A 57671-nucleotide genomic window follows, 5' to 3' on the forward strand; every position below is an offset into this window, starting at 1 on the left:
GCAAAGAGAGAGTCTGTGCAGCGATGCGCAAACTACTGCAACTGGCTTATGGCGTGGTGAAATCAGGAAAGACATTTAATGCGGAAATACCGCTTGCCGGATAACCGACAAGACGGTATCTCTCCCAAAGGGCGGGGGAGCTGGTACGGAGCCGTTCTCAGGTGCAAGCGTCAGCCTCTAGCCAAACTGATATTGAGGACGACTGCAATAGCCTTGATGTGGCACGTTCAGTCCCCTCTCTTTTTGGGTGAGGGCAACGTTTATAAATTGCTAACGCGCTTATCCTTTGGATATTTCACCGTATAAGACAGGGTGAACTTCTCGGACTGATTCGCAGGTAAATCCAGTGTCCACTGCACGTTACCGGTGTCTTTATCGTAGCTGGCACCGTCGTACTTCAGCCCGTCGATAGTAATTGCCGAATCACGACTCAACGGCATCTGTTCCATCACCACCAGCTTAATCGGCTCTTTACGGGTATTTTTCACGCTGGTGACAAAGGAGTACTGTTGGCTTACCGAATTGCCAAAAAACTCCGCCTTCGAGGTCAACTGCTTGCCGTTTTCGCGGTTAACGATAACCTTTTTGTCCCGGCCTAATGAAAGATCCAGCGTCTCTTTGGCCTCGGCGATGTTGATATCCCCCTGGCCGACAAATGACCCCTCGAAGAAGATACTGGACTTGCCCGGTAACAAATTAAGCTGCTCCCAGTCTTTTAACTGTACCTGCAAGAAAGCATCCGGTTCGATTTTCGGCACTACCACGTAGCGATAGTCGCCCTGAACGTCCACATCCTTGATGGTGACCGAATGCCCTTTGCCATCGGAAGCAATGTTATAAGGCAGGGAAATGCTAAAGCGGGTATTCACACCGCCAGCGTCGGTGACCACATAGTCAGAGAGGGAGCGTTTAGCTCTGGAGGCCATTGCGCCATCAAGCTCTTGAGCATTCGCGCCAGCGGCCATCTCCGCAACGGGAGCCGGTGCCGGTCTGGGTATCGACATTGCCATCTTGGAACTTGAGTAGTCCTGATAAAAATCGAGATACCAAGGTTGCAACTTCGGCGCCTGCGCCCCTTCGCTTGGGTTGCCGCTAGAAAGCGTCAGGTTGACCTTATCCCAATTGATGCCGCTGTTCTGAAACACATTGGCCTTGTAGCTCAGCTTGACCGGCTGGGTAATGCTGTTGACCCGCACATCGTAAGTCGGCACCCAGCCTGCATCCGGGATCACATAAGACAGCTTAACGTTACTGGTCACCGCTTTCGCAGTGTAAAACTTCACCACCACCTGATTCACCGTTTGGCCAGTCTTCTGCTGAGCCTCGTCCAACTGGCTTTTCAGCTTTTCGATATTCTTGTCAATCGCGGCAATCTTCTCTTTAAGCTCGATATCCGCCAGCAGCACTTCACTCATGCGACGGCTGACCAGTTCAAGCATCTGATTAACCTGCTCAACGGAAGCGCCCTCTTTCTCCGAACCCAGCGCCCGGTTACTTTCCAGCACCGCCAGCTGCGCCTGGATCACTTCCCGCTGCACGTTCAATTTGCTTTGCTCGCGTACCTCATCATCAATCTGCTTGGTTAATTGCTCCACTTCAGGCGACACATGTTCGGTAAGAAAATCACGTTTTATGCTGAAAGATTGCACGACCACGCCGTTATCGGCATCAAGCATCAGGCTCTGTTCGTTCAGCCCGCTGGCAATATTGGTAAAGACGACTTCGCTTTCCCCCGCCGGTAGCGTCACTTTGCTGCTGTTGAATAGCTCGGCACCACGAATAAAGACCGTCACATCGTTGAGCGTGACGTCTTGCGCCTGCGCCACACCGGAATAGGCTAACAGTACCGATGCCGCCAACAGCGTGGTTTTAAATCCTGGGAAAAGGGCCATCGTCATTTATCCTTAACAAAGAGGTTCCGTGCAGAATATCGACGAATTATAGCATGCAGCATGGTGGTAATATTTCTGAAAGATCATCACGTTCAAAGGCAAAGCAGCGATATTCGTTTCATTTAGAAACGTCGAGGGGAATTGATATTGAGAGAAAACCCATTCCACGCGGTTATCACGCAGAATGGGTTGTAGTGAGGTAATGGATAATTTATCGCAGGTTCGGCGCAGAACCACAGGCCGCGCGCTGTTGCTTTTCCAACTGCATGGCTTGCAGGTCTGCTGGCCGGATAAGGGTTAACGCCGCCGTTGGGCACACCTCAACACAGGCTGGCCCCGCTTCGCGCCCCTGACACAGATCGCATTTATTCGCCTGGGCCCGTTGGTACGCGACACCATTGCTGCCATAACCCTGATTGACCACCACCTCCATCGCGCCATAAGGGCAAGCCACCATGCAGGTCTTGCAGCCAATGCAGCGCGACTGGAGCACCTGCACGCTGCCATCCTGGTTATAGATGGCCTCGTTTGGGCAGGCGTTCAGGCAAGAGGCATTTTCACACTGGCGGCACAGCATCGGTACGCTGACGCTAAGCGTTTTCATCACCCGTAAGCGAGGATTGAAGTTTTCCGCCGTCATCGGCAACGGATTATCCCCCAGATGCGCCATCACGCAGGCAATCTCGCAGGTGCGGCAGCCAATACACTGTTTCATATCGGCAATGACAAACTGATTCATACCGTCTCTCCTTGAGCTGCGCTATAGCACATTGAGGTAATAGCCGATGCTTTCCGCCGCCTTGCGCCCTTCGGCAATGGCGGTCACGATCAGATCGGCGCCGCGCACGATGTCACCACCGGCGAAAATCTTGCGGTTACTGGTTTGGTACGGATAACCCGCCACCGTTGGCGCCACCACGCGCCCTTGCCTATCCAGCATGACGTTATGTTCAGCCAACCAGCCCATACGATGCGGGCTAAAACCAAAGGCCATGATCACCGCATCCGCCGGTACGATATGCTCGGAACCCTCAACAGGTACCGCCTGCCGCCTACCCTGACTGTCGGGAGCCCCCATTTCTGTTCGCCGCATTTGAATGCCGCTGACCTTACCCTCCTCATCGATCACGATGCTGAGCGGTTGCAGGTTAAACATGAATTCTGCGCCCTCTTCCCGCGCATTTTTCACTTCCTTTTTCGAACCCGGCATACTCTTTTCATCACGCCGATAGGCACAAATCACCTGCTCAGCACCGTGACGTACTGAGGTTCGGACGCAGTCCATAGCGGTATCACCGCCCCCCAGTACGATCACCCGCTTGCCCGCCATATTGACGTAAGGGCTTTTCGGATTTTCGGCATAACCCATCAGCTGTTGGGTGTTGGCAATCAAGAATGGCAAGGCGTCATACACTCCCGGCGCACCTTCATTTTCCAGGCCGGAACGCATCGATTTATAGGTCCCCACGCCAAGGAACAGCGCGTCGTAATCATTGAGCAGGGTTTCCATCGAGATATCTTTGCCAATCTCGGTATTCAAGCGGAATTCCACCCCCATATCGCTGAAGATCTCACGCCTTCTGGCCATCACGTCCTTTTTCAGCTTGAACGCCGGAATGCCGAAGGTCAGCAACCCGCCAATTTCGGGATAGCGATCAAATACGACCGGTTTGATGCCATGGCGCACCAGGATATCGGCACAGCCCAGCCCAGCCGGACCCGCGCCAATAATGGCAACGCGCTTGCCGCTGTCTTTCACCGCCGACATATCGGGCCGCCAGCCCATCTCAAAGGCCGTTTCAGTGATGTAACGCTCAATGTTGCCGATGGTGACCGCTCCCCCGTGCTCATTGAGCGTACAGGATTGCTCGCACAGTCGGTCCTGTGGGCATACCCTGCCGCACACTTCCGGCAGGCTGCTGGTTTGGTGTGATAGCTCCGCCGCTTCCCAGATGCGCCCCTGGCTGGCCAGCTTGATCCACTGCGGGATCTGGTTATGCAGCGGGCAGGTCCAGGAGCAGATACTCTGCTTGCCGCAGCTCAGGCAGCGTTCGGCCTGCTGCTGGATCTGCTGCTCATTAAAGGGTTGGTAGATTTCGGCAAAGCTGGTTTGGCGCAGCTCTAGCGGGATTTTACTGGCTTCCAGACGAGGTGCCCGAGGCTGTTGCAGCAGATTACGGATCGGTGTTGATTTCTTCGGGGCTTTCGCTTCTGGGCTTTGATTAGCGGCACTGCCAAACAGTTGGCTATGGTGATCGCGCGCCGCAGCACGTAGCCGCTTTTCTCGCTGCTGGTCCAGCAACGTTTGGTTGTCCACCAGGCTTAGTGCATGAGTTGGGCAGGCGCGTATGCAAGCAGGCTCATGGTTCAGCTCGCTGCACAGGTCGCATTTCTGTGCCTCAACCTTCTGGTAGCTGTCTGCCAGGCGATGATTGGCGGGCTGCACCGTTTCGGTCACCACCGTCATCATGCCAAACGGACAAGCGACCGCGCAGGCTTTGCAGCCGATGCATTTCTCTTGGCTGACCTGAATGCTGCTATCACTCTGTTCAATGGCCCCGGTAGGACAAACATTGGCACAGGGCGCATCTTCACAATGGTGGCAGAACACGGCCGTATTACCGTGGGTGCCCTGAATGACCTTGACTCTTGGGGTAAAATATTCGCGCTTGCTTGGGTATGCCCCTTGATGATGCGCAGTCACGCAGGCGACCTCGCAACTCCGGCAGCCAATGCAGGCTTCTGATTCCGCAACGATAAATTGATTCATAGGTATCCTTTCCGAACAGGCTGACTGAAAAAACACGCTTTCGTTGACGTTATCTCCTTATCTTGGCTGGCGTAGGCAGGTGTCAGTAAGGTTATAACCATGTAAATATAGTGGTTATATTTGATCGGTTTCCATGACATTTCGCATAAAAATGGCGTAATGCGCCAATCCGCGATAAAGCCAGGCAGGACAACTCTGCGTTTTAATCACCCACTGTCGTATTGGATCACATTGACACAGCACCTTTGGTTGTTATTTCGCCATAAATACATTAATATTATTTATATATCTATGGATTTTTTGTTGTAATTGAATGGAATATATTCATGTAATAAATGAGGAAAGCGCGTGCTAGGGATGAGCAAGAAAGCCAGTGGACTGCGGTTTACGTTAAGTGTTGGCAAGCTGCCAGCAGACGCTTTTGTGGTGGTGGGATTTACGCTGCATGAGCAATTCTCCAGCCCGTTCGCGCTAGAGCTTGAGGCGGCTAGCGCCAGGCCCAGCGTGGAGTTTCGCTCGCTCCTGGATAGTAATGCGACCCTGACGATTTGGCGTGAAACCGAGGTACAGCGAGTCGTCAATGGCATTGTCACCTCCATCGAACAAGGGGATGCCGGACTTCATCAAACGCGTTATCGATTTAGCATTCGTCCCTCGCTCTGGCGAGCCGGTTTGGGACACCGTTCACGTATTTTCCAGCAACAAAATTTTCTGGAAATCCTGGAAACCCTGTTAAAAGAAAGCAAGATCAGCGACTACGCCCACGCGTTGCGCTATCCCCATGCCGTACGTGAGTTTTGCGTCCAATATAATGAAAGCGATCTCGATTTTATTCATCGCCTGGCGGCAGAAGAAGGGATTTACTATTTCTTTGAGCACCAAAATGGCAAACATACGTTGGTGTTTTCCGATGATTGCGCCGCACTGCATGACGGGCCGACGCTCCCCTATTATCCCGACCAGTCATCTACCTCGTTGGATGAACCCTGCGTCACCACCTTTAAGCGCCGGGAAAGTTTACGCCTCTCCGAAGTGCTGTTGAAAGATTACACCTTTAAAGATCCCTTGTGGTTGGCAGAGTTCGGCGATGATGCCCGCGATACTGAGCATCAACCCGGTAGGTACTTTCATTACGATTTCCCAGGGCGCTTTAAAAGCACTGAGGTGGGTAAATCTTTTGCCCGCTGGCGCATCCAGGCGCTGCGTAACGATGCCCATCAGGGTGAAGGGGCAAGCAACTGCCCGACGCTGCAACCCGGCGTTCGCTTTACCTTGGAAAACCATCCTCTGGAGGCACTCAATACGCGTTGGCAAATCACCCAAGCCAACCATTCAGGGCAGCAACCCCAAGCGCTTGAAAGTAACACGGGTGGGACTGGAACTATCGTGACCAGCCAGTTTGCGTTTATTCCCCACGATCAGACCTGGCGTCCTGCTTTACTGCCCAAGCCGCGGATTGATGGCGCACAAATCGCCATTGTCACGGGGCCAGCCACTGAAGAAATCTTTTGTGATGAGTTCGGCCGGGTGAAAGTCCGTTTTCTCTGGGATCGCTCGGGCAGAACCGACGACAGCAGTTCCTGTTGGATCCGGGTATCACACCCCTGGGCGGGACCACGTTGGGGCATGTCGGCCGTGCCGCGCGTTGGCCATGAGGTGATCGTCGAATTTTTGAATGGCGATCCCGATCAGCCCGTAATTATCGGCCGCACCTATCATGCCAGTAACCTGCCCCCGGGCAAGCTGCCGGGCACCAAAACCCAGATGTCGATCCGGTCGCAAACCCATAAGGGCGAAGGTTTTAATGAACTGCGTTTTGAAGATGAAAAAGGCCAGGAGGAGCTCTATCTGCATGCGCAAAAGAACATGACAGCCGAGGTGCTGCATGATAGTTCCACCCGTATCGATCACAACGAGCACCGGCGGATAGGCAACGATCGCAGACAACAAATTGTCCACAATGATTTTCTGCAGGTTAATGGCGAAAAGCGTGACCGGATAGAAAGCGATTATTCCCTGACCGTGAATAGCAATTTCCACATTAACGCCAGCAACGCCTTATTGACGGAGGTTGGGCAGGAAATTCACCTGAAGTCCGGCACTAAAATAGTGATAGAAACTGGCACGGAAATCACCTTAAAGGCCGGCTCCAGCTTTATAAAAATCGATCCCAGTGGCGTCACGATCGGCCCCACGCTCGATGTGGGTACCGGCAGCCCGGGCTCCGGCAGAGGATGGGGTGGCAGAATGCCCGATGTTATTCCCATCCCAATCAGCATCCCTGCCTTTGCGTTAAATCCTGCACAGGTTAGTGCGTTTAAACAACCGCGAGCATTTTGCGAAGAGTGTGAGCGATGTAAACAACAGGGTTGCGCGATTTAATCGGGACAGCTTGCCGGAGGAAACGAAGATATGGAGAGTCAACTACAGCAATGGCTGGCCAATTGCGCATCAGGACAACGGTTGTATGCGGTGTTGTCCAGCGTCAGCGATGCGCAGCCATTGAAACACTACTATCAACTGGATGGCTCCCGCGTTGCAGAAGGGATTTATCACTATACGGCCTACAAAGATTGGCACGAAGTGATGCCTTATTTGGTGGAGCTGTCGGTTAATAGCCCGTTTTTAGCGTGGGTGAGTGAAGCAGCCTCAACTGACTGGGGATGGCTGGCAGTCAGTGAACAGCCGCGTCAGCGCATTCTCGACCATTTACGGGGCCTGACGCAGATTCATTTGCCGGATGGGAAGACGGTATTTTTCCGCTATTGGGACGCCCAGTTTCTACCGTTAATTCTGGCGGCCTCCACCGAGTCCCAGCAAAATCAACTGATGGGGGTGTTCAGCTCGCTTTGGGTCCGGCAACAGATGATTGAATTACCTGCCCAGGCAGCTCCAATTCTGACAGGGATAGTAACGCTGGAAGAAGCGCAACTCGCCAAGTTAAAGCAGCAAAACCAGACCGAACAGGTTAGCCAGCTACAGCGCTACCTTACCGATAAATATCCGAAGCGTGCTCGCCTGCTGGGCGATGAACAGGTCCAGCGGGTCATTACGCTTATCGCGGAAAAATGCCAAACGCACCGGCTGGAGCGTTTTAACGATCGCTGCCAATTCCTTGATTTAGCCTGCAGTTTAGGCTGTCATTTTGATACCGATCTCCAGCTTGAGCATATCGTCGCGCCCTATTTGACAACCGCAGCAGAGGAGCCAGGGCAGTTAGCCGTGTTAAATCAGCAGTTGGGGCTGGTTTTTGTACGAAGCATGGGCGAGAGGTTAGAGATCTACCTGGCCGCGCTGGAAAGGCTAAAAACCCTGCAACTTAACCAGTTACCCTATATGTATGAAGAGCAGCACGTGGTGGATTATGTACGCTCACTTTACCCTGAGCGTGCGCAGTACGTTCCCATACATCAGATGTTTGGCCTATTAGCTCAGGATCAAAATTGGTTTCAGGAGCATGGGATCACCACGTTGCACGGACAGGCGGTTATCCTGGCATTACAGTTCTTCCTGGGCCATAAAGTCTTTGATGACCCACTCTACCCTTGGGTTAAGGCTCATTTTGCTGATAACCACATTAATCAGGAAGACGAACGGCTCGCTGAGTTGGTGGCCTACACTCAGCGACGCATCAGAAAGGAACTGTTGATGTTACGTAAGCATTTGGAGGCAAGATAATGTGCGCATCAGATGGAATTATTTTTCCGGGTTTTGATTATAAATACAAGAATAACGACCCGAGTGACTACATTATCTTACCTAGCGTAAAGGAGCAGCAAGGTAAGATCACCGCTAATTGTTTAAAGACGTTGGTGGTGTTTGTTGGCGGCGCGATGGACGCAAATTTTCAACCTTTGTTAAAGTTTGTTTTTGCTCCTTATGAGAAGAGAAATGGTAGAGATACCAAGGATAACACTCGCAAACAGGATGTGGCCTACTCCGAACATGGTGGTGGGAAAGTCGCACCGCTAATGAAAGAGTGGCATGCTGCCGGGCAGAAGATCGTGCTGGTCGGTCATAGCTGGGGTGGGGACCGGGCGATTTTATTGGCGAAGGAAAACCCCGATATTCCGATTGAACTATTGGTAACGCTTGATCCGGTATCCAGGAAAGGCAAAAGCCCCAAACCCGCCAATGTCAAACGCTGGGATAATATCTACATTGATTATTCGATTGCAGATGGAAGCTCCGCCAATCTAATCGCTCGAACGGGTGGCCCTTGGGAGAGTTGTCCAGGTGCGGATTACAACCTGGCATTAAATGCCAATCTGAATGTTGATAAATACGGTAATGAAGTAAAGTCTTTAGCTAACAACTATGGCCATGCAGATGCCCTTCAAATGTTTTTAGTCGAGAGGAATAAAGTTGAAAAAATTTAAACACATTATTTTAGCATCTATACTCTTAGTGTTTGGATGTAATGGTAAGTATATAGATAACAGGCAAATAGGACACTTGGTTGATATGTCTACCAATGATTGTAATGCTCGTGAACTGAAGAACTGCGAACGTTACCATTCATGTATGATGAGCAATTATGACAAAATAAGAAGAGATCATTCTGGTATTGCCATTGCCATTTCATACATATTATTTTACACCCCTATTCAATACGAAAAGAATCATTTTTCTCACCTGATGGACAACGCATATAGTTTGTTAACTCCCGACTCTCGTTACGCAGATGATCCAGCTGTAACGGTGAGCGTAAGCTATTTTATTTACGCCCATAACGCCTGCGCCAGCATCACCGGGGATAAAACTTATAACATCGATAGCTACATGCCACTACTGAGGGAGAGGCTTGGTGTTAAGTAACAGCCTCAACGGTTCCAGGAACAACGTGCGCGCAACAAAAGTGCTGTCTTTGTCGCCGTTGTTTCATAAAGCTTTATTTTTTAATAACGCATTGGTTTATTTGGCTACGAAACAAAAAATTTCACTTTAAAATCAAACCAATAACTTATTGTGCATCCAATCAGATAATCCCCTGCTTGGTCTATAATTTAAAAAAGCTAAAAATTGGCATCCAAGGGTGGGCACCATGGCAGGAAAGATAACAGGTTTGAGAAGCCGCTATCCGCTGCATATCCAGATTGCCGCGCTGTTTACCTTGCTGATTGTCTCCATCGGCAGCGTGATCGTGTTTTTCAGCCACAGCCAACTCACCAAACTGACCGAGGCCAGCACCAACCGGCAGTATCAAAAAACTGGCGAAGCCATTGCTGCGGAGCTGGACTCTGTTACCCGCAGCATGAAAATGTCGGTGAATATGCTGGCACGCATGCCAATAATAGAAGCCACCACGCTCGAACAACGCGTGGCGTTTATCGGCCCGCTGGTCGAGATACTTAAGCAAAACGATTATGCCAACGCAGTATACAGCGCTTATCCCAACGGCGATTTCTTTATACTGCGCCGCCTCTCCCCTGCCAACCGAGCTTTATTTAATGCGCCGGAAGATGCCGAATGGCTAGCGCAAAGCTACCGCTTTTTAGAGACTTCACCCCAGGTTCAGAGTGTCTTTTTGGACGGAAAACAGCAGGTTATGGCGATGAAAACCGTGCCGTATAACAATTATGATCCCCGGGAGCGTGCCTGGTATCAGTTGGCGATAAAAACTCAGCAACTGATTACCTCCCCGCTCTATACCTTCAAAGGTACCGGCGAGGCCGGCTTCACCTACAGCATCCAGGCTCCAGATGGCCATGCCGTGATCGGTTTGGACGTTTCGCTGGCTTCACTTTCATTGTTTCTTCAACAAAACCTACCGCCGGGTAGCCAGGCGGCGATCATTAACGCTGCCAATGAAACTATCGCCAGCCTGCCTGCACAACCCCCCAAAAGCCAGGATAGGCTGAACAACATTGCGCACATCCCAGTGCTGCAAACATTGCTAGATCCCCATTACGGCGAAAACAGCCTATTTACGGCACAAGGGCAGAGCTGGTTTGGAGCCGTTGTGAAGCTTAAGGGGCAAGGCCAAGGCTACCAGTTGGTGATTGCCACGCCCTCGGTCTATCTGACCGCCGATGCCAACGCCATCCGCAACCGCTCGACCCTGATCGCCTTTGCGTTGCTGCTGCTCAGCCTGCCGCTGGTCTGGTATTTCTCCCTACGTATTTCCCGACCGCTGATCCGCCTGCGCCAGGATGCCGACGCCATCAGCAATCTGCATTTTGATGAGCGGGCGGAGGAACGCTCGGCGATTGAAGAAGTGGACGACCTGCACAAAGCCATGTCCAAAATGAAGCTGACGCTCAAGCAATTTATCTCGATGGGCAGCCTGTTATCCGCCAAGGATAATTTCCCACAACAGATGCAAGGCTTACTCAACGAAACTGGCAAAATCGCGACCATGAGCGGCGGCATTATTCTCCTGTCAGACAAAACGCCCGGCTGCTTTTCACCCATAGCCTGCAACTGGGCTGGAAAAGAGGTGGCCAGCTCGGAGGTAGCATCGTTGCAGTTTGATCCACAGCAACCCAGCGCATTTTGGCAAATTCTTGCAGGTGAAACCGTTGCCGGAGTCTTTACTGACGAGAATATCCCCGACCAACTGCTTACGGTCTTTGGCTCCCATTTGCCGCTGCGCTACGTGGCTGTCCCGATGCAAACTCATGATAAGCAACTCATGGGGTTCTTGCTGCTGTTTAATCCTGCCGAAGCTGCCCCGGAACATGGGCAAGCCAAAATACAGCTGATTAATGCTCTGGTGGGCAGCTTATCGGTAGCGATAGAGACGCAATATCTGCTGCAAGAACAGAAGCATCTGATGGGAGCCTTTATTCAGTTGATCGCCGGAGCGATCGACGCCAAGAGCGCCTATACCGGCGGCCATTGCCAGCGCGTACCTGTCATTACCAAAATGCTGGCTAATGCAGCGGTTGAGGCCAAACAAGGGCCGTTCGCCGATTTTACCCTTTCCGCCAATGAGTGGGAGGAACTACACACCGCCTGCTGGCTGCATGACTGCGGGAAAATCACCACGCCGGAAGCCATAGTGGATAAGGCCACCAAGCTGGAGATGATTTACGACCGCATTCACGAGGTGCGGATGCGCTTTGAGGTGCTGAAACGGGAAAAAGAGGTTAACTTCCTGCGTAAGCACCCTACGAACCCCGCTACCGAACAGGAAGAACAACAGTTACGCGATGAGTTGCAGCAGTTGGATGAGGACTTCTATTTTATTGCCCAATGCAATATTGGTGGCGAATTCCTGTCAGACAGCGCGCTAGCACGCATTCAACAGATCGCACAATATCAATGGACCCGCACTCTGGATGACACCGCAGGCGTGGCACGGGAAGAATTGGCGCGCAAAAACCGCCGCCCTGCCGCCTCCTTACCTACCCAGGAGCCACTGCTGGCGGATAAAGAAGAACATATCATCTACCGCGACGAGAAAAGCCATCTGCCCGAAAGCTATCACTTCAAACTCAAGGAGCCGACCTTACTCTATAACCACGGGGAGATTTACAACCTGGGCATCCGCAGGGGCACCCTGAGTGAGGAGGAGCGCTATAAAATCAACGAGCACATTATGCAGACGATCATCATGCTGGAAAAACTGCCGTTCCCACGCACCATGGCCAACGTGGCGGTGATTGCCGGTGGCCATCATGAACGCATGGATGGCAAAGGCTATCCTTACCAGTTAACCCGCCAGCAGATGAGCATTCCGGTGCGTATGATGGCGATCGCCGACGTGTTTGAAGCCCTGACGGCGGCCGATCGGCCTTATAAACCGGGCAAGCTGTTATCTGAAGCACTCAATATCCTGGTCAGCATGGCGAATGAAAATCATCTGGACCGTGAATTGATGATCCTGTTCCTGGAGTCTGGTATTTGGCATGACTATGCGCTGAGCTATCTGCAAGCCGATAAAATAGACACCGTCGATATTCCCGCGCTGTTACGCAAACTCGAAATACCCGATTGCCAACCGACGAACTGATACCCGGCAGTTTCACAACATAGGGGCGCAGCGGCGCCCCCACCGTCAAACATCTAGCTATTTTTTCTGCCGTTGCGCCTCAAACCACACGCCGCATTGGGAGAAGATCAGCGTATTACGATCTTTCACCAACACGTTATCACCGGGGACGCCTTCAGTCCCCTGATCGGTGATCCCCGGTACGGTGACATCCTGATGCTGAATGATGACTCGCTGCACCGAAGGCGTACTGATACCCAAAATCGGGAAATCGACGTACGAATTATCTCCCGAGTTGTCTTCCACAAACTCTTGCGCCTCTACCGTGGTGGTAGTCGCCCCCTGATTGCTCAGTTTCTGCTCATGCCAGGTAAAACCGTCTGCTTTATAGTTGATACTATTACCGACCAACTGCTGTGCCTGCTTTTCATCCCAGCAGCCCACGGTCTGGGTGGGAATGACCTTGGTCACGCTCCAGTTGCCGATTAACGCCGATGGGATCGGGGCTGGGGCGTTTTGTGCTGCCCAGGCTGTGGGCAACGACAGCACCAGCAGCGCAGCCAATGGCACGATTCTTTTACTCAGGGCGGGGAATTGCATGGTACGGCTCCTTAGAGTGCTGCAAGTCTATCAATTACAGTGACCAATCTGGCTATGACTTTACCTAAGCCATTGGCCTTTCAGCAAGCGGTGTTAACGCGGAATTAGCGGCCACCAGCGTTGTTCATCATCCCGCTGCTGCCACTGCGTCTCGCCACTAAGTGCCAAACGCCGATCTTCCAGGTAACGATATTCGCGGCGGGCCGCTTCCAGCAGGCTAAAATCCAGCTCTGCCTGCACTATTCCTGGCTCACGTCCCAGGCTGGCCACCTCACGCCCCAGGGGGTCAACAACCAGGCTTTCACCAGCAAATTGCATCCCACATCCATGCCCGGCGCGGTTGGCCATCGCCACAAACATCTGATTATCCTGAGCGCGAGCCAGCAAAGCGTTACGATGCACATGACCATAGGGATCCATATTGCCATCGGTAACCAGCAACAAATCACACCCCATCAGAGCCAACGCTCTTGATGCCTCTGGGAATTCGATGTCATAGCAGATCAGTAAACCAATACGCCGCCCACGCCACAGCCCGCAGACCAGGCGATCGCCCGCTTGCGCTTCAACGCGTTCGTTGGTCCATAAATGGCTTTTGCGATAATGCAGATAGACGCCCTGCTCCGGCGTGATCAACACCGAACTGTTGAACAACTGTGCGCCATCCTGCTCAAGAAAACCCACGGCGACGGCAATCCCCGTACGCTGGCTTGCCGCCACCACTTGCGCGAGCTCCGGGCCTTGCAGTTGCAGCGCGTAGTCCGTATTACCGTCAGGATGGGTAAAGCCCGTAAGCTGAGTTTCTGGCAACACCAACAGGTCGGTTTGGCCGCTGCAACGTTCAATCTGCGCCAGCACGGCGGCCAGGTTATGGGCAATGTCCCCTTCACGGCAGGTAAATTGGGCCAAGGTTATCCGCATTGATTACTCCTTTTATGTCGAACAGTGTTTTTACCTGTTATCGCCACTGGCTGGCAAGCCACTGTTAACGGAGATCATCAATAAACGGCAGCATTATTCCTCCGGATGATAGCCATTGAAGTAAAGATTCGGCAGCACCGCCGCCACTGAAGAGAGCAAAATGCCGCTATGCAGCAACGGTTGCAGGCTCGCTGGCATCTGGGTAAAGAAATCAGCCGCTACAATCGGGATCATGCCAAGCCCCAGGCTGATGGCGACAATATAGGCGTTATAGCGATTGGTATTGAAGTTGACCCTGGTCAGGATCTTGATGCCGGTAGACAGCACCATGCCAAACATCACGATACCCGCGCCCCCCAAGACAAACTGCGGGATCGAGGCTACCAGAATAGACATTTTGGGGATCAGGCCGAACAGCACCAGGATCAAACCTGCCATCACGCACACCCAGCGGCTGGACACCTGAGTAACGCTGACCAAGCCAATATTCTGGGAGAACGAGGTATGCGGGAACGTATTGAAAATACCGCCGATAATGGTTCCCAGGCCATCAACCCGCAACCCACGGACCACATCTTGCTTGGTGGTTGGGCGACCGACAATTTCCCCCAGCGCCATAAACATGCCCATCGATTCAATAAATACGATCAGCATGACGATCGTCAGGGTGATAATCGAAGCCGGATCAAAGGTCGGCCAACCGAAGGCAAAGGGGCGCACGATGGCAAACCAGGCGGCATCATCCAGGCCAGAAAAGCTGACCTCTCCCATCAGCAGTGCCACCACAAAACCGAAGCCAATCCCCAACAGCACGGAAATATTGGAGATAAAGCCTTTGCTAAACCGGGTGATTAGCAAAATAAAAATCAGCACCAGCAGCGAGACGCCAATATAGGCCGGATTACCGTAGTTGGCATTACCCCTGCCCCCGGCGGCCCAATCTATCCCGACCCGCACAATGCTAAGGCCGATAGAGGTGATCACAATCCCCGTCACCAAGGTTGGGAACAGCGGCATCAAACGGCCTACCAACGGCACCAGCAACGTGGTGATAACTCCAGCCGCAATAGTGGCACCAAAGATACCGGTCAGGCCGATTTCGGGGTTGGCTCCGATAGCCAACATCGGCGTGACGGCTGCGAAGGTGACAGACATGATGACGGGCAACCGAATACCCGCAAAGCGGCCAATCCCGATGCATTGCAATAGTGTCACCACGCCACAGCAAAACAGATCGGAGCTGATCAGATAGGCAATCTGCAGCTTATCCAGCCCCAGGCTGCCACCGATCATCAATGGCACGGCAACCGCCCCCGCATACATCACCAGGACATGCTGAAACCCCAGGGTAAAAAGATGGGCAATGGGCAATATCTCTTCAACTTTATCAATTGGTTTTTTAGTCGTCTGCGCCTTTTCGCCGGGCAAAATAGTATTCAAATTGGTCATGGAACCTCACTCCTGTACGGCCTTGATCAGATTGTCACTCCTGATGGCTACGATTCGAGGGCACAGCCTGATAACCCCCCTGATAATGGATGTACGGCACGAGGTCGGGGCATGCATATTGTGTGCAGAGTGGGCCGTTCGCGGTTGGTATTGTGCAGGGGATAGTTTTAAATGCGAAAACCATCACAGATGAGGCTTAATTTATTTCGATTTAATTAACATTAAATTAGATAAAAAATAACATTCACCGCCGGCGAAAATGGCGCGATTGATAAAATTACCAATATGATTCGTCTCAATTTGAGATCCCACTACCATCCCCAGCCGATAAACCGACAGCAGCAACATGTTGTAATTTTGGTTGGCAAAATCTGCCACCGGTAACTAATCCCTTGATTGCCCGTCATTCCTGGGTTTCCACAGCCAACCAGAGGCACGCTATCAAAAGTAACAAGCCGATAACCGCATAGTTACGGTTAATAATTAGCCTGTTTTTGGTTTGTTTTTGAGCAACAACTGTGTATATTACCATCACTCACAGGGAATGAGTCAGGCGATCCGGCCACTCCATTACAGGGATAGACGTTCAGTTGCTCTTTCAGAAATCTTTTATGCTTAAATTTTTTGCCGTATTTCTCACTTGCTCAGCTTTTTGCATGAGCTTTTCCGCTTCAGCCAGTTCCGGCCACAATAATACTCAGGAGCTAAAAAAAATCCTGTCGCATTATGACCGATGGGAAGGAGTTCGATACAAATTCGGGGGTAACTCGCGCAAAGGCATCGACTGTTCAGCCTATATGCAGCGCGTGTTTCAAGATGAGTTTGCCGTCAGTTTGCCACGCAGCACCGGTGAACAAATGAAGCTGGGCTCGCGAGTAGCTAAAAGTGAATTAAACACTGGCGATTTGGTGTTTTTCAAAACCTCATCCCGTCAGCGCCACGTCGGCGTTTATATCGGAGAGGGTGAGTTTGTTCACGCCTCTACCAGTATGGGCGTCACCGTTTCCAGCCTGGATAGCCAATATTGGGGCGAGCGTTACGAACTGGCCCGGCGTATCAATGGCAGCGATGCATAAACCTGCCCACCTGGCCAAACCGCCGGTCACCACACCGGCGGCCAAGGCGAGGATCACAGCTTCTTGCGGTTACGGCGCATATCGATAGCCACGGCGGCCACGATGATCATGCCTTTGATAATGTCCTGAATGTAGGAATCTACGCCAATAAAGGTAAAGCCACTTTTGATCAGGCCGAGGATCACCGCGCCGATCAGTGTGCCGGTAATGCGCCCCACTCCGCCCATCAGGCTGCTGCCACCGATGACCGCTGCAGCAATGGCGTCCAACTCATAAGACACCCCCATGCTCGACTGCCCGCTACTGACTCGTGCCGCCAGTACCACGCCCGCTAATCCTGCCAACCCACCCGCAATGGTGTAGACCGTCACCAGGTATTTATTGACGTTGATCCCTGAGACCCTGGCCGAGGTCATGTTGCCGCCGATGGCATACACGTATTTGCCATAACGGGTGTGTTTCAGGGCGATATGGAAAATCACCGCCACCACCAGGAAGATAATCACCGGCATGGCACCTTGGCCAATCGAGGTGAAGCCATCCGACAGGAAACTGACCGGGTTACCTTTGGTGTAATACTGTGCCAAACCACGGGCAGAAACCATCATCCCCAAGGTGGCGATAAACGGTGGAATACCGGTGCGGGTGATCAAGAACCCGTTGATAAACCCGCAAATAATACCCACCCCAATCCCAGCCCCGATGGGGATCGCAGCAGGCAAATCCAGCAGGCCCGGATACATGGGCGAAATGCTTTCGGAGGTTTGCGCCAGGCTGGCCGCCACCACCGCCGTCAGGGCAATCAACGAGCCAGAAGAGAGATCGATACCGGTGGTAATGATGACCTGGGTGACGCCAACGGCGATGATGCCGATGATTGCCACCTGCAAGACGATCAGCAGCAGGCGGTTCGGGTTAAGCAGGAACGACTGATCGCGCACGTACCAGCCCAGCATTTCAAAAATCAGCGCAATGCCAATCATGACAATAAAGATGCCGGTATCTTTCGGCAGCTTGCCGCTGAAACCGGCAAACAGCGAGGCTTTGACCGGCTGAGTTTCCACTTTGACGTTATTCATTGTGTTTTACCTTTGCGTTATTCCGAGGCCAACGCCATGATTTTTTCCTGGTCTGCTTCATCTTTATCCAGGATCCCCGTAATGCGTCCGGCGTGCATCACCATGACGCGATCGCTCATGCCGAGTATTTCCGGCAGTTCAGACGAAACCAAAATAATGGCGACGCCACGGTGCGCCAATTCGCTGATCAGGCGATAAATTTCCGCCTTGGCACCCACGTCGATACCGCGCGTGGGTTCATCCAGGATCAGGATCTTCGGCTGCGCCAATAGCCAGCGGGCAATCAAGACCTTCTGCTGATTGCCGCCGCTGAGGTTATTGATAATCTGATCCATCGTCGGGGTTTTAATATTGAGCTTGCTAATTTGCTCCATGCAGTCTTTCGCCATTTGCGTCTGGCTGACAAACCCGTTTTTGCTGGTATAGGCGGAAAGGTTGACGATGCTCATGTTCTCCACCACCGACAGCACCAGAAACAGCCCAGACTTTTTACGGTCTTCGGTCAGGAATGCCAGCCCCTGCTCGATGGCTTTGGAGGGGGAGTCTATTTTTACCGGCAAGCCTTCGATATAAATCTCGCCCCCCTCGGCCGGGTGCATACCAAACAGGCTCTCCATCACTTCGCTGCGCCCTGCGCCCACCAACCCGGCAACTCCGAGGATTTCTCCGCGCTTAACCGCAAAGGAGATATCGTGAAACCAGCCGCTGCGCCGCAACCCAGCCACACGCAACACCTCTTCACCGATGTTGTTATTGAACTTGGGGAACATCTGGGTCAGCTCGCGGCCCACCATCATGGTGATCAGCGACTGTTTGGTCAGGTTCTCGGTTTTATCACTGGCGATCGAGGCGCCATCGCGGAAAATGCTGACCTCGTCGGTGATGGCAAAGATTTCATCCATTTTGTGGCTGATATAGATAATGCCTTTGCCCTGCTGCTTCAGTTCACGAATGATCGCAAACAGATGTACCACTTCTCCTTCCGTTAATGCCGAAGTGGGCTCATCCATGATCAATACGTCGGCGTTATAAGATACCGCCTTGGCAATCTCAACCATCTGTTGGTTGGCGATGCTCAGCTTGCCTAGTTGAGTTTCCGGGTCTAATTTAATCTTGAGATGCGCCAACAGTTCGCGGGTTTTACGGTTCAATTCCTCGTGATTCACAAAACCCAGCTTGGCGGGTTCACGCCCCAGCCAGATATTTTCTGCCACCGTCATATGCGGCACCAGGTTCAGTTCCTGGTGGATCATGGAGATGCCCGAGTGCAAGGCCGCCAGCGTATCGTTAAACGTCACCGGCTGCCCTTTGACCTTGATAGTGCCTGCATCTGGACGATAAATACCGATTAAGCACTTCATCAGCGTTGATTTACCGGCACCGTTTTCCCCCATTAACGCATGCACACTGCCCGGTTTGATCTTGAGCGACACGTTATCCAACGCCTTAACGCCCGGGAACTGTTTGCTGATGCCTTCCGCCTCCAGCACATAAGGATACATACTGATAACCTCCGCCGTTATCCTGCCGATCGCTGTGAACGATGCCCCTCACCGTTAGGCAAGGGGCCGGTTGGTAATTACTTTTTATTCTTGTCGGCAAAGTCTTGGTAATTGGCTTTGGTGATCAGTTGGTAAGGGATCATGACGCTGCTTTCAACCTTCTCCCCCTTAACCAGCTGAATGGCGGTTTGTACTGCGCCTTCCCCCTGGCCTTTGGCATCCTGGAAGATACTGAGGCTCAAATCCCCCTTCTTGATAAACTCCAGGGCATCTGGCGTACCGTCGACACCCGCTACCAGCACACCGGTTTTCTTCGCCTGTTTCAGCGCCAGAATGGCACCGATCGCCATCTCATCGTTGTTGGAAGCGATAGCATCAATCTGCTGACCGGAGAGGATCCAGTCAGTCGTCACGTCAACCGCCTCTTTGCGGAAAAACTTGGCGGTTTGCTTATCGATGATATGAATATTCGGATATTGGGCCACCACTTCCTCAACGCCACGGGTCCGGTCACGGGTGGCTTCACTGGAAAGCTCACCGAGCAGGATCATCACGTTACCCTTGCCGTTCATCAGCTTGGCCAGTTCCTCCATCTGCAGCTTGCCCGCCAGTTTGGAATCTGAACCTACGTAGGCCATACCGGCTGGCAGCGTGGCTTCTGGCCGACGGTTGACGAACACCAGTGGAATATGGGCGTTCTCCGCCAGCTTGATCATTGGCTTGACGCCCTGGGTATCCACCGGGTTAAGGATGATGGCATCGACCCCTTGGCTGACGAAGTTCTCTATCTGCTGGATCTGCTGTGCGATATCGCCTTTGGCATCTTCAAACTGGCCGCTGACGTTACCTTCCTGCTTCATTTTATTCTGCATGGACTGGCGCAGGATGGTCAGGAAGTTGTCATCAAAGTAGGCCATCGACACGCCGATCTTGATATCTTTGGCTAACACCGAGGCTGGCAGCATGCACATCAGTAGCGAGGTGACGATCAATTTCTTCAGCTTCATGTTCTGTACCCTTTAATCGTTAGAGTGAAGAGGCCTGTTGATTTGACGGCCAATGAAAAATATTTTTTACATTCAAACAACAACCCGCTCGTTATTATCGCCTTAAAGCCCTGTTCCACGCGGTATTTCATCAGTTAATACTGGTTGCGAGATACTTGGAGGTAATTAAAAACAACATTTAAAACAATGCATTGAAATGAGTTCTTGATGTAATTGTTAAACACCTCATTCACTTGTCAAACGTTTGTTTCAAAATTAAGACTAATGAAATTTTTTAACCCAAACAAGCGAAACGTGCGTTTTGGAATGAGCAAGTAACAAAAACATGACAGGGATCTAACAAATGGCCGCAAAGTGACCGTCGGTCCGTCTGGTTTGGCAGCGTTTGCTCGAAGGGATTACGGCTGGGGTTAGCGGGGCGGGCGCAGCATGTGGCGCCCTACATGAGGAATTAGCGAACCGCTGGAAGCTTTTGCCGGAGCTAGTTTTGTTCTGAGACCAGCACGGCCAGCGTATCCGGCTCCAGGGCGCGGAAGATATGCGGCCGGTCGGCTGGGTAGCAAATATAATCCCCGGCATTCAGCTCGGCGGGCTCCTCCACCAGCCCGACCAAGGCGCGCCCCTGGGTGATGACGATGTGTTCCACCGAGCCTAACGGATGTGGATGAGAAAGGCGGTCTGCTCCCGGCTGGGTCGTCAGCAGATAGATATCCCGCCGTGCGCCAGGCGGGCAGGTTGCCAACAGCACCGCCGTATAGTTAGCCACTTCCGACACCACCGCAGCCCCTTCCCCACGCCGGATCACCTGCGTTTTACTCTGCTGCGGCTCCATCAAACGCGCAAAGGGGATATCCAGCGCGACGCAGAGTGCCCACAGCGTTTCCAGGCTCGGATTGCCATTCCCCGCTTCGAGTTGTGACAGCGTGGATTTGGCAATTCCTGCCCGGCGGGCAATTTCTGCCAGTGAGAGGCCCGTGCGCTGGCGTTCGCGCACCAAGGCTTCAGCAATGATATTGATGGGTTGTTTCATAGGCCGCGTAACTCACCTTATAACGAACGATCGTTCGACTTGTAAATCGAGATTGAAGTGTTCATTATAATAGAACAACCGTTCGTTTTGAGAAAGGCAGTGAGAAAAATAGTATGGCTAAAAACTTTTTCCCCTCGCTCGATAAAGGGGTGATCAAAGGGATCGCGCTGGTCTGCCTGGCAGACGGCATCGTAGGGATCTCCTATGGTTCGCTGGCGACCGGCCTGGGTTTCGAGCTGTGGGTCCCGCTGATGCTGTCGTTACTGGTGTTGGCGGGTGCCTCTGAATTTCTGTTTATCGGCATCGTAGCCAGCGGTGGTAGCCCCTTTGCGGCAGCGGCAGCCGGGCTACTGGTGAATGCACGCCACCTGCCGTTCGGTATGGCAGTGAAAGAGGTGATCGAACGCAGCCGCTTTAAGTTATTGGGTTGCCATATCATGAACGATGAAAGCGTGGTGTTCGGCATTTCGCAACCAACGTTGACCAAAAACGGGCAGCCTACTGGCTCTGTGGGCTGGGGATCGCCGCCTGCTGGCCGTTGGGCGTGTTGATTGGCGGCACCATTGGCAGCTTTATTCCCGATATCAATGCCATCGGGCTGGACGCCGTGTTCCCCACCATTTTGCTGGCCTTGATTGTTGGTTCGTTGAAAAATCTGCGCACCAGTATTTCCGCTTGCTCCGGCACCCTGATTGCCCTGGCTAGCGTACCCTTGGTACCGATTGGCATGCCGGTGCTGTTTTCACTGTTGGGTTTATTGATCAGAAAGCGAGAAAAATAATGGATAACCAAACACTCATCATTGGCATTCTGATCCTGGCCAGCGGTACCTTTGCGTTTCGCTTTGCCGGTTTCCTGCTGGGCCGCAGCCTGAGCTTTTCTGACCGGGTTCAGGCCTTGCTCGCCGACTCCGCCACCACGTTGCTACTGGCCGTAGCGGTGATCGCGACGCTGTTCGAAGGGCAACACTTTGCCGGTTATGCTCGCTTGGGTGGCGTGGCCGTGGGAGCATTATTAGCCTGGAGGAAAACGCCGTTAATCGTGGTATTGCTGGCTGCAGCGGCAGTGACGGCGCTGTTGCGGGTAGCCGGTGTGGCATAACTCACCGCTGGCCGGGTATGATGGCGGCCGGCAGGTATGCTGCCTCACCGGAGATGGGATAGAAATGGAGAAGCTCGCCACGTTAGCCGTAGTTGGAATAGTGCTGCTTGCGCCTTGGACAGCGCTACAGGCCGTGACGCCAGTGGGCCCAGGTTTTACCCCCGAGCGGCCAGCTTCGCTGTTTGACTGCCAGACCCCGTTGGTCAAGCTGTTAGCCAGCAGCAATCAGGCGTTGATCCGGGCGGAGAAAGTGCCAGCGGACAAGCTGGAAATTAATATTGAACCACGAGCTAACGGCATACAGGCCATTGAGTTGTTCGATCGCCGCAGGCCAGCCTCACCTGATTCGCCAGGGGCCGGACATCTTGGTTGGGTCATGTACGATCCGCAAACCGGACTGCTACTGGATAACAGTGCCGACGAACAGCATCCGCTGCAACTCACCTTTAATCCACAGTACGGCAAACAATATCAGCAATGCCTACAGAAGGAGCAGCGCTGTGCGACCATTTTGGACCAGATGAAATTAGGCCCAATCATTGCCGATTCCCCTAAATATGTGGTGCGTGGTAAAGGCCGGGCTTATTTTCACGCCGCCCCCACCGAGCAGTGCGTCAATGAATCTCAATTTGTGATCCCGAATGACAAGGTGCAAGTGGTGGGTTATGCCGCGCTTGAGCCCGTCGAAGGTGAGAAAAATGGCTATCTGTTAGTCGGTTATGGCAATGCCTCCGGCTGGATAAACGTTGACCGCCTGGCCCCGCTCGACGAGATTTGCCAAGATGCCCAGGCCGGCGCCGAAGCTGCAATAAGCAAGGCGGCCTCACCTACGGCGAAGTATCTGGTGAAGAGCAAAAAACTCTATTTTTACGACTCGCCGGATAAGCTCTGCCAAGATGAAGGCGGGAAGTTTGTCGTCAATGGCGATAGCGTTACCGCCACGCACGGGCAGCCTTATAAGGACTTTTTGTTTGTAAGCTATATTCACCCCAAAACCGGCGATAAAACCACGGGCTGGGTGAGGGCTGATGGTTTGGCTGGGCAATAAATCCAGGCCCGAGTGGCTCCCTCGCCCTTTGAGAGAGGGGAAGCACTCTAAAACCCACCGAGCGGTGGGTTAAATAGCGTGATTGATCAATCAGGCCGCCAGCTCAAATAAGTAGAGCGTGTAATCAACCTTGCTCGCCACATTACCCGGCGTTGCGCGGCCGGTACTGCAGAAGTTTGCGGCGAAGGAGGCATAAACCTCACCATTCATCACCGGGAAAAACGCCGAACTCACCATCTGAGCATTACTGCCCGCCTGCACAATATTGTTTTGCTGGTCACGCAGCTGAATTTGTACGTTACCTGCCTCCGCCATATTAATCAGGCCGCCGGTGACAGCATCAACCGTGGCGCCCCCCTCAAAAAACACCAAGGCGTGAGTATATTGCTCCGGGATACCTGCAACGCGGATGTCGAAGCGGGTTGCCTGTGCCTGTGCACCTGAGTTTGCCAGCTGTACTTCGCTTACTGCCCCAAGCTGCACATAGCCATTTTGGGTTTCGCTGCCGTTAACGCTGACGGTGAGGCCAGCACTGCGTGGTCGCTGTACAATAATGCCACCCTCTTCAATCCCCATGGTTTGGGCAACGATTTGTCCAGCAAAATTGATGGTTCCATTGACGGTATTATTCATGGTAAATATCCTTATTCTAATAAGAGAGCACAGTGAAACTGATGTTCCACCCGATTTAATTCGCAGTGTTTGTTCTGCTTAACTAAATATTACCCACTTAATGATAAGGGTTCCTTTTGTTACCGTTGTGCTGTCAATGGCAGGACGGGGATAGTGTCAACCACCGCGAATAGTGCCACGCCATATAAAATCGGCATGATACATCCGCATTTCTCCTGGACTATCCAGCCCCTGCTCAGACTCCAGGTTTTCTTCCTTCTCTTCCTCTGCCATCAGCCATGCCACCGCATCCTGGGCAAACTGTTCCACTGGCTGGGTAAACGTGGTGAGGTTGTAGGAGGACCATGCCGCCTGCGGAATATCATCGAAGCCAGCAACACAAAGATCTTCTGGAATGCGTAGAGCAAAGCGATGGCGCGCCTCATCCATAAAGCCACAGGCCAGCAGATCGGTCACACAGAACACCGCATCAGGACGTTCCCGCCGGGTTAACAAGCGGTGCGCCAGGATCTGCCCACTCTCATAGGAGGTGGTGCCAAAACGTTCGACGGTGACCGCCAGCCCCGCCGCTTGCGCCGCCTGGATAAAACCACGTTCACGCGCCATCAGGCTTGGCGTGCCCGCCAAAGAGTTGGCAAACGCGATCCGCTGGCAACCCGCACGGGCAAACGCCATCACGATCCGCCCCGCCGCCTCTTCGTTATCCTGGTTGATACTGAGTGAACCCGGCAACGCGTCGTTACGGTTAATCAACACCAGCCGCTGGCCGTGCTTGTGGCACAGGCGAGCGATCGCACTGTCCGGCATGCCGGACAGGACAAAAGAGGCATCCGCACGGAAGTTAATGGCCTGCTGCAACGCCTGCGATACGCTGTCATCGGGACGATCGGTGTTGATCAACATGGTAATTTTCCCCGCTTCCTGCAAATGCTGGGTCAGTAATCTTACCAGGCTGGCCCGATAAGGCGTCGCCAGTTCTGACACGATCAGGCACACAATGCCGCTGCGATTACGCACCAACCCCCGCGCCAGATGATTAACGTGATAGCCCAGTTCTTCAGCGGCCCGCATCACCCTTGCACGGGTTACCGCCGACACGCTGGCACCGGGCGTATAGGTGCGAGAAACTGCCGAACGGGAGACCCCCGCCAGCTCCGCCACGTCTTTCGCACTGATCATCATTTTGTCTACCGCCATCTTTACACCCATCCATCGCGCGTTGGTGAAAATTTTGCCGCACTTTGCAAAGCTGTGCAAATTTTTATTGGCATGATTGTTCCATTTTTGTGACGAAGAGGTTGAATTATTTCGCAGCGCAATTGACAGTGCGATTTTTATCCTCTAGTTATTTGCACACACGTGCAAAGAAATGGCGACAACGTATCGCCACCCTACACCAACCAGGAGAACACCATGCATCGAGTCAATCTGATGGCGGCCATCGTCGCTGGCACCGCGCTCTCAGCCTTCTCTGTCCACGCTGCCGAGCAGTTGAATATGATCTGTTCCGCTGACGTCGTGGTCTGTGAGCAAATGACCAACTTGTTTGAGCAACAGCATCCGGATATCAAAGTCAGTATGGTGCGCCTCTCCGCCGGGGAAGCCTATGCCCGTATTCGCACCGAAGCTCGCAACCCGCGCACCGATATCTGGTGGGCAGGCACTGGCGATCCGCATATGCAAGCGGCCAACGAAGGGTTAACCCAGGCCTACCAGTCACCGCTACTGGATCAACAGCAAGATTGGGCGCGTAAGCAGGCAGAAAGCGCCAACTATCGCACCGTGGGCATCTACGCCGGAGCGCTGGGCTGGGGTTACAACACCCAGCTACTGGAGCAGAAAAAAATCAAAGCCCCGACCTGCTGGAGCGATCTGTTAGACACGGCTTACAAGGGCGAGATCCAGATGGCGAACCCGAACTCTTCCGGCACCGCTTACAACACACTCGCCACTCTGGTTCAACTGATGGGCGAGGAGAAAGCCTTCGACTACCTGAAAAAACTCAACGCCAATATCTCGCAGTACACCAAGTCGGGTTCAGCACCGGTTAAAGCGGCGGCGCGCGGTGAAACCACCATCGGCATCGTCTTTATGCATGATGCCGTCGCCATGCAGGTGGATGGCTTCCCGGTCAAGGCCGTTGCCCCCTGTGAAGGCACCGGATTTGAAATTGGCTCCATGTCGATTGTCAAAGGTGCTCGTAACCTCGCTAGCGCCAAGGTGTGGTACGACTGGGCGCTGAGTGCCGAGGCTCAGTCACACATGAAAGACGCCAAATCTTACCAACTGCCGTCAAACCGTAACGCAGCGATCTCCGAATACTCTCCGCGCTTCGAAAACATCAAGCTGATTGATTACGACTTTAAAACCTATGGCGATACGGCAAAACGTAAAGAGTTGCTCAGCCGCTGGGATAAAGAGATCGGTGCCAGTGCTCAATAATCATCACGTCATCCTCCTCCGCGCCGATGCGTTTGCTAAGGCGCTAACAGGAATCATGCATGTTTGAGGTCACAATGAATGCTCAAAACCGCCGATTGGATGGGGCTTTGGTGCTGGGAGCGCTGGCAGTGTTGCTGCTGCCCTGGTATAGCCAGGAAGCCGGATTCTTCGGCTTTGGCTGGCTGAATACGCTCTGGCAGGATCGGCAGAATGCCCCGGCCTTATGGCAGATACTGGCGTTTCAACGCCCCTGGCTGGCGATTGCCCTGTTACTGCTGTTAACGGGTGCGCTAGGTCGGCTGCTACAGGTGGGCCGGTTACGCTCCCAATTACTGATATATGCCAGTGCCGTGGGCATTTTGTTCCTGCTGTTTGAAGGCCATGCCATCGGCTACAACGGTTGGAACTGGCAATGGAGCGAACAGCTGTTTGGTGCGCTCGGTGACGGCCAACCCGCTTTTGGGGCTGGCGCGATCCTGCTTCTCACCACCTTTTTGCTGTTGTTCTCTTTTGGGCTTGCCGAACGTGGCGTGCTGAAGGGCGATGCCTTTGTCGTCAGCTCGATTGTACTGCTGGTGGCGCTGGTCAGCACCTTCGTGCTCTATCCCGTACTGAGCATGTTCGTCGCCTCGGTACAGGACGTGGATGGCTCGTTTAAGCCAGATGGCCTGCTCACCAATATGCGCGATCCGGCGATCTGGAGCCTCAGCTGTTTAAGCGGTGGCACTTGCGGCACCGCCTGGCGCACTCTGTGGCTGGCACTGATGACCGCCAGCGGTTCTACGCTGCTTGGCCTGGCCTTTGCGCTGGCCGCCACCCGCACGCCGCTGCCATTCAAGAAAGGGTTGCGCATGCTGTCCGTGCTGCCGATCATCACGCCGCCCTTCGTGATTGGCCTGGCGTTGATGCTGCTGTTTGGCCGTTCTGGTGTGGTGACCGAACTATTATTCACCCTGTTCGGCATTGAGCCTGGCCGCTGGCTGTATGGTTTGACCGGGATCTGGATCGCTCAGGTGCTCTCCTTCACGCCGATCGCTTTTCTGGTGTTGATTGGCGTGGTGGAAGGCGTTAGCCCTTCGCTGGAGGAAGCCTCGCAAACCATGCGCGCCAATCGCTGGCGTACCTTCCGCTATGTTTCATTGCCGTTGATGGCACCTGGGCTGGCGAATGCCTTTCTGATCGGTTTTATCGAAAGCATGGCGGATTTCGGTAACCCAATGGTGCTTGGCGGCAGCCACGGGGTACTGTCGACCGAGATCTTCTTCTCGGTGGTCGGGGCGCAGAACGATCCGAGCCGCGCGGCGGTGCTGGCGATCATCCTGCTGTGCTTTACGCTCAGCGCCTTTGTTTTGCAGCGTCTGTGGCTGGCAGGGAAGAGCTTTGCCACCGTCACCGGCAAAGGGGATGCAGGTACGCACTGCGGGCTACCGCGCGGGTTGCGCTATGGCGTGTATCTGCTGGTGATCCCTTGGGGCCTGTTCACGCTGGTCGTCTACGGCATGATCCTGATCGGCGGGTTTGTCCAGTCCTGGGGACTAGACAGCAGTCTGACGTTAGCTCATTACGCCCGTGCCTTCGGTTTTCACTGGAACGATGGCCAGATCGTCTGGACCGGCGTGGCTTGGAACTCGTTCTGGACCACCATGGAGATCTCGCTGATTGCCGCACCGCTCACGGCCATCGTCGGCATGCTGACCGCCTGGCTGATCGTGCGGCAAAAGTTTGTTGGCCGCCAGGCCTTCGAGTTTATGTTGATGCTCAGCTTTGCCATCCCCGGCACGGTGATCGGCGTCAGTTACATCATGGCCTATAACCTGCCACCGTTAGAGATCACCGGTACGGCTCTGATCCTCGTTGCCTGCTTTGTGTTCCGCAATATGCCGGTTGGCGTACGCGGTGGCATCGCCGCCATGAGTCAGTTGGATCGCAGTCTGGACGAGGCTTCGCTCACGCTACGCGCCAGCAGTTTCTGCACCCTGCGCAAGGTGATCCTGCCACTGTTGAAACCTGCTATCAGCGCGGCCCTGGTCTATGCCTTTGTGCGGGCGATCACTTCCATCAGCGCGGTGATCTTCCTCGTCAGTGCCCAGTACAACATGGCCACCTCCTACATCGTTGGGTTGGTTGAAAACGGAGAATACGGCGTGGCTATCGCCTACTCCTCAGTGCTGATCGTGGTGATGATGGCCGTGATCCTGACCTTCCAACTGCTGGTCGGCGAACGCCGCCTGCGCCGCGTATCCCGCATTGCCACACCGCCGGCGATCCCTCCGGCAACCTTACAACAGGAGAATGCCGTATGACTGCCATTCGTTCCGGTTCGGTGGTGTTTGAAAACGTCACCAAACAGTTTGCCGATTTTGTCGCCCTGCCCGGCCTTTCTCTTACCGTCGAGCCAGGGACGCTAGTGACGCTGCTCGGTCCTTCCGGCTGCGGAAAGACCACCACGCTGCGTCTGCTGGCTGGCTTGGAGCACCCAACTTCGGGGCGCATCCTAATTGGCGGCAAAGACGTAACACATCTGCCCGCCAACGAGCGTGACATCGCGATGGTTTTCCAATCCTACGCCCTGTTCCCGCATATGAACGCGTTGGACAACGTGATGTACGGCCTGCTCGCCAGCAAGCTATCGCGTAAAGAGGCGCAGGATCGGGCACGTGAGGTGCTGAAGTTGGTTGGCCTGGAAAGCATGGGCCAACGTCTGCCCTCCGAGCTGTCTGGTGGACAGCAGCAGCGCATCGCCGTGGCGCGTGCGCTGGTGTTAGAACCGCAGGTGTTGTTGCTCGACGAACCCCTCTCCAACCTTGACGAACGCCTGCGCCGCCGCGTGCGTACCGAGATCCGCGATTTGCAACAGCGCCTCGGCTTTACGGCGGTGTACGTCACGCACGATCAGGAAGAAGCGTTGGCGGTTTCCGATAAGATTATTGTCATGAAAGACGGGCATATTGCCCAACAAGGGGCACCGCAGGAACTCTATCACTCCCCCGCTTCGGTGTTTATCGCCGACTTTATGGGCGAGGCGAATATCCTGCCCTGCGCGATTGAACGGGTGGAGGGGAATGAGGCGCTGATCAGCCTGGGCAACCGTCAATATCGGATACCGGGAGCCAAAGCCCGCCCCGGTGCCGCCCAACTTTCGGTACGCCCGCAGTTTATTACCCTGCATGCGGACCAGGCTGGCGCGTTGAACGGAGAAGTGACCCACAGCATCTGGCTCGGCGACCACATCGAATATGAAGTGAAAACCGACCTCGGCGCACTGTTTATCGTCGACGTGCAGATGGAGCGCCAACTGACGCCGATGACCCGCGTGGCCATTGATTTTAAACCTCAGGGGCTGGCGCTGATTGCCCAGTGAGCCCAAACTTAAGGACTTGATATGAATGAGCAGATTTCCCAACGCCTGGCGTTGGCCGAGCAGGTCGCACGTGAGGCGGGAACCAGGGCGCTGGACTATTTCAACCGCCGCGAAAGCCTGGTGATTGAAACCAAGCGTGATGCGCAGGACGTGGTTTCCATCGCCGATCGCGAAGTTGAATTGTTGATCCGCGAGCGTATTGCACAGCAGTTCCCAGACGACGGTTTTCTCGGTGAAGAGTTTGGCCTGCAATCCGGCAGTTCGGGCTACACCTGGGTGGTTGATCCGATCGACGGCACCAGCCCCTTCGTCAACGGCATGCCGAACTGGTGCGTTTCCGTTGCCGTCATTCACCATGGCGATCCGGTGATTGGCGTGATTATGGCGCCTTGCCAGCAGGAGTGTTTTGTCGCGGCACGTGGCGCAGGCGCAACGCTTAATGGCAAGCCGCTACACGTCGATCCGGCGCGCACGCTGCAAAATCACATCACCGGCTTTGGTGCCAACAGCTATGTGGCCCCCGAACGCGTTGGTGAGATCGTCGCTGAGATCACGGCGGTTGGCGGCAATTTTTTCCGCAACGGTTCCGGGGCCATGATGTTGGCCTGGGTTGCCGCAGGCCGGCTGGTCGGTTACTACGAACCTTATATGCACGCCTGGGATTGTCTGGCGGGTTACTGCCTGGTGAACGAGGCTGGTGGCTGGACGCATCCATTTAATACTGGGGAAAACCACCTGCTGCACGGCGGGCCGGTGCTGGCCGTTGCCCCCGGAGCCAAGGATGAGCTGTTACGGATCGCACGGCTGTAACCCGTGTTCTCTCTGTTTGGGGCCGGACCATTGTCGACCCCGACGGATTAACAGGTTGAGCTTGTTTACTCAACCTGTTGTTCTTCAATATCATATTTTACCACCACATCGTTCAGATATAGCCGTTCGGACTGTAATAACACCGAGTCCTGCCCTTTGGTGGAGATATCACGCCAGATTTCATTCTGCCGGTAAATACGCTGTTGCCGACGGATAAATCGGTGGGATTTCTGGTAGACATGATACTTAACCGTGCGGGGAGCCGAGCACAGCAGCTCACCTTCCAACTGATGCTCTGCAACGTTGAACACCAGTTGAAAGCTATCCTGAGTCGGGTTATACAGCACCAGATCGATATAGTTGTAGAAAATGGCGGCTCCCGAGCCAAAAGGCAATATACGGCCTTCGTCCGGGAAAGGATCAAAACTGTGATTTGCCCGTTCGGCCACCACCAACGGTGAGTGGATCGCCATCCAGTGGATTAAATTGCTGAGCTGGCAAATGCCGCCGCCAATACCACTGCGCGCTTCGCCAAACGACAGCTCCATCCCTTCAACAAAACCACGCGCGCGAGTCGGTTTCCCCACCAGCTTACAAAATGAGAAATACTCACCCGGCTTGATAATAATTCCACTGGTTGCCGCAACCGCCAGCCGCAGATTAATCACTTTATTGTGCTGCAAGCCTATATCGCTATTGCCCAGCTTGCGGATCAGCTTCGAGGTGTGCTTGATAAAACGGTGATCCAGCCGCTGCCCCGGCGTTTTCTCAATGGCGTACCGGCGCGATGACCATTGCCACGCAAGATGGCGCAAAACTCGCTTTTGCCGAACTCGCAGCCAATAAAGCAGTGGATGATAGGATGATAAAGGCCTGCGCATAGCGTTAATCCATTAACCAGTAACTTAATGATAAATTAGGAGAAAAACCATTAACCACCACGTTATGGCATAGTGGTCAAAGAACAGCACCGTTCAGTATACCCGAGCACGGGGTAAATCACTCAGCCTGGTGGTATAAGCCGGTGACAACAGTTCACGCTTCATCGACCACACCTGCTGCGTACCCTGGCCAGCAAACCACAGCTTGGCCCGGCCCGAGTTATTGATATGATCCATCACCTGCATCAGCTTTTCGCTACCGGGCCTTGGTTGATAGTCGTCAAACAGTTCGAGCTGGGCGATACCCCGGCTGAAAAAATCCTGCAGCATCACGCCGCCCTTATCGAAACGATGACCGGGTTGCCAAATGGCATCCAGGCAATGCATCGCAGCAGCAATAATATCGCGGGTATCTTGCGTTGGCGTGTTCAATTTGACGCTGGCCGAATTACCGTAATAGGCCTCGTGAGTGGCGAACGGACTGGTTTTGATCCAGGCGCTGACGTGCCGACAATATTGCCGTTCCGCCCTGAGCTTTTCTGCCGCCCGCGTGGCGTATAAGCAGATCGCCTGATGCATATGTTCATACTCGGTGATGCGCTCACCAAAGCTACGGCTGCTGATAATCTGCTGCTTGGTTGGCGCGAATTCTTCCAGTTCCAGGCAAGGCTCGCCACACAGTTCCCGCACAGTACGTTCGACTACCACGCTGAAACGTTTACGTATCATGGTGGTGCTGGCATCAGCCAGTTGCAGCGCACTTTCTATCCCCATCGCGTTCAGCTTTTTTGCTATCCGCCGCCCAATGCCCCAGACCTCTTCTACTGGCACTTTATGCATTAGCTTACGCTGCCGCTCCAGGCTGGAAAGGTCGACCACGCCGTCGGTTTGTTTCACCCATCTTTTGGCAGCAAAATTTGCCAGCTTGGCCAGCGTTTTAGTTTGTGCGATCCCGACCCCGATCTTCAGCCTCGTATCGCTCCGCACTTTGTCCCGGATCTGCCGCCCAAACAGTTCCAGATTCCCGCAATTAGGTACCGAGGAGAGATCGAGAAAGCTTTCATCGATAGAATAGATCTCAACGCGGGGGACTAACTCTTCCAGTGCCGTCATCACCCGAGCTGACATATCGGCATACAGCTCATAGTTACTACTGAAAGCGACACCACCCGCACGTTCCAACTGCTGCTTGACCTTGAAATACGGCCCGGTCATCGTCATCCCCAATTTTTTGGCCTCTTGGTTACGGGCCACTACGCAGCCATCATTGTTTGATAACACCACCACCGGGCGGCCACGCAGATCGGGCCGCCATAGCATTTCACAGCTGGCATAAAAGCTGTTCACATCGGCCAGCGCGTACATTATTTCAGCCTCGTAATAGTCGACACCACGACGCCAACGATATCTAAATCTTCAGCTCCATCATGTAGCGGGATTGGCTGGTAGTTGGGGTTCATCGGTTCAAGCTGTACGACTGGCCGTAGACATAACCGCTTTACCGTGAACTCCCCACCAACGCTGGCGATCACGATATCGCCATGTTCGGCCCCAATGCTGCAATCGACCACCAGCATCGAGCCATCGGTAATACCCGCCTCCAGCATGCTTTCACCGGAGGCATAAAGAAAGTAAGTGGCGTTCGGGTGGCTAATGCAGTATTCGTTGAGATCGATCCTGGCATGGACGTAGTCCTGCGCCGGGCTTGGGAAGCCAGCAGGCACCCGATCGGAAAACAGTGGCAGGTACAATTTCTCTGGGGTTGGTGTTGGAACAAAGTGTTTCATAGGGGTATGTCTCTATACTGTGTTTTTATACAGTATAGTTGTGCTGAATGGCTGACGGAAGAGAGATTTTCAAGGTGAATGATATGGGTATGATCGGTAAGGAAAGAAAGTCAGGTTAGGCTGCGACCAGTGTAGGGGCGCTGCATGCTACGCACGTGCGGCAGAGAGTTAAAGAATTACGAACTCCAATTTCCCTTATAGAACCTAAAATTGGTTACTCAATATCTGACCCCGGCGTAAAGCAAACGCCTTGACAGATTTCTATAAGTTGATTAACTCAGTCTTAGGACATGTTTTAGTACTTAGCTAACCCGGTAGGCTTATGAAAATTATTGCAGGTACCCTTTTAATCATCCTGTTGGCTGGGTGTTCTACGGTCAGCGTTTCTGGCTCTGGCGGGAGTTCGGGGCGTTCAACGGCCACCATTGGCATCGGTTCTGGCGTCCGTCTTTGATAACGACATCCGCGCAGGTCTTCTGGCTGGCGCGAAGCCGTTAACTCAGGTTTTTTCGAAGAGATCGATAATCTCGTACTCTCCACCGATCACGGGTTTGCATAAGATTTTATAACCATCGCTATCAAAGCCCGGCGCCGCAATCATTAACTCCCCCGCTTCATCCAGGCTATCTACTGCACCCAGCCATAACCAGTGGTGAATAATATGGTACTGCGCCATATCAGCCCCCTGCTCTCGCAAGGCTATCGGGCCACGCCACGGCCAGCACACCACTCGGCTTTGCTCGAGCGCTGAGGCCAAGCGCTGCTGATGATCGGCCAGGCTTTCTTTACCGCAGCAAGCTCCGGCACAACGCTTCAATGCCGAACGGAAACAAGGGCGGCCTTTGCTTAATGGCTCAAGCCCCAGCAGCCCATAACACAACTGGTGCTGATCGGCGATAGACTGCAGCGCTTGTAGTGCCGCGCGCCGGTTGGCAAAAAGGCCAAACAGCCCAGCGTGCCGGGCAAAATCGACCTCTTTGGCATACACCACCGTGGGTTTGTCATCATTGAGTTGCAACGCGCAGAGCTGCCTGTTGCGGCGCAGGCGTTTATTGAACAGCGGTTGCTGCTGTTTAATCAGTTGCGCTTCCAGCAACAACGCCCCTATTTCACCCGCTGTTCTGATAAAGGTGATACGCCTGGCCTGGCGCAGCATGGCTGCTTCGTCTGGGGTACGCAAATGTGCAAGCACCCGGCTGCGAAGGTTCACGCTTTTACCGATGTAGAGCGGCATGGTTTCGCACTCGCCGTGGAACAGGTATACCCCAGGTAGAGCAGGCAAGCCTTCCAGCCATTGGCGTAGGTGTTCCGGGTACTGGTAGATAGCTTCCGCTTCAAACTCGAGCCTTGGTGCGGCAGAACGTCTGGTCAATGACAAACTCCATACTGATTTTTTATACAGTATAGCGGGGTTGGGTGAGGGTTTGAAGGAGTTTGTGGTCAAGCTATTCCTCTCACCCTATCCCTGTAGAAGCACTCATGATACCTACGATTTGTTCGGGGAGAGTTGGATGAGAGAGAGTCGTTTCGCGCAGATAATTTCTGCCCCTACTGATGGCCCCCCGACAAGAACATCACGAATCCTGTATGGCGCAGCATTTTTAATATTGAGGCTATACCATTGCTCTGGATAGAATGTTAGCGGAAATTTATCACAGCTCTCGATTTCCTGTTAGTCCCTCAGATGATAAAATGATCGGCAGAGAAAATCTCAAGAGTGTGGTTCATTAATGAAAGCAATTACCATTGAGCAGTTTGTAAAAAGAGACAATAACAACCTTGATTTAATTAGAGTATTGTGCGCTTACTTTGTCATTTATGCCCATGCTTTTGCGCTATCCCCAGCAGATGGAAGCAATGACATTCTATATAAGATAACATTGTTAGGATACGTTTCATTTGGAGGGGTTGCAGTAAAAACTTTTTTCCTAATCAGTGGACTGCTTGTTACAAATAGCCTGTTATCAAACGCTAAAATATTAAATTACATTGCATCACGTTTTTTTAGAGTTTATCCTGCTTACGCAACAACCATTATCATATCAGCACTGCTAATTGGACCGTGGTTAAGCAACCTTAGTCTTGGTGATTATTTTTCATCTAAAGAGGTGTGGATTTATATCACTAAAACATTAAGACTTGATGTCCAGTACAATCTTCCTGGAGTATTTAGCAACAACACACTAAGTGCAGTAAATGGTTCTCTTTGGACAATACCAATGGAGATAAAGGCTTACTTTTACTTATTATTGATATACTTAGTTAGTCTTTTATTTGGCCCCTACAAAAGAGTATTCATTGCGCTTATATCAATAGCTATACTCATTGAGCCGTTCACACCACTAAAAGGTCATTTGGTTGCAAAATCAGACGACCCAAGTATCTATTTACTTTATCCATTTTTCTCTGCCGGGTGTCTTTTGGCAATACTGAAGAATAAGATCACAACCAACGCATTTTTAGCTTTAGCGATAATAGCAATTCTCACTTTCTTTTTAATAGATGATAATGCATCCAAAACAGCATTGTTTTATGTTTTCTCATCCATGTCATTACTATACATATCTTCACTTACATTTGTCAGGATGATGAAAATTGAAAGTGACATTTCATACGGAATTTATTTATGGGCCTTCCCAATCCAGCAGACAATAGCCTCATTATTTATTGCATCTCCATATGTTAATATCTTACTATCAATAATAATATCAAGCGTCTTTGCATACCTTAGCTTTAAGCTTGTAGAGAATCCAGCTATGAAAATGAGCAAGCGAATACTAAGTATGAACTTTTCATTACAACGCACTCCCTCATAAGAAAAGCCCGGTTCCCGGGCTTTATCATCTTCTTTTTAGGTTTCTCCGGCCAGTCTATGTCTGAACGATGGCCTGTACATCATCAATGTGGTCCAGCACTGTATTCAACTTATAAGTCTTGGAGGCCGACCTCCAGGTAGTCTGCACCACCACCTTCTGCGATGACAGCACGACAAACGGCCCCCAGTAAGTAAACATCGAAATACCGGGTTGTCGATTTTGTCACATTCCCTCCGATACCAGGCATCGTCCTTGCGCGGGTCACTGCGCCAGTGGAATGTAAAAACCGGGATTTTCCCACTGTGCCGCTTTTGAGCGAACGGGTTAGCCATGCCATTAACCGAGCTGAGATCAATGCGGCAACGCGTCGTCTGGGATAATGCTGCATCAATCAGCAGTGGACGCTGCAAGAATGCCGCCTCGTCTACCAGATACTTACCGTTTCCCGCGCCAAATCCAACCGGCTAGATAATGTCGTGCCGTTGAGCGCAAGAATAATGGCGCTAACCAACAGGCCTAACAGCGCCGTATTCTTCCATCCGGTGAGCCAGCTCACGCTAGCACCTTGCTGGCTACTTCAAACCGCGCTTTCCGGTCATCGATGCCGTTCAACCCGCCGTTGATCACCTTAGTGACTGCCGCGACATCTGCACCGAACCGGCCGCATTTGTTGGCAGACCAGAACCACCCAGCGGCGCGCATCGCGTATTCGTCACGCTCAAGCAGCTCGGGCACCAGCACAAAGTCAGCTTTCAATGCGGCACTGCAGGCGCGGTAGTTATCCAGGCCAGTGAGCTGCGGAATTCCACGCCCGCGGTATTTCCAACCATCCCCTGCAGCTTTGTTACCCATACGTCCTGAGTAGACAAGATTTGCGATAGCCGCCTGCCGGTTGACTGGCACAACGCTTTCCCCAAGCTGACGCCCCAGCATCGCGCACTGGTCTTTCGATAGGCGTTTACCGAAAGTGGATTGAAGGCTCGCAATGCTGTAGTTGAACGACTCCACCACACGGGTGAAACCGGATGACTCATGGCCGAACTGGGCGAAAAACATCGCCTGGTCTACAGCTGAGGTGATGCCGAATTCTTTAAAAGTGGCGTCGATATGCGGAAACCAGCGCGCAACTAGCCCGGCGCCAATGTTGGCCGCCTGTTGGAATTGGTCTTTTGTCATTTTTTTATCTCGTTTCAGGCTTCACTATACGCATGACGTTACCGCGTGCGCGGACCACAGCGATGCATAAAGCAACGTTGATGAGGGTTTCCGACCAGTTCGCTACGTGATAATCACCAGTCAGCGTGCGGATCGTTACTGATGCGCTGGCCACTATCAGCAACCAGGCGAAGACCGTAACCATAGGGCGATGTGTTGCCCCGTTCCGGCGATAGGCCATCAGGCGGAAGGCTGTTGCACCACAGACAATAGCGTTAATCGTCAGCAGGTATTCATTCACGGTCTCCCCCTCGCCTGGTAATTTCGTCCAGTGCAGTCGGATCAGAAGATTTGGCGATGAGATACATCAGCAGGCGAACTGCAACAGCGCCCCCCACTAACGCCCCGATTGTGTCCCCTACTTCAATATGTTTTCCCGGCAGCACGGAAAGGAAAGCCTCGATCACGTCAGCAAAGAACTCTGCAGAGAACATCCCGGCCAGGAACGAGGAGGCGAACATCCATACTTTCTTGAAGTTGGACAGGTCATTCGAAGACAGGACGAAAACCGCCGCCCCCGCAAATGCCCCGACAACGACCGCAGGATCAAGGTTGGAGAACACCCCGACTATTGTCACGCCAGTTACTGCCGCTGCCGCCGCCCCAGTACCAGAGATCGGCTCACTCATAATTGCTCCTTTGTTTGCTGGTTTGCTGTATCGCTCAGCAAACGCCGGGCGCTAGATATGAAAAAGCCCCGAACTATGCCGGGGCAAAAATTACATCATCACACACCCAAATGAACGGTAATGTGTTTAGGTGTTTTACCACCATTACTTGTACTGGCTTCAGCCTTAATTGAGGCAGCCTGATTAGCTTCAATAACGCCAAACCAGCTATCACAATCCGTCTCTGGTAGGTAAAAGTTCGAGTAGGATGGCATCACACCGCTTGGCGGAAAAGACGACACCCCTGTCACCACATTAATACGGCCAGCGTTAGCTTCTACGTAAGCTACGGAAACGCCATTAAAAATAAGCCTATGGGATGCCTTGGAATCCTTCCCTAAAGCGGTAGCCATGATCAATGGAACTGCAATACGGCGACGATATGGAGCCGGAGGGATATTGAAGGTAAAAGTGTTATCCAGGTAATGCGTTTCAGCGACTTGCATGGTTCTTTCCTCTTTGGTTGTTTAACCCAAACCACTGTTTGGATGAACAGTATCTCAAGAAGAAAGGATTAGTGATATTCGGGACGGTTGTACCATGAACGATACAACTGCTCAGTTCCCTGATCTCCAGAAACGCCAAAACCCGCACTATTGGCAGGTTTAGTCTAAGTACGCTTACACATACGGCAGCATATACCGAAACACTGGCTCAGTGGTTCATCAAAATCAACACGTTTGCACCATTTTCCTGCATTTTGTTTAATTTTCGCGTTTTATAAACGCATCTTGTAAAGGTTGATTGATTAGATATTCCGCTGCGCAAAGGATTTCTGCTACCTCTCTTCGGCATGTTATATGCGATGGTATTGGACGATACAGGCAAGCAAGCGCCACAGGTTTTATGGTCAGTTCTGGCATCAAGAAAAACAGCGTGGACGGCTCCCTTAATCCTGACAGCTTAACAAAAACATTTGTGAAGGCCAGGAAACTGGCTGGGCTCGTTCTTGAGGATTCGCCGCCGACGTTCCATGAGATCCGAAGCTTGGCCGGGCGACTGTATGAGAAGGAGAAAGGGAAGGAGTTTGCGATGAAATTGCTGGGGCATAAGTCGGTCAAAATGACGGACAAATATCTCGATACGAGGGGGAAAGAATACGTGATGTTGTAAAAGGCCGAGTATAGGAATTCGTGGAAATTTCGTGTATTTTCGTGGAATTTATTTTTATACTTATAAATCAAAAAGATAAAAAAAGACCGAGTACGATTCCTATACTCGGTCTAGGGAAAGGGCTCTTGGGAGAGAGCCGTGCGCTAAAAGTTGGCATTTATGCAAGGTTTGTTCAACCGTGCATTCTAAGAATAGTCCAAGGTGCAAGTTTTGCCAGCCCAGCGCACACAAGTGATAGTTACAAACAGAAATTAATTACGTACATCTCGTCACCACCCGTAAACTTTTGCATAAGTATCGGGTGGTTAGCTGATTAGTCAGCACACAATTTTTCTGCTCTTTCGCGGAAAGGTTGCACGCTCATTTTCTGACCAGGGTGGTTGGCGTCATCCAGCAGGATCACATCCAGCGATTGGGCACGCTGCTGCCCCGCTTTCACCTGTGCTTCTGCTGCTTCATTGAGTGGATACTGCATCAGGGTGCTGTTGTTAAGCACAAACAAGGCGGCACCTTTGCGACATTGCAGCGTAACTTCCTCTTTGGTGAACGCCCACTGTTTGCCGTACTCCAGCTTAGTGACGTTAACCAGCTTATCTGCCGCCAGCGCGCTCGACGCCGTTGCCAGCAGCGCAATACCAAGAATTACTGATTTCATGTTTTTGGCCTTAAGTTGCGATTTAAATCGATTTTCCCGCAGTTTGAGGGCATCCGGCAAGGCGCAATGTCATACCGGCGCATAGGTTGCAAATAAACTCACCAACAGCAGCACCGCAGCCCCCAACGCCACCTCAAGCCAGCAGGCGATCACCACTCCGCGCTGTGCCAGATTGGGGGTGGTACGCATTGCGGGGACGATAACGTAACGGTTGGCCAATGCCACCATTACCATCAATGCCACCAGCCCGGCTTTAACTAACAACAAACGTTGATAGGCGGAATCGAGATCGACTGGCCAGCGGCCAAGGATAATCAGGCTGTTGATTATGCCCGTGACGATCACCAGCACTACGGCAACATGGCCCCAGCGGGAGAAACGGATCAGGGTGGCGATAGCATCGCTACGCCACTGCGGTTGTGGCAAGTAGCGCAGGCAAAACAACAACGGCAACAGGCTGCCGAACCAGTAGCCTGCGGCCAACAGGTGCAAGGCGTGGTTAACTCGGTGTGCTATGCCCAATATGCCCGCATGCATCGCCGCATGGCCGATAAACGCCATGTTGATCAGTAGCAGTGCCGAGCACAGCGCCAACGCTTGTCCCCGCTTTGCCGCAGGCAACAGCAAGGCTAACAAGGCCAGCAGGGAAAAACCCAGATGCCAGCGCCAGGCCTCACCAAAGGTGGTGCCCAACACCGCCCACCAAATGCTCAATTGCCAGGTATCCACCCAGCCATCACCCATCAATCCGGCCTGAATAGCCAGCATCAGCAAGGCGGTTAGTGCGGAGATCCAGGTCGAGGCGAGCAGCAGCGGGCGCACATCGCGGGTGATTATCGGGGAAAGGCGCTGTGGCGACAGGACGGCGGTGAACAGGCTGACGCCAAACATCAGCATCACCGCCGTAAAGTGCACAAAGCGACACAGCACAAACAGGGTCGCCAGAGTCATAGCTTAGTTAACGGTAAAGCTGTACTGACCTTTGGTTTTATGACCGTCAACGGAAACCACGTGCCAGCTGACCTGGTATTTCCCCGCAGCCAGATCACTTTCAATCGGTACGTTAATCTGGGTGTTGTTGCTTGGATCCAGATCCAGCTTGCCGGTTTTAACCACGGCGTTATCTGGGCCGGTCACTTTGACACCGCTGAAGTTAGGCTCGATGCCTTCGGAGAAATTCAGCGTCAACACTTTTGGCGCAGAGCTTACGGTGGCGTCTGCCGCCGGAGTCTGTACTTTCAGGTGGGCATGCGCCAACGCCTGCTGAGAAGACAAGCCGACAAACAGTACAAAAATGGTGGAAAGCAGGCGATAGGATGAACGAATTTTAGCGATCACGGAGGAGTCCTTTATCAATTATGTAGGTGATAAGGGCCAAGACCGGTTACGCGGAGCGATGTTTCCGCAGCCTCAACCCACCACTGTGATTGCGCCACGGGTAAACAGCAGAAGGAGTGGGTAACTCACTGTTATAACTCTCTACCTCCCGGTAGCGTATCGCGTTAAATCATAACGACGGTGAATCGGCAAGTCGAGCACATCACTGATATTTTGCGATCTGGCAGCACGTATCGCTATAGCCGCCCGATAAACACAGGGCAAAAAAAACCGCGTACGGTGAAAAGTACGCGGTTTTCAGATTGATGACAAAAGTGGGTTATCAGGCCTGGCCGTTACCGCTTACTGCCTCGGCACCCATTCTCTTCAGATCTTTATCAATGAAGAACAGTGCCTTGCCGCTGTTGCCTACCAGCGCCAACTTGTCCAGTACGGATTTGAACAGCTTCTCTTCTTCGTGCTGCTCGGCAACGTACCATTGCAGGAAGTTGAAGGTTGAGTAGTCTTGTGTGGTCATTGCCACGTGCGCCAGTTCATTGATTTGACGAGTGATCAGTTGCTCATGCTCGTAAGTCTGCTGGAAAACGTCCGCCAGTGATTCAAACTCTACCGGCGGTGCAGAAATGCTGCCGATCAGTGGCAAAGCACCAGTATCACTGAGGTAGTCGAACAGACGCTGCATGTGCTGCATCTCTTCACGTGAATGTTCTTTAAGGAATGCTGCAGCCCCTTCGAAGCCTTTATCGCTGCACCAGGCGCTCATTTGCAAATACAGATTGGCGGAATAGAATTCCAGATTCAGTTGCTCATTCAGTTTCGTGGTCATTGCTTGCGTTAGCATGAGGATCCTTATTATTTTTGCAGGCCATAAACTTAATTGACTACATTATGCCTTGATTAACACAAAATAAAAACACTTGATTTACATTCATTAATTTAAGGTGAAATTTACCTATAAATTCAATGAGTTATAAAATAACTTATTTTAACATTAAATTATTATGATAATCATTTTCATCTTTATATTTACAGTAAGGCGAATCATTCTTATTTAACAAAATAAACCAGCGACATTAGGCTTAAACATTATATCACCCTGCTTTTTGTAATGGCTCTACGCCCAGAGTCTGAAGATGATAGGGATATGTTGGCTTGAGAAGCTTGCCAAGCGCGGCACGGTAGATTACCTTCTGCGCTGAGTTGCCGTTACACACTAGAAGGAAAATAGCATGGGCTACAATCTGGCAGAACTTTCCAAAGACGAGATGGACAAGGTGAACGTTGATCTGGCCGCGTCTGGAGTAGCATTCAAGGAACGCTACAATATGCCGGTGATCCCTGAGATGGTGGAACGTGAGCAGCCAAAGCATCTGCAGGACTACTTCCGCGAGCGTGTGATGCACTATCGCGTCGAATCACACAAATTCTCTCGCCTGCCTTACGAGCCTAAAATGAAGTAATGGCGCCTCTCCCACAGGGAGAGGGAACCGATCGAGTGTGTTTGAAATTTCTCGGGACTCACCTTGGATGAGGAGGTGATCGATTTTGCCAAAGTTACCGATTTACCTCCAAATGAGCAGGGGCTAACAGCTCCCTCTCCCTATGGGAGAGGGTTGGAGTGAGGGGGCAGCAAAGCGGTCGGTAGCCAGCATCAGCTGGTGCAAAATACCCGGTTCATCCGTGGAGTGCCCTGCCCCTTCGACAATATGAAGTTCAGCCTCAGGCCAGGCTTTGGCCAGATCCCAGGCGTTTTGTACCTGACAGGCCATATCGTAACGGCCATGAACGATCACCGCCGGAATATGACGGATCAACGGAACGTTGCTCAGCAGTTGGTCATCGCTGTCGAGAAAGCCCTGATGGCTAAAGTAGTGGTTCTCAATACGGGCAAAGGCCAGCGCGAAATCATCTTCGCCAAAGGAGGCGGAGGCACCGCTTGGTAACAGCGTTACCGTTTCCCCTTCCCACACGCTCCACAGTTTGGCAGCCTCAAGCTGCACTTGCAGATCCGGTGACGTCAGGCGTTGACGGTAGGCAGCAATCACGTCCTTGCGTTCTTCCTCCGAAAGGATAGACAGCACCCGCTCCCATTTATCCGGAAAGAAGCGGGAAGCGCCGTCTTGATAATACCAACTCAGCTCCTGCTTACGCAGCGTGAAGATCCCCCGCAGCACCATCTCGCTGACGCGTTGCGGATGCGTCTGTGCATAGGCCAACGCCAGCGTGGACCCCCAGGAGCCACCAAAGACCAGCCACTGATCCACTCCGGCCATGACACGCAGTCTTTCAAGATCGTCAACCAGATGCCAGGTGGTGTTATTGTCCAGGCTGGCATGCGGTTTGGAACGGCCACAGCCGCGCTGATCGAACAACAAAACCTTATAGCGCTGCGGGTCGAACAACTGGCGATGATAAGGTGCGCTACCACCGCCAGGCCCACCGTGGATAAATACCGCAGGCTTACCGTTTGGATTGCCACTCAGCTCCCAGTAGATCCGGTGCCCATCTCCAGTATCCAGCCAACCGCTGTCATAGGCGGATAATGGCGGGTACAAACCTCGTAATTGTTCCATGGCGCGTACGTCTCTCTGTGAGTGATACCTTCATCAAAGCCGAAGCCGCTCATCAGGTCAACGGTAAAACGCTAAAACCTCCACCTATACCAACATGTTAGTGTGCGTTTGCTCAAAATGAAGTCGACTTGCTTTTACGCATATGGGGTTCGCGCATTTCTTGTGCGGTTTTGGCTTCAATACTCAGCTCTGCCGTGGGGCGTAATAACAGGCGTGGCAGGCCGATAGGCTCACCCGTTTCAAGACAATAACCGAAATCACCGGTTTCCAGGCGCTGCAGGGCGGCGGCCATCTTCGGCAGCAGGCGGGTTTCCCGATCCAATTGGCGGAACAGCAGGCGCAGATCTTCTTCGCGCGCGGCTTTATCCGCTTCGTCACCGCTAATATCGCCGCTGTCGATATCACGTTTCAACACGTCGATGTGCTGCCAGAGTTTTTGTTGCTCGTCCAATAGGCGTTGGCGGAAAAACGCCCGCTGCTCCGTATTCATGTAATCAGATTCTGGCATCGCCAGCAGTTGTTGCTCGCTTAATAATGTCATGACTGTCATGGCACACTCCGTGTACATAAGTTTGTTACATTATAACATTTTTAACACATAAAGGTTAATAATAAATAATCATTGGATAAACAAGGCGTTGACGTTTCCATACCCTTTGCTGCTTGCATATGATGGCCGCTAGGGGGTTAATGGTTCAGCAAGCCACCCAACCATAGGTTAACCAAGAGGCCATCATGAGTAAGGGAATGGACAGCAAGAAAAATGCGAAGAAGAAACCGTTGAAAACCCCAGCCGAGAAAAAAGCGGAGAAACGTTCCAAGAAAGGACAGTCGTCTACATCTGGTGAGTAAATCAGTTTCTGACCGTAGTTAAACCCGCCGAGGCGGGTTTTTTGTTACCTGCGAAAAGACAGGTTGGCATCCCAACCTCATATCGTTAAGCTAGGGAGTAGACTTTAGCTGGGAACATCATGATGTTACGTGTAATCGATACTGAAACCTGTGGGCTAGACGGCGGCGTAGTGGAAGTCGCTTCCGTTGACGTGATCGACGGGCAAATCACTAATCCGATGAGCGACCTGATCAGCCCAGATCGGCCTATCGGCCTGGACGCCATGGCCATTCACCACATCACCGAGCAGATGGTTGAGGGCAAGCCGCGTATCGCTGTCGCTATTGGGCGTTACCAGGGCAGCCAATATTATGTTGCGCATAACGCCGCCTTTGATCGGGCCATGCTGCCAGAAATGAACGGTGCCTGGATTTGTACCCTCAAGCTGGCACGTACGCTGTATCCAGACATTAAATATGGTAATCAATACCTGCGTTATGCGCTGAATCTGGATGTGCAACTGCCGCAGGACTCCGCGCTTTATCCACACCGTGCACTGTACGACTGCTACGTAACCGCAGCACTGCTACAACGCATTGTGCAGGACTCCGGTTGGACGCCAGAACAGATGCTGGAAATCACCGAGCAGCCGGTATTATTGAAGAAATTCAAGTTCGGCAAATACCGTGGGCAATCTATTGAGCAGGTGGCGCTGGAAGATCCTGGCTATCTGCGTTGGATGCTGAAATCAATCGACGATCTCAGCCCGGATATGAAACACACGTTGAAATACTACCTGTTGGGTTAATCAAGCGGGCAGTCTCCTGCCCGCGATGATTTATTCCGCCAGCGCCAGAATAAACGCATATTCCAGTGCAATATCTTCGTAAGCCTTAAAGCGCCCAGACTTGCCGCCGTGGCCGGCATCCATATCGGTATACAGCAGCAGTTGGCGATCGTCGGTTTTCAACTCACGCAGTTTCGCCACCCACTTGGCAGGCTCCCAGTATTGCACCTGCGAATCATGCAGCCCGGTGGTGACCAGCATATGCGGATAATCCTGCGCTTTCACCTGGTCGTAGGGGCTGTACTGCAAGATGTAATCGTAATACGCCTTGTCGTTTGGGTTGCCCCACTCGTCATATTCACCGGTGGTTAGCGGGATGGACTCATCCAGCATGGTGGTTACCACGTCCACAAACGGCACCTGAGCCACTACGCCATTGAACAGCTCAGGAGCCTGGTTGACTACCGCGCCCATCAGCAAGCCACCGGCACTGCCGCCCATGGCGAATACTCGGTCAACATCGCCATAGCCCTGCTCTACCAGTGTCTTGGTGACGTCGATAAAGTCGTTAAAGGTGTTTTGTTTGTTGAACAGCTTGCCGTCTTCATACCAGAGCTGCCCCAGTTCGGCACCGCCGCGAATATGCGCCAGCGCGAAGACAAAGCCGCGATCCAGTAAGCTTAGGCGGCTGGCACTGAATGCCGGATCCATGCTGCTGCCATAGGAGCCGTAGGCATACACCATCAGCGGGTTCGCCCCATGTGCAAAGCGGTCAGCACGGTAAACCAAAGATACCGGCACCTCAACGCCGTCACGGGCTTTCACCCACACGCGCTCGCTACGATAATCTTCCGCCGTGAAGTTTTTCACTTCCTGCTGCTTGAGCAACTCCCGCTCGCCACTGTCCAGATTCAGCTCATACAGCGTGGTTGGCGTGGTCATGGAGGAATAGCCGTAACGCAGCACCTCGGTTTCCGGGTCCGGATTATAGGCCAGCCAGGTGACGTAGGTCGGATCGTCAAAAGCGATGCTCTTGTCTTCACCGCTCTGCCAGTGGATTTGGCGCAGCTGGGTCAGCCCGGCGATGCGCTCCTCCACCACCAGCCAGTCACGGAACAGGCTGAACCCTTCGAGCATGACATCGGTGCGCGGGGCAATCAGTTCCTGCCATTGGCTTTCCTCAGCCTGCTCGCTCTGGTACAAGCCAAAGTTCTTGCCGTTTCTGTTAGAGCGAATGTAGAAATGCTCACGGTAGTGATCGAGGGCATATTCGTGATCTTTACGGCGCGGCGCAAACATCTGTGGCTTACTGTCTGCACTGTTCGCATCCAGCAACAGGATCTCTGAGGTGGTGGTGCTGCTGAGGTGGATCAGGATAAAACGCTCGGAGGTAGTTTTTTCCAGGCTGACGTAGAAAGTGTCATCCTGTTCCTCGTAGATCAGCACGTCCTGCTGCGGATCGCTGCCCACCACGTGGCGATAGACCTGATACGGGAGCAGTGTCTTGGCATGTTTACGCACGTAGTAGACGGTGGCGGAATCATTCGCCCACTCGAAGTTGCCAGAAGTGTTTTCCAGCACCTCGTCGGCCCAGCTATCGTCGCCTAGGTTCTTGAAACGGATATCGTATTGGCGGCGCGACAGGAAGTCCTCCGCCACGGCCAGGCGCTGGTTGTCCGGGCTGACGTCCAACCCGCCCAGCGTATAGAACTCGTGCCCTTCCGCACGCTGATTGCCATCGAGCAAGGTGTCCCAAAGCTCGGTAGCCGCTGCGGGTTGCCGCACATACAGCGCATATTCATTACCCGGCTCATAGCGGGTCTGATAGCGGAAACCACGCCTGACGTAAGGCACGGAATGTTCCTGCTGTGGGATACGCGCGACCATCTCCTGATACAGAGTTTCGCGCAGCGCCTGTTGCGGCTTTAGCTGCGCGTCGGTGTAGGCATTTTCAGCCCGCAAATAGTCCAATACCTGGGGGTCGGTACGTTCGTCATCGCGCAGCCAGTAGTAGTCATCCACACGCGTGTCACCATGGATGGTAATTGGGAAAGGCCGTTTTTCTGCCTTGGGAGGTGTCATCATTGCTAAATCATCCGCTTACTTTGATTAAGGCAAGAGTGACACGAATTTCACCAGCTTAACAAGCCGCGTAGCTATTTTTTCAATGGGGGTGTCGGAACAGACAAGAGGGAGGATTTCCCCCACAACATCGCGCCAGTTCCAACAAAAGTGGCTGGGGCGATGCGGAGGATTAAGTGGCGAACCGAGGCTAACGTTTGGTAAACGCGATGACAAACAGCTCATCCAGCCCTGGGTAGATATCCTGGATCACCTGCTTGAGTTCGCTGAGCGTCATATTCTCCTGCTGCGCATGTTCATGCGTTAGCTCATCCAGGCGCACCGGCGTTACCGACTTTACCTCGATATAACAGAAAAATACGCCGTCTTCGTTGCGGCTGACACGCAGCACCTCATTCGGCTGGAAATGAGCTTCGCTGGCATCCCGAATGGTGATGGTTTTGCGCCCGGCCAGAATATCTTGCTCAAAACGGCTGAAGAAGGTTATCTCACGGGACATACTGGATCCTTGGTTATGGTCATGTTGCTGTATCACTGCTTAGGCGGCCTGCTGCTCTTCTGACGCAGCGCCTTCTTCCGGGGCGGCGGCAGGTTTCTCACCTTTGGCTTTAGCGGGCTTTTTGGCTACTTCTTGCGGGGCACCACCACGCAGGATCTGCGCCAGCACATCTTTGTGTTCCGCCAGGAAGAAGCTCAACCCTTCACGCTGTTCTTCTTCCAGCGTGACTGGCGCTTGCTGCAACCATTCACCGAGGCTATCGGCCAGATCCAACATTTTGTCGTAGGCATCGGCTTCTTTCTTATTTGCGAAAGTCATTTTTTCCTCACCGTTTCTCACTACTACATATTTCACTTCAACAGCCATGAGCATCTTCCTCAAAGGTTATGATACTGTATTTTTATACAGTATATAGTGATTTCGGGCAGGGCTGCAAGCGCCCTGCCGTTTATTATTTCAACAGCCGCACTTTGCAGCTCTTGCCTTTGATCTTACCTTGCTGAAGCTGTTGCAGTGCCTTACGGGCACTGGCCTTACGGATAGCCACATAGGCATGCACAGGGAACATGTCGATCTTGCCGACTTCTGCCGCCGTTAGCCCGGCATCACCGGTCAATGCCCCCAGAATATCGCCAGGGCGAATTTTAGCCTTACGGCCGCCGTCAATGCACAGGGTGACCATTTCCGCTTCCAGCGGCGTGTTAGGCGCCCCGCTCAGCTCAGACACGGGTGACCATTTTGCGCGCATGGACAGATACTCTTCGAGAGCATGGACTCGCACCATTTCCTGCGGCGTACACAAGCTGATCGCCAGCCCGCTCAGACCGGCACGACCAGTACGGCCAATGCGGTGGACGTGAACCTCAGGGTCAAACGACAGTTCGTAGTTGACCACCAGTTCCAATTCTTTGATATCCAGGCCACGCGCGGCCACGTCGGTCGCTACCAGTACACGGCAGCTGCGGTTGGCAAAGCGAACCAGCACCTGGTCACGATCGCGTTGTTCGAGATCGCCATGCAGCGCCATACAACTGATACCACGGGCTTCCAGCGCTTCATACACGCTCTGGCAATCACGCTTGGTGTTACAGAACACCACACAGGACGCTGGCTGATAATGGCGGATGGCGCTCACCAGCACCGCAGGACGCTGATCGCGAGTGGTTTCATAGAAACGTTGTTCGATAGAGGCTTGCTCATCGCCATCTTCGACCTCCACATTCAGTGGCTGGCGTTGCACACGGGCGCTAATACGCTCAATGCCCGCCGGATAGGTGGCAGAAAACAGCAGGGTTTGGCGCTGTGGCGGCGTGTAGCTGATCACATCATCGATATCATCGGCAAAGCCCATATCCAACATGCGGTCGGCCTCATCCAGCACCAGCACGGTCATCTCGTCCAGCACCAGGGTTTTCTTGCGCAGATGCTCCTGCACACGGCCCGGTGTACCCACCACAATGTGCGGCGCATGCACCAGGGAGTCGAGTTGTGGCCCCACCGGCTGGCCACCACACAGGGTCTGTATCTTGATGTTCTGGGTAAAGCGGGCCAGGCGACGCAGCTCTTTGCTCACCTGGTCGGCCAGCTCACGCGTCGGGCACAGAATAAGCGCCTGGGTTGCCACTTTGGCAACGTTGATTTTATCCAGCAGGCCGATGCCAAATGCCGCCGTCTTACCGCTACCGGTTTTCGCTTTGGCACGTACGTCCTGCCCGTTCAGGATGGCAGGCAGTGCTGCGGCCTGTACCGGCGTCATTTCGGCATACCCCAGTTCGTTGAGGTTGGCCAACTGTTCAGCTGGCAGCGGCAGGGAAGAAAAAGAAACTGTGCTCACGGCAATAACTCTTATATAGCAAGTGGAAAGGCGGCGCTGCGCTTGGCTGGCACCGGATCAGGCGCAGATGATAACAGAGTTGGTGGGGTTTCCGGATTTCGGCGTTAAAAAAAGCGGTTAATATGCACCGCTGGTCGTACGCAATCGTTTTCGTATATACTGCGCGCTCAGTGTCAGACTCGTGAATTCATTCAGATCCAGGTATCAGACTATGTTAACTATTGGAACCGCCCTGCGTCCTGCCGCCACCCGCGTTATGCTACTCGGCTCAGGCGAGTTGGGCAAAGAAGTGGCCATCGAATGCCAGCGTTTAGGCTTGGAAGTGATTGCCGTTGACCGTTATGCCGATGCCCCAGCCATGCATGTGGCACACCGTAGCCACGTCATCAATATGCTGGATGGTGCGGCGCTCAAAGCGTTGATCGAACAGGAACGCCCCGATTTTATCGTGCCGGAAATAGAGGCTATTGCCACCAGCATGCTGGTTGAGTTGGAGCAACAGGGCCATCACGTCGTCCCCTGTGCCGAAGCCACACGTCTGACCATGAACCGTGAAGGTATTCGCCGTCTGGCCGCTGAAACGCTGGAGCTGCCCACCTCCAGCTACCGCTTTGCCGATAACGAGCAAAGCTTCCGCCAAGCGGTGGCCGAAATCGGTTACCCGTGCATCGTCAAGCCAGTGATGAGCTCATCCGGCAAAGGGCAAAGCCTGATCCGTGAAGAGCAGCAGCTGGGCGCCGCCTGGGATTACGCACAGCTTGGTGGCCGCGCTGGCGGAGGCCGGGTCATTGTTGAAGGTCTGGTCAAGTTTGATTTCGAGATCACTCTGCTGACCATCAACGCCGTCGATGGCGTACATTTCTGTGAGCCGATCGGCCACCGTCAGGAAGATGGAGATTACCGCGAGTCTTGGCAACCGCAACGGATGTCAGAGCTGGCATTAAGCCGTGCTCAGGCGATCGCCGCAAAAGTGGTTAACGCACTGGGTGGATTTGGCCTGTTCGGCGTTGAGCTGTTCGTCTGCGGTGATGAGGTGATTTTCAGCGAGGTCTCCCCACGCCCGCACGACACCGGCATGGTCACGCTGATTTCACAGGATCTGTCAGAGTTTGCGCTGCATGTGCGCGCTTTCCTTGGGCTGCCGATTAACGCGATACGCCAGTTCGGGCCGGCCGCCTCTGCGGTGATCCTGCCAGAACTAAGCAGCGACAACGTGCGTTTCAGCGGGTTGGAGACGGCACTAAGTGGTTATAATCAGGTGCGGCTATTCGGTAAACCGAACATCGAGGGCAAACGCCGGATGGGCGTTGCACTGGCCGTTGCACCAGAAGTAGGGCAAGCGGTAGAGCTGGCCAAACAGGCCGCTGCGGCGGTGGCAGTGCAAGGGTAAAGCGGTTGGGGGTTCGGGGATACCGGCCCCCGCTAACGTCAGTAGTTTTCGTCGTGTTCGCTGTCTTCGTCCAGATATTCGGTCGGTTCTTCCTGCTGCTGTTCTTCTTCATCGTCGAACATCACGCTAACCTGATCGCCCTGATGTTTTTCGCGGATTTCCTGCGCCACAGTGGCGATGGCCTCTCCGCTGCTCATGCCCTGCCCCATCAGCAGATGGATACGTTCAGCAGCTTCCTGCTGTTCTTGATGACTCAGTGACGGCATACCTGCAAGCATGTCTTTCTCCCCGGTAAAATAGGCGTGAATTATACGCGCTAACGCCGCGGATCCCTACACCTGTTATTCGCTGGCCCGCAAGGGAGAGGCATTCTCACTGCGCCACTGTTTTAAGCGATGCAGCCACAACATCACATGCCATGTCTGCTTGATCCCCCGCATATTGTCGATCATCATCCGCTGAATGCCACGCCGGGAGAAATCTTCAGCGATCTGTTGTTGCGCCTGCAGTTCGGGCTCACGGCGAATACTATGGCAAATCCCCAGCGCCTCACGCGCGATTTGCCAGTGGAAGGCAGCGCAAATCGGAATCTTGCTGCTGTAACGCTGATTCAGTGCCACCAGCATCTCGACGATTTTCATATAGTGGCGCTGATACTCGACGTTCGCCTTCCCGATACGGCGACGGTTGCTGATCGAGCGATCGTGTACCCGTTGGCGATATAGCGGTTTGCTCAGGTATTTAACTCGTTGAGCATTGAACATCACCTCGGTGGTCCATGGGATATCCTGGTGGTGTAAACCAGGTTCGAAATAGAGTTGGTGCTGCTTGATAAAATCCAGGCGATACACGGCTAACCACACCACATGAATAAAGCGTCTTGATTTCAACGCTTTTTCCAACCACTGTACTCCAGAAATAACCGCCGTATCTTTCAGGCGCGTAGCAGGAATAATGTGTTGCAAATCACCATTGCTTGCAAAATAGCGTTCACCGTTACATTGCATCACGTCTAATTGATGTTCTTCGGCTACTGTAAGCAGCGTTGAATACATTTTCGGATCCAATAAATCATCGGCATCGGGGAAGGCGACATATTTACCACGGGCCACGGCCAGCCCGGCATTGCGAGCATTGGAGACCCCTGAGTTGGGCTGATCGATGACCTTGATATGTGGATGCTGCGCGGCGTAGCGGTGCGCGATCTCTCCTGAGCCATCGGTGGAACCATCGTTAACAATGATCACCTCCAACTGCTGCTCATGTTGCGCCAGCAATGAATTCAAGAAAGGAATAAATAGCTCCCCAACATTGTGCAAAGGAACAATAACGCTTAATTTTAATGACATTGCTGCCCTCACCTGCGGGGTAATTAGAATAATTATCGGGTAAAACAAGATACATTTATTATTTTACTTATTAAAATATTCACCGAGTAAATTTCTTTCGGCGAATATATAATGGCATTTTACATTTTATATAATGGCAGACGTGGCAAAAAATGCTCCATTTACGCTTGGTTTACTTTTCATCCGGCTAATCTGTAAGCAGCACCCTATGGCGTAATGTGGCAGAATGGCTGCCAACACCGCTGTTTACGTGAATCAGGTTGATTGAACCCTATGAATGCCACCGCCCCAAATCTCAAATCATTACCCTATACGCGCGAAGCCGTATTAACGCTGTTCGCTCCATTGGCACAGCAACCTTGGGCTATGCTGCTGCATTCAGGCTTTGCCGAGCACCCGCATAACCGGTTTGATATTCTGGTGGCAGAACCTCGCACCACGCTGACGACTTGCGGTGCCAGCACTGAGATCCAACAGGGAGAGACTCGCAGTAACTCACCTGAAGATCCCTTTGTGCTGTTACAGCAACAGCTAGATGCTCTCAACCTGCATCCGCCACTGAACGGCGAACTTCCCTTTCAAGGGGGAGCGCTAGGGCTATTTGGCTATGACTTGGGACGACGTATCGAAGCGTTGCCGCAGTTGGCACAGGCCGATATCAAGCTGCCGGATATGGCAGTGGGCATTTATGACTGGGCACTGATCGCCGATCATCATCAGCAAAAACTGACGCTGCTCAGCTATGGGGATGTAGAACAGCGCTGGCAATGGCTTAACCAACAGCGGGTTGTGCCACAGCCCCCCTTCGCCCTGACAGGCAACTGGCAGGCCAACATGACGCGCCAACAATATGGCGAGAAATTCCGGCGTATCCAGGACTATCTGCGCAGTGGCGATTGCTATCAGATCAATTTGGCTCAGCGTTTTTCCGCCCCTTATCAAGGGGACGAATGGCAGGCATTCCAGCAGTTAAGCGCCAGCAACCGTGCGCCGTTCTCCGCGTTCCTGCGCCTGCCCGCCAACGCGGTGTTGAGCGTTTCACCAGAACGTTTCCTGTGGTTGGCCGATCGGCAGATCCAGACCAGGCCCATCAAAGGTACGCTACCCCGCCTTGCCGATGCCGCGCTGGATGCAGAACAGGCGCAAAAGTTGGCCAATTCCCCCAAGGACCGGGCCGAAAATCTGATGATTGTCGATCTGCTGCGTAATGACATTGGCCGTGTAGCAGAGCCTGGCAGCGTGAGGGTACCGGAACTGTTCGTGGTTGAGCCATTCCCGGCGGTCCATCATCTGGTCAGTACCATTACAGCCACCCTGCCCGCTAACCGCTCGGCTAGCGAGCTGTTGCGCGCCTGTTTTCCCGGCGGATCGATTACCGGCGCGCCCAAAGTGCGGGCAATGGAAATCATCGAGGAACTGGAGCCGCAGCGCCGTAATGCCTATTGCGGTAGCATTGGCTATCTCAGCGTTTGCGGTACCATGGACACCAATATCACCATCCGCACCCTGATTGCCGAAAACGGGCGCATCAACTGTTCTGCCGGTGGTGGCATCGTTGCCGATAGTCAGGAACAGGCGGAGTATCAGGAAACCTTTGATAAAGTAGGCCGTATCTTGCCACAGCTGGGGGAGTTTACCGTTTCGTGAGCCATCAGGACTATCCGGCCTCATTGGCCGATTTTATCAGCCGCTTTCAGTTGCAGCAGCCGCAGGCGATGCAGATCTCTCACAATTCGCGCCCAGCCGCCGTGCTGATCCCGATCGTTTGTCGGCCAGAACCGACCCTGCTGCTCACCCGCCGCGCCGATTCACTGCGTAAACACGCAGGTCAAGTGGCCTTCCCCGGCGGTAAAACCGATGCTGAAGACGGTTCCCCCATCATTACCGCACTGCGTGAAGCGCAGGAAGAAGTAGCGATCCCGCCGCAGCGGGTGCATATCCTCGGCCAGTTGGCCCCGCTCGACAGCAGCACCGGTTTTCAGGTGACGCCGGTGGTGGGCCTGATCCCGGCAGATGTCGCGTTTCATGCCAACGAAGATGAGGTCGCCGAGGTGTTCGAAATCCCGCTGCACGAAGCACTGCGGCTCTCACGCTATTATCCGCTGGATATTCATCGCGGTGGTCACGCACATCGAGTCTATCTTTCCTGGTATCAGAGCCAGTTCGTTTGGGGCCTGACGGCCGCGATTATTCGCCGCCTGGCACAGCAAGTCAGCATTTGAACTCGGCATTTTTTGCGATATACGTCACGTTAAAGCCGGGATTACCTGTCGTTTTGAGTATAAAGCGATCGCTATCACTCCAGCAGCCTGTTTTATCAACTACCGTTACCGCTATCGATGTTTTAAAAAAACTGTAAACTCTCTCTTCAACCTTACGAAATACCTGTAAAATAGCCACGACCGGAATAAACCACTAATATTATAAGGATTACCCCGGTCGCGTTTTAAGGCGTTAACAGCAATACCAAGGATTACTTTATTTCATGCGAAAAGGGCCGCAAAACCCGTACGGCCCTTTTACACTATCGCCGTTCCCTGCACGGTTTTTAACCGCAGCAGCCATAACAATATGCCTCTTTAAGGAGTTTTAGCGTGATTAGCGTTTTCGACATGTTTAAGATCGGCATCGGCCCGTCCAGCTCTCATACGGTTGGACCGATGAAAGCCGGCAAACAGTTTGTCGACGATCTGGTAAACGAAGGCTTGATGCCTTCCGTCACGCGTGTTGCCGTCGATGTTTACGGCTCACTCTCATTGACCGGTAAAGGTCACCATACCGATATCGCCATCATTCTCGGCCTGGCGGGCAATATGCCTGATACCGTCGATATCGATGGCATCCCGGGCTTTATTCGCGATGTTGAACAGCGTCAACGCCTGATGCTGGCCAGCGGCCTGCACGAAGTCGATTTCCCCCGCGACGGCGGCATGGTATTCCGTAGCGACAATATGCCGCTGCACGAAAACGCCATGCAGATCCATGCCTTCGCTGGCGACAAACAGATTTACAGCAAAACCTATTACTCTATCGGTGGTGGGTTTATCGTTGACGAAGAACATTTCGGCAAAGCCGAAAGTAACGAAATCTCGGTTCCCTATCCGTTCCACTCGGCAAGCGAAATGTTGGCTCACTGCCATGCCACCGGCCTGTCTCTCTCAGGGATGGTCATGCAAAACGAACTGGCATTGCATAGCAAGCAGGAGATCGAAGCCTATTTCGGCAACGTTTGGCAAACCATGCGCGCCTGTATCGATCGCGGCCTGAACACCGAAGGCGTACTGCCTGGCCCGCTGCGGGTTCCGCGCCGAGCCTCAGCCCTGCGCCGCTTGCTGGTTTCCTCAGACAAACTGTCCAGTGACCCAATGAACGTGATCGACTGGGTCAACATGTTTGCGCTGGCGGTGAACGAAGAGAACGCCGCCGGTGGCCGCGTGGTGACTGCCCCAACCAATGGAGCCTGCGGGATCGTCCCAGCGGTGCTGGCTTACTACGATCATTTCATCGAATCCGTCAGCCCGGAAACCTATGTCCGCTACTTTATGGCGTCCGGTGCCATTGGTACGCTGTATAAAATGAACGCCTCGATTTCCGGTGCCGAAGTGGGCTGCCAGGGCGAAGTCGGCGTGGCCTGTTCGATGGCCGCTGCAGGCCTGGCCGAGTTGCTTGGCGGCAGCCCTGAGCAGGTTTGCATCGCCGCCGAAATCGGCATGGAGCATAATCTGGGCTTGACCTGCGATCCCGTTGCAGGCCAGGTACAGGTTCCTTGCATCGAACGCAACGCCATTGCCTCAGTGAAGGCGATCAACTCGGCGCGGATGGCACTGCGCCGCACCAGCGAGCCACGCGTGTCGCTGGATAAGGTGATCGAGACCATGTATGAAACCGGTAAAGACATGAACGCCAAGTATCGTGAGACCTCCCGTGGCGGTCTGGCGATCAAGGTTCAGTGTGACTGATTAAGACCGTCCCCCTCGTCATCACCGGCGAGGGGGAACGGCTTACGAAACCTGAACTGGCTACGCAGCACGTAGGGGCACCACATGCTTCGCCTGCTTAGATAATCAATAGATTAACCAGAGGAAACCCTCTTCGCCCCGTACAAATTCAGCAATACCGCTAATCTGAGCGCCTTTTGCCCATCCGCCGGTTAACCCCCAAATCTCCCCTTTGATCGCGCGAATCGAAATAATTTGTTGAGTTACCATCAATTTTCCATGCGAACAGGCTAGAATTAGCCAAGCATAGTATTACTGAAATTACGCCTGGAAGTGGCGTCAGGCAGCTAGACTGAACAAGGACTTACCGGATGTTGATGACCCAACTTGCCGCATCGAAATACCGCTATTACCGTTGGCTTCTCGCCGGCGCGGTTGGGTTGGCTATTTTGTTGATTTCGCTGTATACCCGCTACTATCAGGAAGTCCGTAATACCGAGCAGAACCAGCGCGTCCTGGCCAGCCGGGTGATCAGCAAACTCAATACGTTGCTGCTGCCCGCAGAACAACAGGCACTCAGCACCATGACGCTTGTCGGGCAACCCTGCGACTCGGTGATATCGACGCTACGCTTTCGTGCCGCACAGAATCAGGCACTGCGCTCGTTGCTGCTGGTCAAGGACGGCAAGATTTATTGCTCCAGCCTGTTTGGCGAACGCCACTATGTGTTTACCACCCTTTTCCCGACCATGACCAAAGGCGGCATGCAACTGGCACTGCGCCCTTCCATCATGGTAGCAAAAGGAACGCCAACGCTGGTGCTATGGACTCCGTTGCCCGATCAGAGTACCAGCGGAGTGTTGCACGTTTTCAATATCGATCTGTTGTCCAACTTCCTGCTGGAACCGCAAGAGCCTTATGCTCACCGGGTAGCCCTGAACGTGGGGGCCTATAGGCTGGAATATGGTCAACAGGAAATTACACTGAGCGATAGCAAAGCCGAAGACCTGCAATACACCGCCAAATCTGCCAAGTATCCTTTTTCCATCTCCCTGTTTGGCCCCGATGCCCGTACTCTGGCGCTGGCCGCGTTACCCCGCCATATTCCTCTGGCGCTGATGCTGAGCCTGCTGGCGGCCTACGTGGTCTATCTGATCACCGCCAACCGCATGAGCCTGTCTTACCATATTGGCCACGCCATTGCGCATCGAGAATTTCGCGTTTATTGCCAGCCGATTATCAACAGCGATAATGGGC

At 53.1% G+C, this 57671-nt stretch carries 55 protein-coding genes and 3 pseudogenes (1 of these 58 running past the window's edge); 23 read left to right on the forward strand and 35 right to left on the reverse strand.

Annotated features, from left to right (window positions below; all coding sequences use genetic code 11):
• Nucleotides 1-260: 260 nt before the first annotated feature.
• From JHD74_RS02925 to aegA, 3 genes are all read right to left on the reverse strand, one after another.
• Complete coding sequence (locus tag JHD74_RS02925) at nt 261-1892, reverse strand: DUF4139 domain-containing protein (protein ID WP_199061631.1); 1632 nt, start codon at nt 1890-1892, stop codon at nt 261-263.
• A gap of 211 nt (nt 1893-2103) precedes the next feature.
• A complete protein-coding gene (locus JHD74_RS02930) occupies nt 2104-2631 on the reverse strand; it encodes a 4Fe-4S dicluster domain-containing protein (protein ID WP_199061633.1) in 528 nt (175 codons plus the stop codon).
• 21 nt (nt 2632-2652) lie between these two features.
• Nucleotides 2653-4662: a formate-dependent uric acid utilization protein AegA gene (gene aegA / locus JHD74_RS02935; RefSeq protein WP_199061635.1), complete on the reverse strand. Its 2010-nt coding sequence runs from the start codon at nt 4660-4662 to the stop codon at nt 2653-2655.
• A gap of 357 nt (nt 4663-5019) precedes the next feature.
• Here aegA and JHD74_RS02940 point away from each other — a divergent pair, with 357 nt between their 5' ends.
• From JHD74_RS02940 to JHD74_RS02960, 5 genes are all read left to right on the forward strand, one after another.
• Nucleotides 5020-7044 carry a type VI secretion system Vgr family protein gene (locus JHD74_RS02940; protein ID WP_233169423.1) on the forward strand — a complete coding sequence of 675 codons (2025 nt, stop codon included), beginning with the start codon at nt 5020-5022 and terminating at the stop codon, nt 7042-7044.
• A 30-nt stretch (nt 7045-7074) separates the two neighbouring features.
• Nucleotides 7075-8340, forward strand: coding sequence for a DUF4123 domain-containing protein (locus JHD74_RS02945; RefSeq protein ID WP_199061638.1), 1266 nt, complete (start codon nt 7075-7077; stop codon nt 8338-8340).
• Entirely contained in the window at nt 8340-9041 is a 702-nt protein-coding gene (locus tag JHD74_RS02950) for an alpha/beta hydrolase (RefSeq protein WP_199061640.1), read from the forward strand. Before JHD74_RS02945 ends, JHD74_RS02950 begins: the two co-directional genes overlap by 1 nt.
• Complete coding sequence (locus JHD74_RS02955) at nt 9028-9480, forward strand: hypothetical protein (protein WP_199061642.1); 453 nt, start codon at nt 9028-9030, stop codon at nt 9478-9480. Before JHD74_RS02950 ends, JHD74_RS02955 begins: the two co-directional genes overlap by 14 nt.
• A gap of 226 nt (nt 9481-9706) precedes the next feature.
• On the forward strand, nt 9707-12619 hold the full coding sequence (locus JHD74_RS02960; RefSeq protein WP_199061644.1) for an HD domain-containing phosphohydrolase: 2913 nt from the start codon (nt 9707-9709) through the stop codon (nt 12617-12619).
• Between the two features lie 57 nt (nt 12620-12676).
• Here JHD74_RS02960 and JHD74_RS02965 read toward each other — a convergent pair whose 3' ends face one another.
• The 3 genes from JHD74_RS02965 to JHD74_RS02975 all read right to left on the reverse strand — a co-directional run bounded on the left by JHD74_RS02965 (nt 12677) and on the right by JHD74_RS02975 (nt 15568).
• Nucleotides 12677-13198, reverse strand: a complete 522-nt coding sequence (locus tag JHD74_RS02965) for a hypothetical protein (protein WP_024528819.1) — start codon at nt 13196-13198, stop codon at nt 12677-12679.
• Between the two features lie 93 nt (nt 13199-13291).
• Complete coding sequence (locus tag JHD74_RS02970) at nt 13292-14119, reverse strand: carbon-nitrogen hydrolase family protein (protein WP_199061646.1); 828 nt, start codon at nt 14117-14119, stop codon at nt 13292-13294.
• A gap of 93 nt (nt 14120-14212) precedes the next feature.
• Entirely contained in the window at nt 14213-15568 is a 1356-nt protein-coding gene (locus JHD74_RS02975; protein WP_199061648.1) for a nucleobase:cation symporter-2 family protein, read from the reverse strand.
• Between the two features lie 611 nt (nt 15569-16179).
• Here JHD74_RS02975 and JHD74_RS02980 point away from each other — a divergent pair.
• On the forward strand, nt 16180-16644 hold the full coding sequence (locus JHD74_RS02980) for an NlpC/P60 family protein (protein ID WP_199061650.1): 465 nt from the start codon (nt 16180-16182) through the stop codon (nt 16642-16644).
• Nucleotides 16645-16697: 53 nt separating this feature from the next.
• Here JHD74_RS02980 and JHD74_RS02985 read toward each other — a convergent pair whose 3' ends face one another.
• The 4 genes from JHD74_RS02985 to JHD74_RS03000 form a co-directional block, all read right to left on the reverse strand.
• Complete coding sequence (locus JHD74_RS02985; protein ID WP_024485369.1) at nt 16698-17723, reverse strand: ABC transporter permease; 1026 nt, start codon at nt 17721-17723, stop codon at nt 16698-16700.
• A gap of 17 nt (nt 17724-17740) precedes the next feature.
• Nucleotides 17741-19225, reverse strand: coding sequence for a sugar ABC transporter ATP-binding protein (locus JHD74_RS02990; RefSeq protein WP_199061652.1), 1485 nt, complete (start codon nt 19223-19225; stop codon nt 17741-17743).
• Between the two features lie 77 nt (nt 19226-19302).
• Complete coding sequence (locus JHD74_RS02995) at nt 19303-20232, reverse strand: sugar ABC transporter substrate-binding protein (protein ID WP_021181075.1); 930 nt, start codon at nt 20230-20232, stop codon at nt 19303-19305.
• Between the two features lie 481 nt (nt 20233-20713).
• Nucleotides 20714-21262: a helix-turn-helix domain-containing protein gene (locus tag JHD74_RS03000; protein ID WP_021181074.1), complete on the reverse strand. Its 549-nt coding sequence runs from the start codon at nt 21260-21262 to the stop codon at nt 20714-20716.
• A gap of 113 nt (nt 21263-21375) precedes the next feature.
• Between JHD74_RS03000 and JHD74_RS03005 the strand changes: the two are divergent.
• From JHD74_RS03005 to JHD74_RS03015, 3 genes and pseudogenes are all read left to right on the forward strand, one after another.
• Nucleotides 21376-22043 (forward strand): annotated as a pseudogene (locus JHD74_RS03005) (AzlC family ABC transporter permease).
• A complete protein-coding gene (locus tag JHD74_RS03010; RefSeq protein ID WP_024528813.1) occupies nt 22043-22363 on the forward strand; it encodes an AzlD domain-containing protein in 321 nt (106 codons plus the stop codon). The pseudogene JHD74_RS03005 and the gene JHD74_RS03010 overlap by 1 nt, the downstream one beginning before the upstream one ends.
• 64 nt (nt 22364-22427) lie before the next feature.
• Nucleotides 22428-23411, forward strand: coding sequence for a hypothetical protein (locus JHD74_RS03015; RefSeq protein WP_074028627.1), 984 nt, complete (start codon nt 22428-22430; stop codon nt 23409-23411).
• A 90-nt stretch (nt 23412-23501) separates the two neighbouring features.
• Here the strand turns inward: JHD74_RS03015 and JHD74_RS03020 are convergent, their stop codons facing one another.
• Both JHD74_RS03020 and JHD74_RS03025 read right to left on the reverse strand, forming a co-directional pair.
• Nucleotides 23502-24044, reverse strand: a complete 543-nt coding sequence (locus JHD74_RS03020; protein ID WP_065685567.1) for a fimbrial protein — start codon at nt 24042-24044, stop codon at nt 23502-23504.
• Between the two features lie 156 nt (nt 24045-24200).
• The gene (locus tag JHD74_RS03025) at nt 24201-25241 is read right to left on the reverse strand and encodes a LacI family DNA-binding transcriptional regulator (RefSeq protein ID WP_024528810.1); all 1041 of its coding nucleotides are present in this window, start codon (nt 25239-25241) and stop codon (nt 24201-24203) included.
• Between the two features lie 216 nt (nt 25242-25457).
• On the opposite strand from JHD74_RS03025, the gene JHD74_RS03030 reads away from it, so the two are divergent.
• From JHD74_RS03030 to JHD74_RS03045, 4 genes are all read left to right on the forward strand, one after another.
• The gene (locus JHD74_RS03030; protein ID WP_024528809.1) at nt 25458-26486 is read left to right on the forward strand and encodes an ABC transporter substrate-binding protein; all 1029 of its coding nucleotides are present in this window, start codon (nt 25458-25460) and stop codon (nt 26484-26486) included.
• Nucleotides 26487-26560: 74 nt separating this feature from the next.
• Entirely contained in the window at nt 26561-28789 is a 2229-nt protein-coding gene (locus JHD74_RS03035) for an iron ABC transporter permease (protein ID WP_074028771.1), read from the forward strand.
• Nucleotides 28786-29847: an ABC transporter ATP-binding protein gene (locus tag JHD74_RS03040; protein ID WP_021181066.1), complete on the forward strand. Its 1062-nt coding sequence runs from the start codon at nt 28786-28788 to the stop codon at nt 29845-29847. Before JHD74_RS03035 ends, JHD74_RS03040 begins: the two co-directional genes overlap by 4 nt.
• A 21-nt stretch (nt 29848-29868) precedes the next feature.
• On the forward strand, nt 29869-30657 hold the full coding sequence (locus JHD74_RS03045) for an inositol monophosphatase family protein (RefSeq protein WP_074028626.1): 789 nt from the start codon (nt 29869-29871) through the stop codon (nt 30655-30657).
• A gap of 65 nt (nt 30658-30722) precedes the next feature.
• On the opposite strand, the gene JHD74_RS03050 is transcribed toward JHD74_RS03045, so the two are convergent.
• From JHD74_RS03050 to umuD, 3 genes are all read right to left on the reverse strand, one after another.
• Nucleotides 30723-31472 (reverse strand): VanW family protein, encoded by a 750-nt coding sequence (locus tag JHD74_RS03050; protein ID WP_233169424.1) that lies wholly within the window; start codon nt 31470-31472, stop codon nt 30723-30725.
• 159 nt (nt 31473-31631) lie between these two features.
• Nucleotides 31632-32903, reverse strand: a complete 1272-nt coding sequence (gene umuC, locus JHD74_RS03055) for a translesion error-prone DNA polymerase V subunit UmuC (protein WP_199061664.1) — start codon at nt 32901-32903, stop codon at nt 31632-31634.
• A complete protein-coding gene (umuD, locus tag JHD74_RS03060; protein ID WP_024528804.1) occupies nt 32903-33325 on the reverse strand; it encodes a translesion error-prone DNA polymerase V autoproteolytic subunit in 423 nt (140 codons plus the stop codon). Before umuD ends, umuC begins: the two co-directional genes overlap by 1 nt.
• 322 nt (nt 33326-33647) lie before the next feature.
• On the opposite strand from umuD, the gene JHD74_RS26860 reads away from it, so the two are divergent.
• Nucleotides 33648-33779, forward strand: coding sequence for a hypothetical protein (locus tag JHD74_RS26860; RefSeq protein ID WP_255519147.1), 132 nt, complete (start codon nt 33648-33650; stop codon nt 33777-33779).
• A gap of 45 nt (nt 33780-33824) precedes the next feature.
• Here the strand turns inward: JHD74_RS26860 and cho are convergent, their stop codons facing one another.
• Nucleotides 33825-34697 (reverse strand): excinuclease Cho, encoded by an 873-nt coding sequence (cho, locus tag JHD74_RS03065; RefSeq protein ID WP_074028623.1) that lies wholly within the window; start codon nt 34695-34697, stop codon nt 33825-33827.
• Nucleotides 34698-35055: 358 nt separating this feature from the next.
• Here cho and JHD74_RS03070 point away from each other — a divergent pair, with 358 nt between their 5' ends.
• Nucleotides 35056-36141: an acyltransferase gene (locus tag JHD74_RS03070; protein WP_074028622.1), complete on the forward strand. Its 1086-nt coding sequence runs from the start codon at nt 35056-35058 to the stop codon at nt 36139-36141.
• 203 nt (nt 36142-36344) lie between these two features.
• On the opposite strand, the pseudogene JHD74_RS03075 reads toward JHD74_RS03070, so the two are convergent.
• From JHD74_RS03075 to JHD74_RS03095, 6 genes and pseudogenes are all read right to left on the reverse strand, one after another.
• Nucleotides 36345-36578: pseudogene (locus tag JHD74_RS03075) on the reverse strand (TerL protein); the annotation flags it as partial.
• Nucleotides 36566-36697 carry a hypothetical protein gene (locus JHD74_RS26865; RefSeq protein WP_255519148.1) on the reverse strand — a complete coding sequence of 44 codons (132 nt, stop codon included), beginning with the start codon at nt 36695-36697 and terminating at the stop codon, nt 36566-36568. The pseudogene JHD74_RS03075 and the gene JHD74_RS26865, both read right to left, overlap by 13 nt.
• Complete coding sequence (locus JHD74_RS03080; RefSeq protein ID WP_074028620.1) at nt 36694-37317, reverse strand: glycoside hydrolase family 19 protein; 624 nt, start codon at nt 37315-37317, stop codon at nt 36694-36696. The genes JHD74_RS26865 and JHD74_RS03080 overlap by 4 nt, the downstream gene beginning before the upstream one ends.
• A 4-nt stretch (nt 37318-37321) precedes the next feature.
• A complete protein-coding gene (locus JHD74_RS03085; protein ID WP_370592610.1) occupies nt 37322-37597 on the reverse strand; it encodes a phage holin family protein in 276 nt (91 codons plus the stop codon).
• A complete protein-coding gene (locus JHD74_RS03090; protein WP_074028616.1) occupies nt 37590-37985 on the reverse strand; it encodes a putative holin in 396 nt (131 codons plus the stop codon). The genes JHD74_RS03085 and JHD74_RS03090 overlap by 8 nt, the downstream gene beginning before the upstream one ends.
• Nucleotides 37986-38083: 98 nt before the next feature.
• Nucleotides 38084-38470, reverse strand: coding sequence for a hypothetical protein (locus tag JHD74_RS03095; RefSeq protein WP_074028614.1), 387 nt, complete (start codon nt 38468-38470; stop codon nt 38084-38086).
• Between the two features lie 406 nt (nt 38471-38876).
• Between JHD74_RS03095 and JHD74_RS03100 the strand changes: the two are divergent.
• Nucleotides 38877-39137, forward strand: a pseudogene (locus tag JHD74_RS03100) (tyrosine-type recombinase/integrase); the annotation flags it as partial.
• A gap of 313 nt (nt 39138-39450) precedes the next feature.
• Here JHD74_RS03100 and JHD74_RS03105 read toward each other — a convergent pair.
• From JHD74_RS03105 to ftnA, 4 genes are all read right to left on the reverse strand, one after another.
• Nucleotides 39451-39792 carry a YebY family protein gene (locus tag JHD74_RS03105; RefSeq protein ID WP_021806756.1) on the reverse strand — a complete coding sequence of 114 codons (342 nt, stop codon included), beginning with the start codon at nt 39790-39792 and terminating at the stop codon, nt 39451-39453.
• A 69-nt stretch (nt 39793-39861) separates the two neighbouring features.
• Entirely contained in the window at nt 39862-40743 is an 882-nt protein-coding gene (copD, locus tag JHD74_RS03110; protein ID WP_199061666.1) for a copper homeostasis membrane protein CopD, read from the reverse strand.
• Between the two features lie 3 nt (nt 40744-40746).
• Nucleotides 40747-41130: a CopC domain-containing protein YobA gene (gene yobA, locus JHD74_RS03115; protein WP_024530221.1), complete on the reverse strand. Its 384-nt coding sequence runs from the start codon at nt 41128-41130 to the stop codon at nt 40747-40749.
• A gap of 322 nt (nt 41131-41452) precedes the next feature.
• Complete coding sequence (gene ftnA, locus JHD74_RS03120) at nt 41453-41971, reverse strand: non-heme ferritin (protein WP_021806759.1); 519 nt, start codon at nt 41969-41971, stop codon at nt 41453-41455.
• 388 nt (nt 41972-42359) lie between these two features.
• On the opposite strand from ftnA, the gene JHD74_RS03125 reads away from it, so the two are divergent.
• A complete protein-coding gene (locus JHD74_RS03125) occupies nt 42360-42590 on the forward strand; it encodes a DNA polymerase III subunit theta (protein WP_021181054.1) in 231 nt (76 codons plus the stop codon).
• A 123-nt stretch (nt 42591-42713) separates the two neighbouring features.
• On the opposite strand, the gene pip is transcribed toward JHD74_RS03125, so the two are convergent.
• Nucleotides 42714-43703, reverse strand: coding sequence for a prolyl aminopeptidase (gene pip, locus JHD74_RS03130; RefSeq protein WP_074028610.1), 990 nt, complete (start codon nt 43701-43703; stop codon nt 42714-42716).
• A 112-nt stretch (nt 43704-43815) separates the two neighbouring features.
• Nucleotides 43816-44253: a TraR/DksA C4-type zinc finger protein gene (locus JHD74_RS03135; RefSeq protein WP_021806760.1), complete on the reverse strand. Its 438-nt coding sequence runs from the start codon at nt 44251-44253 to the stop codon at nt 43816-43818.
• 421 nt (nt 44254-44674) lie between these two features.
• On the opposite strand from JHD74_RS03135, the gene exoX reads away from it, so the two are divergent.
• On the forward strand, nt 44675-45343 hold the full coding sequence (gene exoX, locus JHD74_RS03140; protein WP_024530219.1) for an exodeoxyribonuclease X: 669 nt from the start codon (nt 44675-44677) through the stop codon (nt 45341-45343).
• Between the two features lie 30 nt (nt 45344-45373).
• Here the strand turns inward: exoX and JHD74_RS03145 are convergent, their stop codons facing one another.
• The 4 genes from JHD74_RS03145 to dbpA all read right to left on the reverse strand — a co-directional run bounded on the left by JHD74_RS03145 (nt 45374) and on the right by dbpA (nt 49737).
• Entirely contained in the window at nt 45374-47407 is a 2034-nt protein-coding gene (locus tag JHD74_RS03145; protein ID WP_199061668.1) for a S9 family peptidase, read from the reverse strand.
• 187 nt (nt 47408-47594) lie between these two features.
• The gene (gene yqfB, locus JHD74_RS03150) at nt 47595-47903 is read right to left on the reverse strand and encodes a N(4)-acetylcytidine aminohydrolase (protein ID WP_024530217.1); all 309 of its coding nucleotides are present in this window, start codon (nt 47901-47903) and stop codon (nt 47595-47597) included.
• A 39-nt stretch (nt 47904-47942) separates the two neighbouring features.
• Nucleotides 47943-48269, reverse strand: coding sequence for a YebG family protein (locus JHD74_RS03155; RefSeq protein WP_024530216.1), 327 nt, complete (start codon nt 48267-48269; stop codon nt 47943-47945).
• An 85-nt stretch (nt 48270-48354) separates the two neighbouring features.
• Nucleotides 48355-49737: an ATP-dependent RNA helicase DbpA gene (gene dbpA / locus JHD74_RS03160; protein WP_199061670.1), complete on the reverse strand. Its 1383-nt coding sequence runs from the start codon at nt 49735-49737 to the stop codon at nt 48355-48357.
• A gap of 211 nt (nt 49738-49948) precedes the next feature.
• Here dbpA and purT point away from each other — a divergent pair, with 211 nt between their 5' ends.
• The gene (purT, locus tag JHD74_RS03165) at nt 49949-51127 is read left to right on the forward strand and encodes a formate-dependent phosphoribosylglycinamide formyltransferase (RefSeq protein WP_074028608.1); all 1179 of its coding nucleotides are present in this window, start codon (nt 49949-49951) and stop codon (nt 51125-51127) included.
• Between the two features lie 38 nt (nt 51128-51165).
• Here purT and JHD74_RS03170 read toward each other — a convergent pair whose 3' ends face one another.
• Nucleotides 51166-51405: a YoaH family protein gene (locus tag JHD74_RS03170; RefSeq protein ID WP_199061672.1), complete on the reverse strand. Its 240-nt coding sequence runs from the start codon at nt 51403-51405 to the stop codon at nt 51166-51168.
• A 63-nt stretch (nt 51406-51468) separates the two neighbouring features.
• Nucleotides 51469-52476, reverse strand: a complete 1008-nt coding sequence (locus tag JHD74_RS03175; RefSeq protein WP_074028607.1) for a glycosyltransferase — start codon at nt 52474-52476, stop codon at nt 51469-51471.
• A gap of 273 nt (nt 52477-52749) precedes the next feature.
• Between JHD74_RS03175 and pabB the strand changes: the two genes are divergently transcribed.
• From pabB to sdaA, 3 genes are all read left to right on the forward strand, one after another.
• The gene (gene pabB, locus JHD74_RS03180; protein ID WP_074028605.1) at nt 52750-54123 is read left to right on the forward strand and encodes an aminodeoxychorismate synthase component 1; all 1374 of its coding nucleotides are present in this window, start codon (nt 52750-52752) and stop codon (nt 54121-54123) included.
• Complete coding sequence (locus JHD74_RS03185) at nt 54120-54698, forward strand: CoA pyrophosphatase (protein WP_024530210.1); 579 nt, start codon at nt 54120-54122, stop codon at nt 54696-54698. Before pabB ends, JHD74_RS03185 begins: the two co-directional genes overlap by 4 nt.
• Before the next feature lie 372 nt (nt 54699-55070).
• Nucleotides 55071-56435, forward strand: a complete 1365-nt coding sequence (gene sdaA, locus JHD74_RS03190) for an L-serine ammonia-lyase (protein ID WP_024486973.1) — start codon at nt 55071-55073, stop codon at nt 56433-56435.
• A gap of 105 nt (nt 56436-56540) precedes the next feature.
• On the opposite strand, the gene JHD74_RS03195 is transcribed toward sdaA, so the two are convergent.
• A complete protein-coding gene (locus tag JHD74_RS03195) occupies nt 56541-56684 on the reverse strand; it encodes a hypothetical protein (RefSeq protein ID WP_161629502.1) in 144 nt (47 codons plus the stop codon).
• 101 nt (nt 56685-56785) lie between these two features.
• Here JHD74_RS03195 and JHD74_RS03200 point away from each other — a divergent pair, with 101 nt between their 5' ends.
• Nucleotides 56786-57671, forward strand: partial view of an EAL domain-containing protein gene (locus JHD74_RS03200; RefSeq protein WP_074028596.1) — the 5' portion only. 743 nt of this gene lie beyond the right edge of the window; 886 of the gene's 1629 nt are visible here — the first part of the coding sequence; the start codon lies at nt 56786-56788; its stop codon lies off the right edge, out of view.

This window comes from Serratia sp. ASV30 (genome assembly GCF_016428815.1).
Classification (GTDB): Bacteria; Pseudomonadota; Gammaproteobacteria; order Enterobacterales; family Enterobacteriaceae; genus Chania; species Chania fonticola_C.

Bases quoted from the DNA above. Each gene is read 5' to 3' on its own strand.
- pabB (WP_074028605.1), top strand. From the start codon at position 52,750: ATGAATGCCACCGCCCCAAATCTCAAATCATTACCCTATACGCGCGAA.
- JHD74_RS02930 (WP_199061633.1), bottom strand. From the start codon at position 2,631: ATGAATCAGTTTGTCATTGCCGATATGAAACAGTGTATTGGCTGCCGC.
- JHD74_RS02940 (WP_233169423.1), top strand. From the start codon at position 5,020: ATGAGCAAGAAAGCCAGTGGACTGCGGTTTACGTTAAGTGTTGGCAAG.
- JHD74_RS02985 (WP_024485369.1), bottom strand. From the start codon at position 17,723: ATGAATAACGTCAAAGTGGAAACTCAGCCGGTCAAAGCCTCGCTGTTT.
- JHD74_RS03030 (WP_024528809.1), top strand. From the start codon at position 25,458: ATGCATCGAGTCAATCTGATGGCGGCCATCGTCGCTGGCACCGCGCTC.
- JHD74_RS03080 (WP_074028620.1), bottom strand. From the start codon at position 37,317: ATGACAAAAGACCAATTCCAACAGGCGGCCAACATTGGCGCCGGGCTA.
- JHD74_RS02950 (WP_199061640.1), top strand. From the start codon at position 8,340: ATGTGCGCATCAGATGGAATTATTTTTCCGGGTTTTGATTATAAATAC.
- exoX (WP_024530219.1), top strand. From the start codon at position 44,675: ATGATGTTACGTGTAATCGATACTGAAACCTGTGGGCTAGACGGCGGC.
- umuC (WP_199061664.1), bottom strand. From the start codon at position 32,903: ATGTACGCGCTGGCCGATGTGAACAGCTTTTATGCCAGCTGTGAAATG.
- JHD74_RS03090 (WP_074028616.1), bottom strand. From the start codon at position 37,985: ATGAGTGAGCCGATCTCTGGTACTGGGGCGGCGGCAGCGGCAGTAACT.
- pip (WP_074028610.1), bottom strand. From the start codon at position 43,703: ATGGAACAATTACGAGGTTTGTACCCGCCATTATCCGCCTATGACAGC.
- copD (WP_199061666.1), bottom strand. From the start codon at position 40,743: ATGACTCTGGCGACCCTGTTTGTGCTGTGTCGCTTTGTGCACTTTACG.
- JHD74_RS03000 (WP_021181074.1), bottom strand. From the start codon at position 21,262: ATGAAACAACCCATCAATATCATTGCTGAAGCCTTGGTGCGCGAACGC.
- JHD74_RS03145 (WP_199061668.1), bottom strand. From the start codon at position 47,407: ATGATGACACCTCCCAAGGCAGAAAAACGGCCTTTCCCAATTACCATC.
- JHD74_RS02970 (WP_199061646.1), bottom strand. From the start codon at position 14,119: ATGCGGATAACCTTGGCCCAATTTACCTGCCGTGAAGGGGACATTGCC.
- JHD74_RS03170 (WP_199061672.1), bottom strand. From the start codon at position 51,405: ATGCTTGCAGGTATGCCGTCACTGAGTCATCAAGAACAGCAGGAAGCT.
- JHD74_RS03095 (WP_074028614.1), bottom strand. From the start codon at position 38,470: ATGCAAGTCGCTGAAACGCATTACCTGGATAACACTTTTACCTTCAAT.
- yqfB (WP_024530217.1), bottom strand. From the start codon at position 47,903: ATGTCCCGTGAGATAACCTTCTTCAGCCGTTTTGAGCAAGATATTCTG.
- JHD74_RS03035 (WP_074028771.1), top strand. From the start codon at position 26,561: ATGAATGCTCAAAACCGCCGATTGGATGGGGCTTTGGTGCTGGGAGCG.
- JHD74_RS02990 (WP_199061652.1), bottom strand. From the start codon at position 19,225: ATGTATCCTTATGTGCTGGAGGCGGAAGGCATCAGCAAACAGTTCCCG.
- JHD74_RS03015 (WP_074028627.1), top strand. From the start codon at position 22,428: ATGGAGAAGCTCGCCACGTTAGCCGTAGTTGGAATAGTGCTGCTTGCG.
- JHD74_RS03025 (WP_024528810.1), bottom strand. From the start codon at position 25,241: ATGGCGGTAGACAAAATGATGATCAGTGCGAAAGACGTGGCGGAGCTG.
- umuD (WP_024528804.1), bottom strand. From the start codon at position 33,325: ATGAAACACTTTGTTCCAACACCAACCCCAGAGAAATTGTACCTGCCA.
- JHD74_RS03070 (WP_074028622.1), top strand. From the start codon at position 35,056: ATGAAAGCAATTACCATTGAGCAGTTTGTAAAAAGAGACAATAACAAC.
- JHD74_RS02965 (WP_024528819.1), bottom strand. From the start codon at position 13,198: ATGCAATTCCCCGCCCTGAGTAAAAGAATCGTGCCATTGGCTGCGCTG.
- JHD74_RS03125 (WP_021181054.1), top strand. From the start codon at position 42,360: ATGGGCTACAATCTGGCAGAACTTTCCAAAGACGAGATGGACAAGGTG.
- JHD74_RS03135 (WP_021806760.1), bottom strand. From the start codon at position 44,253: ATGACAGTCATGACATTATTAAGCGAGCAACAACTGCTGGCGATGCCA.
- JHD74_RS03040 (WP_021181066.1), top strand. From the start codon at position 28,786: ATGACTGCCATTCGTTCCGGTTCGGTGGTGTTTGAAAACGTCACCAAA.
- aegA (WP_199061635.1), bottom strand. From the start codon at position 4,662: ATGAATCAATTTATCGTTGCGGAATCAGAAGCCTGCATTGGCTGCCGG.
- JHD74_RS03175 (WP_074028607.1), bottom strand. From the start codon at position 52,476: ATGTCATTAAAATTAAGCGTTATTGTTCCTTTGCACAATGTTGGGGAG.
- JHD74_RS03195 (WP_161629502.1), bottom strand. From the start codon at position 56,684: ATGGTAACTCAACAAATTATTTCGATTCGCGCGATCAAAGGGGAGATT.
- purT (WP_074028608.1), top strand. From the start codon at position 49,949: ATGTTAACTATTGGAACCGCCCTGCGTCCTGCCGCCACCCGCGTTATG.
- JHD74_RS02945 (WP_199061638.1), top strand. From the start codon at position 7,075: ATGGAGAGTCAACTACAGCAATGGCTGGCCAATTGCGCATCAGGACAA.
- JHD74_RS03010 (WP_024528813.1), top strand. From the start codon at position 22,043: ATGGATAACCAAACACTCATCATTGGCATTCTGATCCTGGCCAGCGGT.
- JHD74_RS02960 (WP_199061644.1), top strand. From the start codon at position 9,707: ATGGCAGGAAAGATAACAGGTTTGAGAAGCCGCTATCCGCTGCATATC.
- JHD74_RS03155 (WP_024530216.1), bottom strand. From the start codon at position 48,269: ATGGCTGTTGAAGTGAAATATGTAGTAGTGAGAAACGGTGAGGAAAAA.
- JHD74_RS02925 (WP_199061631.1), bottom strand. From the start codon at position 1,892: ATGGCCCTTTTCCCAGGATTTAAAACCACGCTGTTGGCGGCATCGGTA.
- JHD74_RS02980 (WP_199061650.1), top strand. From the start codon at position 16,180: ATGCTTAAATTTTTTGCCGTATTTCTCACTTGCTCAGCTTTTTGCATG.
- JHD74_RS03045 (WP_074028626.1), top strand. From the start codon at position 29,869: ATGAATGAGCAGATTTCCCAACGCCTGGCGTTGGCCGAGCAGGTCGCA.
- JHD74_RS26860 (WP_255519147.1), top strand. From the start codon at position 33,648: ATGAAAATTATTGCAGGTACCCTTTTAATCATCCTGTTGGCTGGGTGT.
- JHD74_RS02995 (WP_021181075.1), bottom strand. From the start codon at position 20,232: ATGAAGCTGAAGAAATTGATCGTCACCTCGCTACTGATGTGCATGCTG.
- JHD74_RS03105 (WP_021806756.1), bottom strand. From the start codon at position 39,792: ATGAAATCAGTAATTCTTGGTATTGCGCTGCTGGCAACGGCGTCGAGC.
- JHD74_RS02975 (WP_199061648.1), bottom strand. From the start codon at position 15,568: ATGACCAATTTGAATACTATTTTGCCCGGCGAAAAGGCGCAGACGACT.
- JHD74_RS03020 (WP_065685567.1), bottom strand. From the start codon at position 24,044: ATGAATAATACCGTCAATGGAACCATCAATTTTGCTGGACAAATCGTT.
- ftnA (WP_021806759.1), bottom strand. From the start codon at position 41,971: ATGCTAACGCAAGCAATGACCACGAAACTGAATGAGCAACTGAATCTG.